The organism is Enterococcus sp. XAF26B05_ASV22 (genome assembly GCF_056727285.1).
In genome coordinates this window covers 2,594,441-2,649,256 of the sequence record NZ_CM161538.1, presented here as the reverse complement: position 1 = coordinate 2,649,256, position 54,816 = coordinate 2,594,441, and the positions used below count along the sequence as shown (strand labels likewise).

Sequence of the window (54,816 nt, the reverse complement as noted above, 5' to 3'; positions counted from 1 at the left end):
AGCACAGCATCCATTTTATGATCGGACATCATTAGTTATGTTAGGGGATCATGTAACATTAGATGCAGGTACTGGGTTAGTTCATACGGCTCCAGGACATGGTGAAGATGATTATATCGTAGGGAAAAAATACAATTTAGACGTTCTTTCACCTGTGGATAATCGTGGGGTGTATACAGATGAAGCACCAGGCTTTGAAGGAGTTTTCTACGATAAAGCAAACCCCATGATCACGGCCTTACTGGATGAAAAAGATGCGCTGTTAAAATTAGATTTCTTTACACATAGTTATCCACATGACTGGCGTACAAAGAAACCTGTCATTTATCGTGCAACACCACAATGGTTTGCATCAATCGATAAATTCCGCCAAAATATCTTAGATGAAGTTGAGAAAGTGGATTGGATTCTTCCTTGGGGAAAAACGCGTCTTTACAACATGATTCGTGATCGTGGTGACTGGGTAATTTCTCGTCAACGTGCGTGGGGCGTACCATTACCAATTTTCTACGCTGAAAACGGTGAAGCAATCATTACACCAGAAACAATCGAACATGTGGCAACTTTATTTGCTGAACATGGATCAAATATCTGGTTCAAACGTGAGGCAAAAGAATTATTGCCAGAAGGATATACACATCCAGGTTCTCCAAATGGTGAATTTACAAAAGAAAATGATATCATGGATGTTTGGTTTGACTCAGGTTCTTCTCATGAAGCCGTATTACGTCAACGTCCAGAACTAACTTTCCCAGCTGATATGTATTTAGAAGGCTCTGATCAATACCGTGGTTGGTTTAATTCGAGTATTACAACAAGTGTTGCTATCAATGGTGTAGCGCCTTATAAAGCTGTTTTATCACAAGGGTTTACGCTGGATGGCGAAGGCCGTAAAATGAGTAAATCATTGGGAAATACAATTTTACCAGATAAAGTAATCAAACAAATGGGTGCGGATATTTTGCGCCTGTGGGTAAGTAGTGTAGATTATGAAGCTGATGTACGCGTTTCTATGGATATCTTAAACCAAGTGTCTGAAGTGTACCGTAAAATCCGTAATACAATGCGCTTCTTATTAGCAAACACAAGTGATTTTGAACCCAAAGAACATACTGTTGCGTATGAAGAGTTACGTTCTGTGGATAAATATATGATGGTTCGTTTAAATCAAGTAATCCAAGAAATTCGTGAAAAAGGGTATGAGAAATATAATTTCATGCAAATTTATCGTTCAGTGATGAATTTCTTAACGGTAGACTTATCTTCTTTCTATTTAGACTTTGCTAAAGATGTAGTGTATATTGAAGCAGAAAATAACTACCAAAGACGTTGTATGCAAACAGTCTTTTATCAAATAGCTGTTTCATTAACAAAATTGTTAACACCAATTATTCCGCATACATCCGAGGAAATCTGGAGCTTCTTGAAAGAAGACGAAGAGTACGTTCAATTGGCTGAATTCCCAAGTTATGAAGAGTTTACAAATCAACAAGAATTATTAGATACTTGGGCTGCGTTCATGGACTTTAGAGATAATGTCTTAAAAGCGTTGGAAGAAGCGCGTAATTCTAAATTGATCGGTAAATCGTTAGAAGCGAAAGTAACGGTTTATCCGAATGAACAAATCAAAGAATTGTTAACAGCTGTGGATGCAGATGTCGCACAATTATTGATTGTTTCTGATTTTGAGGTAGAGGCTTTAACAGCTGAAGTTCCTGAAAATGTTGAAAAATTTGAGGATATGTCGATTCTTGTGGAAAAAGGAGCAGGGGAAACGTGTGAACGCTGTCGTGCCGTGCGCACAGACGTTGGTGAAAATGAAAAACTTCCGCATTTATGTGGGCGTTGTGCCACTATCGTTGAAGAAAATTATCCTGAGGCTGTTGCTGAAGGATTTGAAGCGTAAAAATCGTTAAAACAATAAAAAGAGTATTAAACAATTTTTGTTTAATACTCTTTTGTTTTAGAGACTGAAAACTTTTTCGCAATGTATGAGAGTTATTTAGTAGCATTTGAATTTAAGTAACCTATCCAAGTACCATTTTTATCATAAATTGAATAGTAGGCAGCACCGGAAAAGTGATTGTACATTCCTTGCACCTGATAGTTCTTTTTATAAAGATCAGTCGTGTTGCCTTTCTTTTTAGAAAAGGTATTGATATCTGCCCAGACGGTATATTTCTTTCTTTCGATAGTTACCTGCTTATTCGTTTTTATCCAAGCTCCTTGAGCGCCAGTAGCACTTGTTGCTCCAGCAGCATTTAAATACCCTTTCCATTTTCCTTTATTATCATAGAGCGAGTAATAGACGGCGCCAGAAACGTGGTTATATTTCCCTTTGACTTGAAATGTTTGTTGATAAAGAGGAGTGGTATTGCCTTTCTTACTAGAGAATTTATCAATATTTCCCCACAGTGTTTGTCCTTTTTTAGTAAGTGTGACATACTTGTTCTCTTTTAACCAAGCCCCTTGTGGCCCTGTAGCGCTTGTAGCCAATGCAGAATTTAGATACCCTTTCCATTTGCCTTTATTATCGTAGAGAGAGTAATAAACGGCGCCAGAAAAATGTTTATACTTGCCTTTCACTTGGTACGTTTGCTGATAAAGAGCCGTAGTGTTGCCTTTTTTACTAGAGAATTTATCGATATTTCCCCACAACGTTTGTCCTTTTTTAGTGAGCGTGACGTACTTGTTCTCTTTTAACCAAGCTCCTTGAGCCCCAGTAGCGCTCGTAGTAGCCGCAGAATTTAGATAGCCTCTCCATGATCCTTTATTGTCGTAAAGTGAGTAATAGACAGCACCTGAAACATGATTGTATTTCCCTTTAGCTTGGAATGTTTGTTGATAAAGGTTAGTTGAGTTGCCTTTTTTGCTAGAGAATTTATTGATATCTCCCCAAAGGGTTTGTCCTTTTTTTGTAAGGGTAATATATTTATTTTCGCTTAACCAAATTCCTTGAGGACCAGAGGCGTTAGTCGTTGCTTCTGCGTTCAAGTAACCTTTCCAGTTGCCGTTATTATCATAAAGTGAGTAATATGTAGCACCATTCATATGTTTATACTTACCGTTGACTTTAAACGTTTTATTGTAAACTTTTGTTGTAGAGTTCGTCGTTGAGTTAAAATTAAAGTTTGACCAAATTGAATAGTTCTTTTTAGTGATCGTTACATATTGATTACCACTGAGCCATCTTCCTTGAGCTCCGCTTTCAAGGTAGCCAGAATAGTCCATGGATATATCAAAAGGATGAGCAATTCCAGGAATGTAATATTGAGAAGACCACTGCCAGGCAGAGAATTCATTATTCCATTTCATAGCAGCCGTTGGTGTATATGGATATTGAGCAACCCACATATTTTTAGCCCCAAACTTACTCACAGAAAAATAACCGCTTGTTGCGTATGATCTATTCATGTAATACATGGGGTTAGAGTACCCTTTAGATTTTAGTGTATTGACAAAAGTCGTAGTATTAGGCGTTAAAGAAGAGTTCAGCATTTTTCCTTCTTCAATATCAATAACCATAATAGTAGATTTTGGCAATTTGAAGCGGTCAGCAAGTGAAGCAAAGTAATTCGCTTCTTTTGCAGCACTGCTGCTTGTTGTGTAATGTGCATAATGATAGGCTGATACTTTTAATCCAGCAGCTGTAGCATTATTTATTTGTTCTTGCGCAAAAGGATTAGTATAATAATCCGCTTCAGTAAGTTTTACAACCACACCTTTAATGCCGTATGTTTTCATTTTTTTAAAATTAGCAACAGATATTGAACTATTGTGAGAGGATATATCAATAAAATGTGATTTAGGTCTATTTGCTTCACCAGCATAGACAATATCCATAGAGTTGCGAAGTAGATTGCTACTTCGCGCTATAGGAGTTGAATCTGAACGACCTGATGGAAGATAGTAATCTTCAAAATAGAGCGTTTCATCAGGTTCAGTTACAGAACTTTGAGTTGTTTCCTCTTCAGAATCAACTTCAACAGAGTCAGTAGAAGAATTCACTTCAGAACTACTTTCAGTTGATTCAACTACACTAGAACTTGTCTCTGTTGCCCTTTGAGTCGACTCGAGTGTACTTGAAATTGAACTGTCTACATTTGAAGTTTCCTCTGCGTAAGCTGGTAAGTTCATGCTGATGGTCAATGCGGTAAAGGCGCAAAGGATCGTGCTTTTAAATTTTATTATTTTCATTAGTTCCCCCATTATTTTAAAGTTTTCCCCGTTCACGATACCAAATATCAGGCTGCCAATCCCAAGTGAAATCATCTTGTTCTAACAATTTAAATGCAGCATCAGGTCCCATTGAACCTGCTTCATAATTTGGGAAATCTACAGATGTTTTATCCCAAGCATGACGAATGATATCGACAATACGCCAAGATTGAGCCACTTCATCCCAGTGAGAGAAGTTTGTGCCATCCCCGTTCAAACTATCCAATAATAGTTTTTCATAAGCTTCTGGACTATTGCCAGTTGTTTCTGCACTGTGACGGTAATCTAATTTTACTGGTGTTGTTGTAAAGCCTTGACCAATTTCTTTGCCATTTAGTGTCATAGAGAAACCTTCAGTTGGTTGAATATAAATCGTTAGGACATTTGGTGGTAGATCGGTCTTTTCACCGCATTTGTCAACATCATCTTTGAAGACATTCACTGGGACCTGTTTGAAAACGATGTTGATCCGTGTCCCTTTTTCTGTTAAACGCTTGCCAGTACGGATATAAAAAGGAACGCCAGACCAACGGAAATTATCGATCAGAAATTTACCAGCGACAAAGGTTTCAGTTTGAGAGTGTTCGTCAACATTAGGTTCTTCACGATACCCAACAAATACTTGGTCATCTAGTTTGCCTTGACCATATTGACCGCGAACAAAATGTTGTAATGCTTCTTTTTCTGAATAAAGACGAATAGCTTGCAATGCCTTGACTTTTTCTGCACGAATTTCAGCTTCTGAAAAAGCAACGGGTGGCTCCATTGCTAATAAGGCAACAACTTGCAAGATATGATTTTGAACCATATCTTTTAGGGCACCACTGTGTTCATAATAGCCACCACGGTCTTCAACACCAAGACTTTCAGCAAAGGTAATCTGTACATTATCGATATAGCGATTATTCCACTGTGATTCAAAGATGTTATTCGCAAAACGAATCGCTGATATATTTTGGATCATTTCTTTTCCTAAGTAATGATCGATTCTAAAAATATCTTTTTCTGGGAAAACGGCACGAATTTCTTCATTTAATTTATAAGCAGAGTCATAATCTGAGCCAAATGGTTTCTCTATGACTAAACGATCAAAACCGTTGTCCGTTAGAATTTCTTGTGATTTCAAGTGTTGTACGATAGTGCCAAAAAATTGTGGCGCCATTGCTAAGTAATAAATATGGTTGCCACCTAGTTGGTATTTATCGTTTAGAGTATCAGATAATTTTTTTAAGGTATCGTAGTGTTCAGAATCATTGACATTGTGGGACTGATAGTAGAAGTGACTTGAAAATGCCTCTGCTTCTTCAGCTGTTGGAGCCAAGTCTTTGATTGTGTCACGAACGATCTCACGATAGTGCTCGTCAGACCATTCTCTTCTTGCAGTACCGATCACTGCGAAGTGTTCAGCTAAATTTCCTTTACGATATAGACGGAATAAAGATGGATAAAGTTTTCTTTTGGCTAAATCACCAGTACCGCCAAATATAGTAAATAGAGCGATCTTTTCATTCATTTCATTTCCCCGCTTTCTTGATGGAGGCTAGGTCCTATGGAATTTTGTACCTGCCGCGTCGTTGTTATTTTTTTATAATTTATCAACAAAAATTGTACTTGCTGCCTTATAACTGATTGCTAATGTTTTGTTGCCGTTGCTGATACTGATTGGACCTTCATAAGCTGCGATTTCATTGATCATATATTCTTCGTGGATTTTTAGATCGATCGATACTAGATAATCAAGTAATTCTTTTTCATCTAGTACACGCGCAATGCGTATCTTAGTGCCAATTGGATAATCTATTAAAGTTTGTCGTTTTTCTTCATGGACAGGTTGATCATCTCCTGGGATAACACCACCATGAGGACAAAAATTAGGCTGATTCAAGTAGTCAGACAATCGATTTGCTAAGGTTTGAGAGGTAACATGTTCTAAGACTTCAGCTTCATCATGAACTTCATTCCACGAGTAGTTCAAATGTTCCACTAAAAACACTTCCCATAATCGATGTTTGCGAATAAGCGTACTTGCTTTTTTTAGCCCTATCTCTGTTAGTTGAACCCCTTGATAAGGAGAATGTTCCACTAGTTTTTCTTTGACTAACTTTGAAATCATCTCACTGACAGATGCAGCGGAGACATCTAAGCCAGAAACGATTTGTTTGTTGTTGATTTTATTTTCATCGCCACCTAATTCGAAAATAAGCTTTAGGTAGTCTTCACGATTCGGGGTCATATAGTTCATCCTTTCAAAGAAGCCATCAAGATAAGTTTATCAGAAAATTGTTTTTTTGACCATTTAATAATATGTTAATCTAAAAAAAAATGGTCAGTATTTTTTTAATACAAAAAGAGGGTAAAAAACCGTAGAGTTGATAACGTTTTCTAAGATAGAAATAAATCAAAACGATGGATAACGTGGAAATCAGAAATTATCTAAAAATCTATTATTAAAGAAAGATTAGAATATATCGCTAGCTTGGACAAGATAAATTGCGCTTTGGTAGATAAAAGGACTATTGATTATTTCCTTGAGAATCTTTAAAATAAACAAGCAACTGTATAATAAAGGAGAGGTAAAATGAAAGTACCATGTATTTGGAAGGGATTGGGTTGGTTTTTAGTAGTTGTTCCATTGCTTGGTTTAGTTGGTCTGTTCAGAGTAGCTATGGAATTTGGTATTCAATTTATCTTTTCTATGTTTGGAATGCTAATGTGGATAAGTTTGATGAGTGTCATTTTTTCCGTTGTTGTGGGTGTGCTTTTAATCAGAGGAAGTATTTGGGGCTATCATTTAACAAAAGTGTTAATGGTTATTGCAATCATTAATCTTATCTATTTGATAGTTGATTTTGAGTGGAAAACTGTACTGTCTCAATTTGTTAGAATCGTCATATTGGGAAAAGTTATTTATGCTAATACAACGAATTTATACGTATCAGAGTTAAGATATAGGGCAAAAGAAGTGAAAATATAGTTCAGGAATGAAGGAAAAGAACGGAGGTTAGTAGTATGAAATTAGATATGGTTGGGATTATTGTAGAATCAATGGAACAAGCGATTTTATTTTACGAACATTTAGGTTTTGAGGTTGTAGGCGAAAAAGATGCAGATTACGTAGAATTGAACAATGATGGCATGCGAATATCCTTAAATACTAAAAACATGATTGAAGGGATCTATGGATACCTACCAAAAAGTGAAGGGGATAAAATAGAATTGGCTTTTCTTTGTGATTCTCCTAGCGAGATCGATCAGCTATGTGGAAAAATGAAACGTTCTGGTTATGAAATTTTTAAGGAACCATGGCAAGCATTTTGGGGTCAGTATTACGCGATTATCAAAGATCCAGATGGAAACCTGTTGAGCTTATTTTGTAATAATCAATTGGGAGAAACCAATGAAAAATAAAATTCAGTACTTAAAAGAGATCGCTAAAACATGGCCGGGTACTTCAGTTGATTACCGGGAAGATTGGAATTGTGATTACTTTGGGATCGAGAAGAAATGTTTTTGTATACTCGGAACCAATAAAGCAGGTGATTGGGTGATGACGGTCAAAGGTTATCTAAAAGAAAATGAAGTGTTACGAGAGCAATACCCAGATGTAGTTCCAGGATATTATGCGAATAAAACACACTGGAATTCTTATCTATTAGAAAATTCATCTTTTACAGAAGATCAGTTAGTTGTGTTCTCATAAAAATTATGCGCATTAGTATTAAAAAAATACCAAAAAAGTACAAATAAAGTATTTATGAATGGATGTAAAAACGTCGCTTTAAGATGAAAGTCTTAAAACGACGTTTTTGAATCACCCTTGATGTAGATAAAAGTTAACCAATGTGATAATCCACAAATGTACTGGATAAAAGATATAAAATAAATATTTAAAAGCTGGATTGCTGTTCCCTTTCTTCCCATTATATAGATGAATAAAAGGGATCACTAAAATAAATAAAAAGTCAGGGTTACCTCCAATCTGCTCTTTAATCATCTCAAAAGAATAGTTGGGCAATCCAAGAAGAGGCATTACGAATAAAGGAATAGCAAAAATCATATAGGAAATGTCTCTTTTTTTTGCATTATTCCTGAAGAAATAACTAAGCAACATAAAAGGAATGATGACAAATCCGCCTTCTGCTGGAATCAAGCCTAGACAAACAGCTAATGTTAAAATGATTGTTAGGATAGTAGTTATGATTTTAAAGACAGTTTTTTTTTCATGTTTTGCGAAATCAATCAAGGATAAAATAGTGACACCTACAGCTAATGTTAGAAAAATATTATTGTAAGAAAAATACATTGGATCTTTGATAATCAGTGAGTTGATCAACGTATTTCCTGTAAACATGATTGCAGCCCAACCATAAAGACGAAGTAGGTAATTTTTTCGGCTTCTCGTATAATGAAACCCTTCGACTGCCATAAAGGCGAAGAATACAGCAACACAGCGCGTGACCATATGAATTGGTGTAGCAAATTGTGGTGGTAATAGTGGGATAAGATGATCTAATAACATCAAGCTCATCATAAATAGTTTTAATTGATTTCCGTTCATTTCATTCTCCTAAGTAAATGTTATTTTTAACTTTTAAAGTATATAAAAAATAACTCGTCAAGTCCTATGAATCAACGAACAAAAGCCTTACAAAATTGAGAGTATGAGGTAAGATAATTATTTAATTGAGAAATTCACTTTGGCTACGGTAAAAATCAAAAATCGATTTTGTGTAAATGTAAGGGATGAATTCATTTTGAGCAAGCATGGTTAGATAGTCTTCTTCCGTTCCCTATTTCATTTCGCAAACTTCTTCAAATGAGACAGTCAAACGGCTTGGAATAGTACTCAAATCAACACGAATCTCAGTTTCTTCTAGCAATTCACGTTCAGCAGCTTGATAGAAAGATTCATCAGCAGGATAATCACATCAGTTTGCCCATGCATTTTTTGAAGATTGTCGTTTTTTTTCTATATAATAATACTTTTACAAAAGAGAAGAAGGTAAAGGAATTTATTTTTAAGTCATTCCCTCCTTTTCACTATTTTCTTTACTTTAAAGTTATGATAAGCTTGAGTATGGTTGGTTAATATTAAATAAAGGAGAGTAAAATGAAAAAGACACTATTACTTTGTGGGGTATTTATCGTATTAATGGGCGGATGTGCTACGAAAAAAGAGGCTAATTCCAAAGCAACTAATACATCAAAAGAGACAAGCACTTCTAGTGCTCTCACTGAAAGTACAACAAAAGAAACAAAGACTTCTACAAGTTCAACTGAAGGCAGTAAGACAAAAGCAACAGAGAAAAAAGCAGTAAAGAAAACAGAGGTAAATGAGCAGTTTTTTACACCAAATCCAGAAGATGATGATGAAGAAGTAAGTTATCAGTCATCAGGTGATGGTAATATCTCTGCTTTTGTTCCAGACTATTCACAATATAATAAAGAGCAAGTAATCAGTAAGTTAGGCGAACCGAGTCAGATCATTACGGATTCTGCCGCAATTCGTGACAGACTTGAAGAGGGCGAGTGGCAATTGATCAAAGAACAATTTGATCTTGGTAAATTAAGTGAAGAACAAGCAAAGGCGTTTATGTTTGCGACAAAAGATTTATCGCTAGCAGTTTCTATGAATATGGAACTAGAAGTATTAGTCTACGAAGACCAAGGCAAACCTAATGTTTACTTATCAGAAAATAGCGTTCAGTTTATTACACCGATGACCGACTATATTGATTTTAACGGTAAAATAGACACTCTTTAAATTGATTCGTTGAGTAGTTGAAATAAGAGCTATTTTTGTTTTCGCTATTTATTCGGATTCCATAAGGCTGGGATGTAACTCGTAGAGTTATGTCTCAGTCTTTTTTGAATTGCTTACACCGAAAATAGAGGCTATTAGTAGAGGAAAAGAAAGAGAGGATTATAAAGTGCGTCTGTCGTGATAACTTTAGTCAGAGAACCAAAATAAAATAGAGAGCAATCAATTTTTTCAAAAACTATTGACTAAATTTCATTTTCGTGATAAATTGTTTAGAAATAAATGATAATTAAATGAAAAAACGATGATCAGAATAGTAGGTGAAGTGATTTGTTTTAGAGAGTTTCCGTTCGCTGTAAGGAAATAACAAATCATCATCGAACACGCCTGTAAGTTGTTTTTCTGAAATAATAGATTTATGGATGACAGTATTTATTACCTAAATCAGTAGGAAAAATCGGAGAGTCCGTTATCACTCCTTAGTTTATCGAACTAACAGAGGCTTTTATTGTGAAGTAAAAGTAAATCTGAGGTGGGACCACGTGAAAATTTTCTCGTCCTCTTGGCTTATTTGCCAAGGGGGCGTTTTTGTATTTACTTTTATAGGCTTGTTCGATGAAAAAATATGAAATTGGATTGTATGTAAAATGTTAGGCTAATAGTGATTATCTAAAAACAAGGAGGGAACTAAATGAAATGGAATCGTAGTTTACCATCAGGTACAAGAGATAAATTATTTCGGGAAGCTAATGGCGCGTATCAACTAGAAAAACAAGTCAACGATATCGTAAAAAAAAGAGGCTATCAACGAATCGATACACCCGTAATCGAGTTTGAAGATGTATTTTACAGTGAAGAAAAAAATGAAAAAGAGTTTTACCGTTTTTTTGACAAGCAGGGCCGGCTACTAGTATTAAGACCTGATATGACGATGCCAATCGGTCGAGTGATTGCCACAACAGGCATTCAACCACCGCTAAAATTATCATATAGTGGAAAAATTTTTCGCTCAAATGATGCTATGCTGGGAGAACAAAATGAAGTAACACAAGTTGGAATTGAATTGATTGGCTACACCTCTTTAAAAGCCGACATTGAATGTATTACTTGTGCGGTTGAAATTTTGGAAGAGTTGAAAATTCCTAATTTTCATTTTGAATTGGGACATGCTCAAATTTTTCGTTTAATTGTACGATTCCTCAAGTTGGATGACCAAGCAAAAACAAATCTTCAACTTTATTTTAATAATAAAAGTTTAACTGATCTCAACCAATTTGTTGCGCTCTATCCAAGTGAATTGGATGCGTTTATTTGTGCGATTCCTAAACTCTTTGGTGAACCTCACGAGGTATTATCAATCGCAAGAGAACTATTGCCAAAATCATCAAAAATCATACAAGTCATCGATGAACTAGATAGAGTTGTGCAAATTATCAAATCACTACACTCGAAAATCTCATTAACGGTAGATTTAGGCTTAGTAGCACTAATGGATTATTACACAGGTGTTTTATTTAGTGGATATGCTGATTTGGTGCCAGATATTTTTCTTAGAGGTGGACGGTATGATCATTTGGCAGAACAATTCGGTCATTCGATCATTCCAGCTGTTGGGTTGGGAATTAATTTAGATACGTTGGTTACTTTACAATATCAACTCAATAATCTTGCTTCTTTGGAACAGCCAACAACATTAGTCCACAGCTCTTTGGCTCTCTTTTCAAAAGCCGAAGCGTTAGTGAAGGAGAATCCAGATTATCAATTATCTTTATTTGAAACAGTCGAAGAAGCGATAAGCTATGGAAAAAAATGGCGATACCACCAGGTGATAGAAGTAACCCAAGACACTATACGTAAGATAAAGGTTGGTGATTGAAATTGACACAATTGACTATTGCATTGACAAAAGGGCGGTTGGAAAAAAAGACACTCTCTCTATTTGAACAGGCAGGAATCGATGTCTCCTTTATGCAAGACAAGCAACGTAAATTGATTTTCACCAGCCCAGATCAACGGTTTAAGTTTCTATTAGTGAAAGCAGCTGACGTAACGACTTACGTACGGCATGGTGTGGCTGATATTGGAATTGTGGGCAAAGATGTCCTTATGGAACATCCCTTTGGTTATTATGAGATGCTGGATTTAAAAATCGGTGTCTGTAAATTTTCAGTTGCTTCCACAAAAAACTACCAACCAGATGATTATAAAAGAAAACGGATTGCAACGAAATATCCCACAGTTGCCTCGGAACATTTTCGTAAAAAAGGGGAAGATGTTGAAATAATCAAGATCGAAGGATCTGTTGAAATTGCGCCCGTTTTAGGATTGGCCGATGCAATTGTTGATATCGTTGAAACAGGTACGACATTAAAAGAAAATGGGTTAGAAATTTTTGAAGATATCTGTTCAGTCTCTGCTCGCTTGATTGTCAATAAAGCAATGTTGAAAAGAAAACGCCAAGCAATATTTCAATTGTTTGATGAATTAGAAACAGTGATTGGAGGAGATAGAAATGAAATGGCTGAAGGGAGAAACAACAGAAATTTTAAGGGCACTAAATGAAGATGTCCAGATGATACAAAAAGACAATCAGCAAATAGAAGAACAAGTTCGTCAAATCGTTCAACAAGTGATTCAAAACGGAGACCAGGCTTTAAAAGCGTATTCTAAGAAGTTTGATCAAGTGGAACTGCAGGAGTTATCTCTATCAAAAGAAACTATAGAGTTAGGCTATCAGAATGTAGAAAAAGAGGTGATTGCCGCTTTAGAAGCAGCCAAAGAGAATATTATCAGTTACCATCAAAAACAAAAACAATATGATTTTATGGATACAGAAAAATCAGGAGTGTTACGTGGACAATTAGTATTGCCACTAGCTCGTGTAGGCGTCTATGTTCCAGGTGGAACGGCGGCATACCCATCCTCAGTCTTAATGAATGTACTGCCAGCAAAAATTGCTGGGGTTAAAGAAATCATTATGGTCACACCGCCGTCGAAAGAAGGAATTCCAGATGTTATTTTAGCAGCGGCAAAAATTGCAGGAGTAGACAAAATTTTTCAAATCGGCGGAGCACAAAGTATAGCCGCCCTTGCTTATGGAACAGAAACAATTCCCAAAGTGGACAAAATAGTTGGACCAGGAAACATCTATGTAGCAACTGCAAAAAAACAAGTTTTTGGTACTGTAGGAATCGATATGATCGCAGGACCTTCAGAGATTGGGATAGTAGCAGATGAAACAGCAAATCCCATTTATATTGCGGCCGATTTGTTGTCTCAGGCAGAACATGATACGCTTGCCCGAGCGATACTAGTGACAGATTCAGTCAAACTTGCAGAACAAGTCGAAATAGAAATTGATCGACAGTTAGAAACACTACCGCGAAAAGAAATCGCCGAACAATCCATTAAAAATAATGGTCTGATTATTGTAGTATCAACTGTATCGGCGATGTTTACGATTATGAATGAAATAGCACCAGAGCATTTAGAAGTCCAGCTGGCGGACCCAATCAGTTATTTACATGAAATTAAAAATGCTGGATCGGTTTTTTTAGGAGCGTATGCATCAGAACCAGTAGGAGATTATTTTTCAGGAACCAATCATGTATTGCCAACAAGTGGTACAGCAAAATTTTATTCCCCTTTAGGTGTGTACGATTTTGTGAAATATAGTCAAGTCACTTATTATACAAAAGATGCTTTAGCAAAGGCTAAGGATGCCATTGCACTTTTAGCGAGAAAAGAAGGTCTAGAAGCACATGCTAGAGCAGTCGAATGTCGCTTTGAATGATATTATAGAATAGATTTTATAACTGGGGGAGAAAAGGAATGAGAACAGCCGCCTTAACAAGAGAAACTGCAGAAACAAAAATTGAATTGAGACTTGATTTAGACAGTCAAGAACCAGTTATGATCGAAACAGGCGTTGGATTTTTTGATCATATGCTGATTTTATTTGCTCGTCACAGTCGAATATCTTTGGAAGTGAAAGTAGAAGGAGATTTAGATGTAGATAGTCACCATACGGTAGAAGATGTTGGGATCGTTTTAGGCCAATGTATTCGAGAGGCGCTAGGAGATAAAGCTGGAATCAATCGCTATGGGACTAGCTTTGTACCGATGGATGAATCTTTAGGTATGGCTTCTTTAGATTTAAGTGGGCGTTCATATTTAGTATTTGATGCATCGTTTGCTAATCCTAAACTTGGTGATTTTGATACAGAATTAGCAGAAGAATTCTTCCAAGCATTGGCTTTTAACACTAAAATGACACTTCATTTAAAAATTTTACATGGTAAAAATACCCATCATAAAATAGAAGCATTATTTAAAGCAACTGGTCGAGCTTTGAGGGAAGCAATCACGGAAAATCCGTCGATTCAAGGAATCAACTCCACGAAAGGAATTCTGTAGATGATTATTATCATTGATTACGACACTGGAAATACACGGAATGTTCAAAAAGCGTTAGAGTACGTTGGCTTGGAAAGTAAAATCTCTGCAGAACCTTATGAAATCATAAAAGCAGATGGGCTGATTTTACCTGGGGTAGGCGCTTTTTCATTGGCAATGGAGGAATTAAAACAGCGCGAGTTAATCAGCGTGATTCAAGATGTTGCTCAAAAAGGTATGCCTATTTTAGGTGTTTGCTTGGGTATGCAGTTGCTTTTAGAAGGAAGTATGGAAAATGGTTTTACTGAAGGATTAGGCTTGATTGAAGGACTTTGCGAAAAACTTCCAGATGATCCCAATTCACCTGTTCCTCACATGGGGTGGAATCAATTGATTACTACAAAGGAAAACTTGCTAACAAAAGAGGTGAATGAACAGTATGTCTATTTTGTTCATTCTTATTATGCAGATTGTGAACCAGATAAAATTGATGCTCTTGTACAGTATTCCATTAAAATACCTGCAATGATCTCAAGTGGCAATATTTATGGAACTCAGTTTCATCCAGAAAAAAGTAGTGATGTTGGTTTGAGGATTTTAAGAGGATTTAAGGAGGTGGTAGATCATGTTCGTTTTACCAGCGATTGATATTAGAGAAGGAAAAGCTGTTCGATTGATACAAGGTGACTTTTTACAAAAAACAGTTGTTCATCCCAATCCAGTAGCGCAGGCAAAAGAATTTAAAGCAGCAGGGATTGAGATGATGCATATTGTTGATTTAGATGGCGCTTTAATGGGGAAAGCAACGAATGCCCCGTTAATTGAGGAAATGAAAAAAGAAACGGGGCTAAAGATAGAAGTTGGCGGGGGAATCCGTACACTGGAACAAGTTGATGCCTATGTTTCACTTGGAATTGATCGAATTATTATTGGTTCAGCAGCCTTACAAAATCCAGAGTTAGTTAAAAAAGCTGTTATAAAATATGGGGATAAAATCGCTGTCGGTATTGATGCTAAGAATGGGAAAGTTGCGATTAGTGGTTGGCTTGATGTTAGTGAAACGGATTATCTACAACTGGCTGAAGAAATGGCAAGAATCGGAGTGCAGACGATTATCTACACAGATATTGCGAAAGACGGAACGCTTGCTGGACCAACGTTTGAAGATTACGCCAAGTTGACTCAAGCTGTACCTGATGTACAAATCATTGCTTCAGGTGGTGTTAGTAAAAAAGCAGACCTGTTAAAATTGGCCGAATTGGGCGTTTATGGAACCATTGTCGGCAAGGCCTTTTACAATGGCACTATCTCGCTAGCGGATATGTTGGAGGTAGAAAAAAATGCTGACTAAACGTATTATTCCATGCTTAGACGTAACTAATGGTCGAGTAGTCAAAGGAGTCAATTTTATTGATCTTCAAGATGTGGGAGATCCAGTAGCTATTGCCAAGGCGTATAATGAACAGGGAGCAGATGAGTTGGTTTTTCTAGATATTACTGCCACTAGCGACGATCGTGATACGATGATTGACGTAGTAGAACGAACGGCAGCAGAAGTGTTTATCCCTTTAACAGTTGGCGGGGGAATCCGAACCGTTTCAGATATGAAAAAAATGCTACAAGCAGGAGCTGACAAAATTTCTCTTAATTCAGCAGCGATTCAACAGCCGGAATTGATTCAGGCTGGAGCTGAAAAATTTGGTTCTCAGTGTATCGTTGTCGCAATTGATGCCAAACGAGAAGGTGATTCCTGGCATGTTTTTGCTAAAGGTGGTCGAGAAGATACGGGATTAGATGCGATACAATGGGCTAAGCGAGCGGTGACTTTAGGTGCAGGTGAAATTTTATTAACAAGCATGGATGCAGATGGGACAAAAAACGGGTATGATCTTGCCTTGAATCAAGCGATTTGCCAAGCTGTCACTGTTCCAGTGATTGCATCAGGTGGTTGTGGCAGTGCAGAAGATATTATAGACGTATTTGAGCAAACCAAAGCAAGTGGAGCGTTAGCTGCGAGTATTTTTCACTATGGGGAAGTAAAGATTCCGGAATTGAAAGAAGTCTTGGAACAAGTTGGGATGGTGGTGCGAAGATGAAACCTGATTTTCACAAAGGTCTATTACCTGCAATTATTATAGAAGAAAAAACGAATGAGGTCTTGATGTTGGCTTATATGAACGAAGAGAGCTATAAAAAAACACTTGAAACTAGAACCACATGGTTTTATTCACGCTCACGTCAACAATTATGGAATAAAGGTGCAACGAGTGGCCATACACAACACGTAAAAAGTCTGGTTATGGATTGCGACAAAGATACACTGCTTATCACTGTGGAACAAAAGGGTCCCGCTTGTCACACTGGTGAACATAGCTGTTTTTTCAATGTCATTATCTAACTATAAAAGTTAGTCTTTCATATAAAAGTAAGGAGGTAAATAGTATGATCAAGACACTCTATGAAGAAATACAAGCGCGTAAAAAAGAACCAAAAGAAGGCTCCTATACAAATTACTTGTTCGATCAAGGATTGGATAAAATTCTAAAGAAAGTCGGAGAAGAAACGACAGAAGTGATCATTGCAGCTAAAAATAATCAAGAAGAACTGATTACTGAAACATCGGATTTGATTTATCATATGTTAGTCTTGCTTGCTGAAAAAGATGTCTCTTTAGGAGCAATTAAAAATGAACTACAGAAACGAGAAGGAAAATTGAGCAAGACGAAGGAACGCAAACAAATCGATGAACTTTAAACGATCAGAGTATTAAAAAAGACCAGGCCGGGACATAACTCTATGAGTTACGTCCCAACCTCGTCTTTTTTATGGACGTTCTAAAGAATCAGTAGATTCTAAAACATAAGTAGCATCATCCGCTTCATCATATAATGATGCAGGCTTATCTTTTAAACACTGAACGATCAAATGATAGCCGTATTCATCTTGTGCGACTAAGCGTTTATTAGTCAATTCAACTAACATGTAGCTTAATTTTTTACCATCAATCGTGATCTGTAAATCATCTTCGATCGTCAAGGTATGTTGGGTGGCTTTTTGTTTATTGACAAACCACCAACTGCCTAAATAACTTTTATATAAATTAGGAATATCTGAATCAGATCGCTGTCTTTCTTGTTTCTTTTTTAAGAACAATGAACCTGCAATCCCTGTAATAAGTGATGCGCCTAAAAATAATGACCAATTTTTTTTCATACTATCATTCTCCTCCAAAACAATCATAGCACGAAATTAAAAAACAAACTATTCGAAAATCTTCTCCTAAAAGAAAATTTAATGAAGTCGCAATGATTAAAAAAAAGGTAATTGTTCATGAATATTTCCGTTATACATTCAAAAAAATGGATGAAAAGTTTGACGATGCTTTTTCATTCAAAATATGGTATTGTTTTGAAGAAAGGGTGTTACAATGATTGCATATCCGAACGTGCATTTAGCACATTTTATGAATAGACCAAATCGTTTTATAGCAGAATGTCGATTGCAGGAAAATGGCGAAATGGTAACGGTTCACGTAAAAAATACCGGCCGTTGCAAAGAACTATTTCATCCAGAAGTAGAGGTTGCTCTGTCGTACCAACCTTCGCCTAAGAGAAAAACAGCGTATGATCTGATTGCTGTCAAAAAAGACAAAGCTTGGTTTAATATCGATAGCCAAGTTCCTAACGCGTTAGCAGCGGATGGTATCCAAGACGGTACGATTATTTTGCCTGGATTAAAAGGCGATATTGTTTCCATAAAAAGAGAAAAACGATTTGCTCAGTCAAAATTTGATTTATTAGTTGAGACAGATACTGGAAATCAAGCATTTGTTGAGGTGAAAGGCATGACCTTAGAAAATCATGGAGTTGGTGCGTTTCCTGATGCACCAACACTTCGAGGCTTAAAGCATGTGACCGAGTTGATCGAAGCCATGAAAGAAGGGTATCAAAGCTATGTATTGTTTATAGTCCAATTTGAACAGGTTGAAGCTACGACAATCCATACAAATATGCAACCAGCTTTAACAGAAATGATTTTATCAGGGCAAACACAAGGATTAAGTGTCATTGCTTACAATTGCAGTGTCACACCTGATACAATAGCAATAGAACATCCAGTACCATTCGATGTTAAAACAACGTTTGAAGATCCAAATTCAGAAAGGTGAGGGTAAAGATGATTCACTTAGGTATTATTGGAACAAACTGGATTAGCCATCAATTTGTCAACGCAGCATTGGAAACGAATCGCTATGATTTGACAGCGGTTTATTCACGCAAATTAGAAACCGCTCAAAAATTTGGTAAAGAGTACGGCGATGTTGAATACGCGACAGATTTAAAAACATTTTTTGGTATTGCGCATATGGATACGATTTATATCGCTTCCCCTAATTCTCTTCATTTTGAACAAGCGAAACAAGGGATTCTGGCAGGGAAAAATATCATTGTCGAAAAGCCAGCCTTCTCAACACCTGAAGAGATGGCAGAAATCATTGAGTTAGCAAACCAAGAGAACGTCTTCTTTTTTGAAGCAGCTCGTAATATCCATGAGAAAAGCTTCAAAAAAATTCGCGACTTATTACCATTGAAAAATCAAATTATCGGTGCAAACTTTACTTATATGAAATATTCATCTCGTTATGATCAAGTACTTAACGGGCAAGAGCCAAATATCTTTTCACCCCATTTTTCTGGAGGCGCAATGGCGGATCTTGGAGTCTATTTGGTTTATGCCGCTGTTGGTTGGTTTGGTATGCCGAATGAAAGCCATTATTTTGCAAGAAAAATCCCGACAGATGTAGATGGACTAGGTACAGCAATCTTAAGATATGATTTGTTTGATGTAACGTTACAGACTGGTAAAAATGCAGATTCTTTCCTAGATTCTGAAATTTATTTTGAAGGCGGTACATTGATTTTAGACAGTGTAAATGCCATCTCTAAAGCAGAATTTCATGATCGAAACCATCAAGAACGCGAGATCATTTCTTTAACAACCGAAGAAAATCCAATGATCGAAGAAGCCAATAATTTCGCGGATGTTCTTGAGAATCCCAATGATCCAACTATAGGAGCACGTTATGAAGAATGGGTGGAATTATCACGTAATGTGAACAAAGTAGTAACAACCTTAAGAAAAAGTGCGGGTATCGTTTTTGATGCAGACACAAAATAACTAGCGTTAACGAAGAAAGGACTATTATGACATTTAACAAAAATTTACCAGAAGCTTGGCAAGAACATTGGCGAGCTTCTGGTTTTAGCGAGCCATCAATGATTCAACAAAAAAGTTTTCAGCCTTTGAAGGAAAAAGAGAATGTCTTGGGCATTTCCCCAACAGGGTCGGGTAAAACCTTAGCGTATGTTTTACCATTGCTTTTAAATGTAGAAAAAGAACAAGGCAATCAGTTATTGATTTTGGCACCATCACAAGAGTTAGCGGTTCAAATCAGTCAAGTTGTTCGTGATTGGGCAAGCTTGCTTCAATTAAAGACACAAAGCTTGATTGGTGGAGCCAATGTCGGCCGCCAAATTGAAAAATTAAAAAAGAAGCCTGAGATTTTAGTTGGGACACCAGGACGTGTGCTAGAGTTGATCAAAACGAAAAAAATCAAAAGTCATTTGCTAAAGACTGTTGTAATGGATGAAGTGGATCAGCTATTTCACGAAAAAGAACTAAATTTAACAAAGCAAATTCTAGCAAGTGCACCGACAGAATTTCAATTAGTCTTTTATTCAGCCACTGCCGATCGAGTCATAGAAGAAGCTCAGAAATTAACGGATCAGTTAATGATTATTGATGTAACAGATGAAGATCAATCTGGTGGCACAGTGAAACATTATTTTATGGCATTGTCTCCAAGAAAGAAAAGCGAATATTTAAGAAGTTTAGCTTATACACCTAATTTTCGAGCAATGGTTTTCTTTAATCAAGTGGCTGATTTAGGTTCAGTAGAAGAAAAATTGATTTATGAAGGACTAACAGTAGCAGGTCTTGCTTCTGATCAAAATAAAACCTTGCGTAAATTGGCAATCGATCAATTCGCTAAAGAGCGGGCGATCATGCTTTTAACAACAGATCTTGCGGCTAGAGGATTAGACTTTAATGCGATTCCATTTGTTGTGAACGCTGAAGTTCCACTATCCGAGGAGAGCTATATACACCGAGCAGGGCGCGTAGGAAGAATGGGTGCAGATGGTGCTGTTATTACCTTTGTCAATGATGCAACTAAGAGAGATTATCAACGATTGATGAAAAAAATAGAACGCCCTTTCCAAGAAATCTTTCTTTACGACGGTGCAATCCACCTGACTAGAAAAGAAAAAAGTTCAACAGAAGAAAAAACGAGTTCTGCGAATGTGACCGTAAAAAAAGAACAAACGTCAAAATCACTTCCAACGAAAAAAATAGCAAAACCTAAAAACCGTCCCAAAAATACCAAAAACAAAGGGGCTAGACGAAAATCGTCTAAACCTGAACAATAAAGGATAAGTGAAGACGTCATGATTTAAGGAGGCTATCCATGAAATCTAGAAAAGACGAGATTTTAGCAGTCTTAGAATTAAAAAAACAAGGCATGACAGCAGCAGATGTCGCTAGTGAGCTAGCAATTGATCGTAGCAATGCTAGCCGCTATTTAAGTGAATTGTTCAAAGAGCACAAAATCATTAAAAGTGATGGTCGACCCGTCATCTATTCAGTTGTTACGGAAGAAGCCAAAGTGCACGTGGATAGTTCCAGTGAGGTAACATTCGATAACTTAGTGGGAGCGCAAGATTCTTTAAAGGTCAGCATCCAACAAGCAAAAGCCGCGATTTTATATCCTCCACGTGGCTTACACACAATTATTTTTGGTGAAACAGGAACGGGTAAATCCCTATTTGCCGAATGTATGTATCGTTTTGCAGTTGATTCAAAAACCTTGGCAGCTGATGCGCCTTTTGTTTCATTTAACTGTGCGGATTACGCTCAGAATCCACAATTACTTTTTGGTCATATTTTTGGGGTCAAAAAAGGAGCATATACCGGTGCAAATGAAGATAGTCCTGGGTTGATGTCGAAAGCCGATGGAGGAATACTTTTCCTTGATGAAATTCATCGCTTACCGCCAGAAGGTCAGGAAATGCTGTTCACCTTTATTGACAAAGGTATTTACCGTCCGCTTGGTGAAAGTGGTAAAACCTATGAAGCCTCGGTTCAAATTATTGGTGCAACAACTGAATCGTCTGAAAGCTTTTTAACAACGTTTAATCGCAGAATTCCAATGGCAATCACATTACCGTCTCTAGACGCGCGCTCACTTGATGAACGGTATGATATTATTTCATTATTTATTAAACAAGAAGCGAATCGTTTGAACCAACGAATCGACATTAAAAGAGAAGCAATCCTAGCCTTTATGCTCTATGATGCTGAAGGGAATATCGGTCAAGTGAAACGGGATTTAAAACTCGTCTGTGCCAAGTCGTTTCTTCATTATCGAACGCATGATGAATCCAGTTTGGTGATTCAAAAACGAGATTTACCACTGCAAGTTCAAAAAGGACTATTAAAAATCAAAGAAGTTTCTGATCGCTTAGACCGTTTTGTCGATAGTAAAAGCAATTATTTGAGTTTTGAGCCAGGAACAAATGAAGTGGTTTGGCCTCAAGATCCGGCTCGTGATATGCAAGTCTATAATGAAATTGAAGAGAAAGTAGCAACACTGTCAGCGAATGAATTAGAAAATGTGGATTTAGAACAGCTGATATCACGCGACATGGATGCTTATTTTCAAACATATGTAGATGAATTGACACAAAATCCTGTGCATAAGGAATTATTACCAGAACCGATTTGGAGATTGACGGATCAGTTATATGATATCGCTGAAAAGAGATTAGAACGTACCTATAACGAAAAAGCCCGTTTTGCTTTTGCTTTACATTTACAAAGTACGATCGATCGAGTGAGAGAAGGACACGTAATCGTTCATCCTAATTTAAACAATGTTCGCAAGAAAATGAAGAAAGAATTTCAGGTAGCGATGGATCTATCTGCTATTATAGAAGAAGAAAACAATATCGAAATTCCTTTTGATGAAATTGGCTTTATCAGTATGTTTTTGTCGATCAATGTTGGAAGTAAAGAAAAAGTTCATGCCAATAACGTTGGTGTGGTAGTTTTGATGCATGGGGATTCAACAGCTTCCAGTATGTTGAAAACGGCTCAGGAATTACTAGGAACAGAAACCGGTGTTGCGATGAACATGCCGCTTACGATGGAAGTTCAAACAATGTACGAACAACTAAAAAGCTTTGTCTTAAATTATCGTGATAAATTAGTAAATGGGATGCTTCTTTTAACAGATATGGGCTCATTGAATTCATTTGGAAATCTGATTTTTGAAGAAACTGGTATTCGGACAAAAGCAATCACAATGACGAGTACAATGATTGTTTTAGAAGCGATTCGTATGGCGAGTGTGGGACGCAGTTTAGAAGATATTTATCAAAACATCCAAATGTCATTTGAAAGTATCATCAGAGAGCAGTTTCGTACCAGTCCACAAAATCGTGAGGACGTAAAAAAAGCTGTAGTTGTGACTTGTTTCACTGGTGAAGGCGTTGCAGCAAAACTATATCAACGGATTTTACCTGTGATCGATGAAAATAAAGTAGAAATTATACAGATGCAGTTTTTAGAACGAGAAGCCTTTAAAAAACATATCGACAGTTTAATGGAAGAATATGAAATCAAAGCAATCGCAGGAACAGTCGATGTAGAATATCAAAATATTCCTTTCTTTTCAGCCTATGACATTTTCGATGACGAGAAATTAAATGTTCTTAAACGAATTGCTGGTGATGATGTTCCAACAGAGAAAATCGTGAAATCATTAGGTGGAACAATTACTGCAGTCGATTCATTACAGAAATTGATTGTTATGTTGCAAAAAACGGTTCATCAAATTCAAACGGATATGCATATTATAGTAGAACCTGGTGTGGATGCTGGTATTGTGATTCACTTAGCATTTTTAGTAGATGCTATCTTGAAAGGTGAAAAATCAAAAGAATTCGAGAATCTAGCAGACTTCATGAAAAGGAATCGATTAGAAACAGATGTCACTAGGACTAATTTAATGACTATTGAAAAAGCCTATCGTGTAGCATTTACCGAGTCGGATATCGCACATCTGACACAACTGTTTTTAGAAAATAGAATTGAAATGATCACAGAAAATAAGCAACATTGATTAGTGTGTAGATTGAAAATAAATAGTGTGTACACAAATTGTATAGACCAAAAACCTATTATGACTAGGTTTGGTCTATATTTTTTTTGGCACGCTTCTTGCTTTATATAAAAGTGTAAATACAACAATTTTAGAAGGAGTGACTAATAATGGCTAAAAAAACAATTATGTTAGTATGTTCAGCAGGGATGAGTACAAGTTTATTAGTAACAAAAATGCAAAAAGCAGCAGAAGATCGTGGAATGGAAGCAGACATTTTTGCAGTATCCGCATCAGATGCAGATAATAACTTAGAAGCCAAAGATGTAAACGTATTACTTTTAGGTCCACAAGTTCGTTTCATGAAAGCTCAATTTGAACAAAAATTAGCACCTAAAGGAATTCCTTTTGACGTAATCAATATGTCAGATTATGGCATGATGAACGGCGAAAAAGTGTTAGATCAAGCAATTGCTTTAATGGGTGAATAATCAACAAAATAAAAAATGAATGGAGTTTTCGAATATGGAAGAGCAACAAAATTTAGAAGCAGTAATGGGATTGATTATGTATGGAGGAAATGCTAAAAGCGATGCAATGGAAGCGATTGCTGCAAGCGAAAGCAGGAGACTTCGAATTAGCAGATCAAAAAATTATAGATGCAGAGGAATCTTTAGTTCAAGCACATCATTCTCAAACAGGAATGTTAACACAAGAAGCACAGGGAAATCATATCCAAGTCACATTACTGACAGTTCATAGTCAAGATCATTTGATGACTGCAATTGCGTTTACAGATTTAGCAAAAGAGATCATCGAGTTGTATCGTCGTATGGATAACGAGTAATAGAAAACGGAACAGTAGTTACAATAGATTTGAAGAGTGTACAGGCTTTTTAGATAAATATTATTTAGGGGGATTTACAAGAAATGGACGGATTTGTTCAATGGATGGAAAAACATTTTATGCCGAAAGCTTCAGTAATTGCGGCTCAACGCCACTTAGTGGCAATTCGTGATGCATTTGTCGTTACGATGCCATTAATGATTTTAGGAGCATTAGCGGTACTTATCAACAATTTACCAATACCTGGATTTCCAGAATTAATGGATAAATTATTCCCAATGATTGTCAACGATGCACCGATTTGGAAAAGTTTCGGTGGCAATATTTGGAATGGAACATTTGCTATTTTTTCAATTTTAGTTGCCTTTTTAGTAGCATATAACTTAGTAAAATCTTACGGTAAAGACGGAATTGCGGCAGGGACAGTTTCAGTTGCTTCGTTCTTTGCAGTTGGTGGATTAAGTGGAACAGATGCTACAGGATTATTCATTGCTCTAGTTATTGCACTTATTTCAGGAGAAATTTTCCAAAGATTAGTTGGAAATGATAAATTAGTAATCAAAATGCCCGATGGTGTTCCGCCAGCGGTAGCCAAATCATTTGCGGCTTTATTACCTGCAATGATCACAATCAGCTTTTTTAGTTTGATTACATCCATTTTATTAGGCTTTGGTGTTGAAAATATCGTAGTGTCATTCTATGAAGCAGTTCAAAAACCATTTATGGGATTAGCAAACAGCTATCCATCAGCATTACTATTAGCATTTATTACACCTTTCTTATGGTTCTTTGGGTTACATGGCGCCAATATGGTTGATCCATTGATGCAAACAATCAATGTACCAGCGATCGATGCCAATATCAAAGCGTTAGAAGCAGGGGAAAAAATTCCTTATATCGTAAATAAACCTTTCTTTGATTCATTTGTAAACTTAGGTGGAACAGGTGCTACATTAGGATTGCTGATTGCAATCTTCTTAGTAGGACGTAAAAATAAACCATTTAAAGTAATCACAAACTTAAGTTTAGCACCAGGCATTTTTAATATTAATGAGCCAGTAATGTTTGGACTTCCGATCGTATTGAATCCAATCATGTTTATTCCATTTATCATTACGCCAATGGTTCTTGTAACAACGGCGTATATTGCAACTTCAACAGGACTTGTACCAGCTGCGACATTTATGCCACCATGGGTAACTCCGCCGATCATTGGTGGATTCTTAGCAACTAAGAGTATTGCGGGTGGTGTATTAGCTGCCGTGAACTTAGTGATTTCTATATTGATTTATATTCCGTTTGTCAAAGTCGCAACGGATCAATTTGTAAAACAGGAAGCAGCAACCTTAGCTCAAGAAGAGCAAACACAAGCTTAATGATATAACCAACAGATAAAATCTCTTCAAGAGCAGCGAGATAAAACAAAGTCATTGTTTTATCTTGCATTTTGAGGGATTTTATCTCTTTTTAAATAAATTTAATGTAGGAGATGACGAGCATGAATTATCAGTTCCCAGAAGGTTTTTGGTGGGGTTCAGCAGCTAGTGGCCCTCAAACAGAAGGTGTTTTTAAAGGGGATGGAAAAGCACAAAATATATGGGATTTTTGGTATGAAGAGAAACCTGAAAAGTTTTTCAATGAAGTAGGTCCAGATAAGACTTCTCAGTTTTATAAGAACTATCATGAAGATGTCCAACTAATGAAAGCAACTGGGCATAACTCTTTTCGGACGTCGATTCAGTGGAGCAGATTGATTCCTGATCCAGAGACAGGCGAAGTAAATCCAAAAGCTGTTGAATTTTATAATGATGTAATCAATTGTTTGTTGGATCAAGGTATTGAACCGTTCATGAATTTATACCATTTTGACATGCCGATGGTGTTACAAGAAAAAGGCGGCTGGTTGAATCGAAAAGTAGTGGATTACTATGTATTTTATGCTAAGACTTGTTTTGAATTATTTGGCGACCGTGTGAAAAAATGGTTTACGCACAATGAACCAATCGTGCCTGTCGAAGGTGGATACTTATATGGCTGGCATTATCCAGAAGAAGTAAACTTAAAGCATGGTGTTCAAGTTGCCTATCACGAAGCTTTAGCAAGTGCAAAAGCGATAGAAGTCTATCATAGTCTGGATTTAACAGGTGAAATCGGAATCGTTCTTAATTTGACACCAAGTTATCCCAGAGATCCTGGAAATGAGGCAGATGTTAAAGCTGCCCGTTTGGTAGATGGATTGTTCAATCGTTCGTTTTTAGATCCAGCTGTAAAAGGTCATTTTCCAGAAGATATAGTAGCATGGCTCAAAGAACAGGACTTGATGCCTGAAACAACACTAGAGGATTTAGCGACGATTGCTGAAAATACGATTGATCTTTTAGGCGTGAATTACTACCAACCACGTAGAGTAAAAGCCAAAGAATCACCAATAGAAATATCAAGTAATGGTATCTTACCAGAAGATTTTTATGATGTGTATGATATGCCAGGGAAAAAAATGAACCCTTATCGCGGTTGGGAAATTTACGAAAAAGGGATTTATGACACCTTAATGAATTTGAAAGAAAACTATCACAATATTCGTTGCTACATTTCTGAAAACGGTATGGGGGTAGAAGGTGAAGAACGTTTTGTGAATGCAGAGGGAATGATCGAAGATGATTATCGGATCGAATTTGTAAAAGATCATCTAAAATGGGTCTATCAAGCAATTCAAGAAGGAAGTCAAGTTCAGGGATATCATATGTGGACATGTATGGACAATTGGTCGTGGTTAAATGCCTATAAAAACCGGTACGGATTCATTGCAGTAGATTTAGATCAAGAGGCCAAAAGAACGATTAAGAAAAGTGGCTATTGGTTTAAGGAGCTCACAAAAAATAATGGTTTTAACTAAAAATATAGGATCTCTAATGAAACGCTGAATCATTTTGAATGTTAATATATCAACAAAGAAAGCGCACACAAAAATTAGCGTGCAGTAGTTAAGTAAATAGTGTGTACACAATCTGTATAGACCAAAACCCTGTCGTTGTGAGGTTTGGTCTATATGTTTCTTTGGCACACTTCTTGCTTTATATAAAAGTGTAAGTACAACAAATTTTGAAGGAGTGTAAAAAATGGCTAAAAAAACAATTATGTTAGTATGTTCAGCAGGGATGAGCACAAGTTTATTGGTAACAAAAATGCAAAAAGCAGCAGAAGATCGTGGAATGGAAGCAGATATTTTTGCTGTATCCGCATCAGATGCAGATAATAATTTAGAAGCCAAAGATGTAAGCGTATTACTTTTAGGCCCACAAGTACGTTTCATGAAATCACAGTTCGAACAAAAGTTAGCACCTAAAGGTATTCCATTTGATGTAATCAATATGTCAGATTATGGTATGATGAACGGCGAAAAAGTGTTAGATCAAGCAATTGCTTTAATAGGTGAGTAAAAAATAATACGAATGAACGGAGCTACAAACGTGGAAGAGCAACAACATTTAGAAGCAATAATGGGGTTGATCATGTACGGAGGAAATGCAAAAAACGATGAAATGGAAACGGTTGCATATGCTGAAACAGGAAACTTCGAATTAGCGGATCAAAAAATTGCCGATGCAGAAGAATCTTTAGTCCAAGCACATCATTCTCAAACGGGAATGTTAACGCAAGAAGCTCAAGGAAATCACAGTCAAGTCACATTATTGACAGTTCATAGTCAAGACCACTTGATGACGTCGATCGCTTTTACAGACTTAGCAAAAGAGATCGTCGTTTTGTATCGTCGTATGGATAATGAGTAAGAGAAGATATTTTCTTTTTTGAACGGAAGAAGATGGATGTTAAAGTTTTTTGAACGGGACTTTAACGATGACATTGTTTTAAGGAGTTTCATCGCTCTTTAAATAAATATTATTTATAGGAGGAATTAAAAAATGGATGGATTAACAGCCTGGATGGAGAAATATATTCTACCTGTGGCCGGCAAAATTGGTGCGCAAAAGCACTTAGTTGCATTACGTGATGCTTTTATTGGGACAATGCCAGCAACAATGGCAGGTTCGATTGCAGTAATGATCAACGCGATAATTCGTGACTTGCCACAACAATTTTTCTCAGACTATGCAACAAACCTTGCAGCAGACAAGGGAATCTTTGCAGTTATTAATGTTATTATTGGAATCAACGGATTTGTTTGGAATGGAACTTTGGCGATTGCCGGTTTGATTTTTGCCTTTTCTTGGGGGTACAATCTAGCAAGAGCATACAAAGTAAATGATTTAGCTGGGGGTATCGTTGGGTTAGCGACATTGATCCAAGGAATTGCATTTGCTTATTCTAATACATTAGAAACAGCAGTACCTAAAGAATTGATGAACACAATCAATGCTGGCTCTGCAGATTCTGGTTGGTCAGCAACAGCTGAAGGTTTAACAGCAGGCGGTTGGGGTTGGTTAAAACTAGATCACTTAAATGGTAACGCATACTTTACTGTAATGATCATGGGCGCGATTTCAGTTATCATTTTTTGTAAATTAATGTTGGCGAATATCACAATCAAAATGCCTGATTCAGTTCCGCCAGCAGTTTCAAAAGCGTTCGCAGCTATTTTACCAGCGACGATTGCGTTATATGTTATTGCAATTATTAACTATGTTGTAGGAAAAGTAACGAATGGACAATTGATCATCGATCTTGTTCAAAAATATATTGCAGAACCATTCTTGGGTTTATCTCAAGGGCTAGGTGCCGTATTGATCGTAACGATCTTCGTTCAAATTTTCTGGTTCTTTGGTATCCATGGTCCAAACGTATTGGCACCAGTTTTAGAAGGGATCTGGGGACAAGCACAATTAATCAATATCGATATTTTCCAAAAAGGCTACAAAGGCTTGACTGGTACCCCAGCTGTCTTGAAAGCCATTGATGAAGGGAAAGCTTACATGTGGGTTCGTGGTTCATTTGATGCATTCGCATGGTTTGGTGGTTCAGGTGGTACGCTGGTCTTGATCATCGCTATCTTGTTATTCTCTAAACGTGCAGATTACCTAACGGTTGGTAAATTATCATTAGGACCTGGTATCTTCAATATCAACGAACCAATCATGTTTGGTTTACCAATTGTATTAAATGCTATCATGTTTGTGCCATTCTTAGTCGCTCCAGTTGTTGCAACAACAATCGGCTGGTTAGCAACGTACTTTGGATTAGTAGCACCAGTATCACAACAAGTAACATGGGTAGTACCTCCGATCTTGTTATCATTCTTAGCAACAGGAGCTGACTGGAGAGCACCAATTGTAACAATTGTATGTATGGTTGTAACATTCCTAATCTGGACACCGTTCGTTATTGCGGCTAACAGAATGGAACCAACTGATTTTGAATAAAAAAACTAAATAGTCTGTTGCTTTCACTTTTAACCAAGTGAGAGCAACTGCTTTATGATTAAGGAGAGGTTAAAATGATCACAATTGCGAGTGCAATGCAACAAGAAGAAATCAAGAACTTATTAGAAAGCTATGATGGTGGCGACTTTACATACACTTTCAAAGAAAAAAAAGGCATCAAACTAGCATTCGACGTAACAGGAGATAAAGAAGAAGCAGCTAAAAAAGCAAAAGAATTAATCAAAGCACAACCTTGGGGCGGTGTCTTGTTCTTCCAAGCAGTTGCAGTTTAAAAAGATTGGATGGATGTAAAATGGTAAGAAATGGTTTATTCGTATGCAGTATCGGTTTAATTATAATCTTATATGCGCTTAATCCTGCATCAATGACGTATGATTTGTTAAGTATGACTACAGGTATATTCTTAGTAGTCGTTGGAGGATATTTTTTCTTCAAAGGCAGAAAGAAAGAAGAACAAAATAAGAAAAATAGTAACGAGGTGAAAAGATAATGGAAATTATAAAAAAAATGAATATTCCTGCATCTGTTTTTTATGACCAAGTCATGGATTCTGTTTTGTTTGATATACGGAAGCATACAGGCAAAAGTTTAACAAGAAAACAATTAAACAACTTTGAATATGTGAAGGAATTTTCCAAAAATAGCCGGGCTCGTATCAAAGTGGAAAAACTTGTTGAGAATACATCTTACCATTTTCGCACCTCTACAACAAAAAACGACTTTTTAGTGCAGTATGATATCAAGCCGTTGGATGAAAAGTCTTGTGAGATTCGTTATAATGAGAAGATGGAATCATATGGATTTTTACAGAAAATGAATGATGCAGTACTTGGGACTATTCTTATGTTTTTCAAAAAGCGTCAATTTACTAAAATGTTAAAAATGATGGAAGAGTCATTTTGAGGAGAGTGTCATAGAGGCACTCTTTTTTTATGCATTTTTACACACAAAACGCACAGTGCAATCACTGTGTATTTATCTGTGTAAAGAAAGCGCTTCATCCTGATTGATTTTGGTCTAGATCAATTTGGCATAGCTTTTGCTTATTATAAGAATGTAAGATTATATTGATGCTATGTTTAGAAAGGCTATTTATTGTATTTAGATATATAAATCTGTTTTAGAAAGTAAAAACTTTTTAAATAAATAAATTATTAGGAGGATAAAAAATGAATGGATTAACAGCTTGGATGGAAAGGTACATCTTGCCTGTAGCTGCGAAGATCGGAGCACAAAAACATTTAGTTGCACTTAGAGATGCGTTTATCGGCATGATGCCGGTTACGATGGCAGGTGCTATTGCGGTTTTGTTAAATGCGTTTATGCGTGACTTTCCTAACACATATTTAGGCGAAGGTAATGGAATCACCAGTTTCTTTGAACCTGTTATTGCAATCAATGGATTGGTTTGGACAGGTACCTTAGCGATCATGGCTGTTGTTTTTGCAGCATCGCTAGGATACAATGTTGCAAGAGCATATGATGTCGATGCTTTATCTGGTATGTTGGTGTCATTAGCGGCTTTTTTCATTGGGTTACCGCAAAGTGCAACAGCAACAGTGACATTGGCTGAAAAGTTACCAAAGAATATCGCTCAACTTTTTACGGATGCCGGTGCGACTGTCAACACAGTTGATGGTGTTTCTGCTGTTGACGCAGGTGCTTGGGGTTTTTTCCCGTTTAGTAAGTACATGGGTGGAACAGGTTTGTTTACAGCAATGATTTTTGGGTTTATTTCTGTTATTATATTTGCTAAATTAATTAAGAAAAATATTGTAATTAAAATGCCTGATTCAGTACCACCAGCAGTTTCAAAAGCATTTGCTGCTATTATTCCCGGTGTAACAGCTTTATATGTTTCAGGATTGATTTATCATGTATTTGAAAAATTAACTGGGAAATTATTGATCGATTGGATTTCTGAATCGATTCAAACGCCATTGCTTGGATTATCTCAGGGCTATGGTGCTGTGCTGTTGATTGTGTTATTAGTGCATGTCTTATGGTTCTTTGGACTTCACGGAACGAATATTATGTCACCAGTTTTACAGTCAATTTATGGAGTAGCAATGGTTGATAATACAAATGCATATCAACAAGGACAAGAAATCCCTTATAAATGGGTTGCTGGTTCCTTTGAAGCATTTGTTTGGCCTGGTGGGGCTGGTGTGACATTAGTCTTGATTATTTCAATCCTACTCTTATCTAAACGTGCAGATTATAAAACAGTCGGAAAATTGGGCATAGGACCAGGTTTATTCAATATCAATGAACCAGTCATGTTTGGGATGCCAGTTGTATTGAATCCTATTATGTTGATTCCATTTATTGTGGCGCCATTAGTAACAGCTACGATCGCTTATTTTGCTACAATGGCTGGATTAGTCAATCCTGTTGTTGTAAATGTCATTTGGGTAATGCCGACGATCATCAGCGGTTTCTTAGCCACAGCAGGTGATTGGCGAGCAATTGTTTTAACAATCGTTAATTTGGCTGTCGCATTTGTAATTTGGGCTCCGTTTGTTATTGCTGCGAATAAAATGGATCCAAATCTTGGTGAGCCAGAAGAATAGAGTGGAATTAATCTTTTGTGAATTAAATAGAAAGGCTGGGATATGATCTTTAAGGTCATGTTTTGGCCTTTTTTTGTGTAGAAAGGTTAGCTATTTTTCTGGACATCATTTTATATTAGCGTAAAATGAACAATAAATAATTTGTTGTAGATGAGGTGGACCACCATGGAAAAAGAAGTGTGTCTTATGGGCGAAGAAAGATTGGATGAAATGTTTGATTTAGCTGTCTATGCTTTTAATGCTGAGACAACAGATAAACGCAAAGAGCATTTTAAGAAAATTGTTGCACACTCATTGAATTGTGGGTGCTTTTTAGAAGATACATTAACGAGTCAAATTATTTATACTCCATGTATATGATGGGTAGAATTATTGATTTAGAAGGTTTTTTACTTAAGTATCCTATCCAAGTAGGAAATAGAGAAGTTTATTATCTTAAAGTTGCGGACGAGTACGCTTCTTGGACTGAAGGAATCTGGGAATTAGCAATAGATGAAAAAGGACAGGGAATTGTGTAAAAATTGATTCCAGTTCACCTACAGTGAGTGAAGAAGAACTTATTGTAAGTACGATTCAAACCACAACGCAACTTTTCATGGGGGATCGAACAGCTAGTGAGTTGAATTTCTATGGAAAAATCGGTGGAAAAGAGAAGTGGATTCAGTTATTAGATCGACGCTTAGCGAAAGGCAAACCAATTTTAGTAGATTACTTTTAAAAATAGGCTAAGTGAGTTCATTGGTTTAATACTCACTTAGCCTATCTGTCGTTATACGTTTTGTTTGTCATTATCGTTTTTTTCCTCATGTTCTTCTAAAGCTTCTTTGATAATGTCTTCTTTTTTCTGTTGATAATCATCTTGACGCTCTGCAATAACTTTTTCTTTTGAATCGTCTGTCATACATATTACCTCCATACGTTCATTTACCCTTAAAGGTTTAAGGTAAGCATAACATCCATACACTGACTTTACGAGCGTTTTGATTTCAAGCAGATGATTAGCAAAACGATCTTTAACTCCTTATAATACAAGTATAGGGAAACAGACAAAAGTTAAAACTGAAAGGTCGTGAGAAACATGAGCAAAACAAAAGAAGAAAAAGTAGCAAGAAATGGTAAAATCGGTAAAACATTAGCTGTTGTGGTAGGTGGACTTTATTTAGTCAAAATGCTGAAAGGTAAAAAGGCAATCAAAAAATAAAAAAGAAAAACAAAGAATGAGGCAGAAGTGTTTATTTCTAAAGGAGTAGCTTTTGCTCACATTGTTTATTCGAATTTTTAAGGCAGGCATATGACTCGCAGAGTGATATGCCTGTCTCTTTTTTTATTTTTATTGACACTGAATGAAAAGACTTCTAAAATAAATAAGGAATGTTCTCGTAGCTCAGTAGGATAGAGCGATTGCCTCCTAAGCGATAGGTCGCTGGTTCGATTCCAGTCGAGAACGTAAAAAACACCTGTCAAACGTTGATTTGATAGGTGTTCCAATTTATTTGTGCCAACTTTGTGCCAAATTGCTTATAAGTATTTCATAATATCGCCAATTTTTTCTAGGTCTTGGTCTTCCAGTTCTTTTACTATATGAGCGTATGTTTCTTGAGTTGTAGTTGTATCCCTATGTCCTAACAATTTGGATACTGTGAGGATATTTATTTGTTTGTACAATAAAACTGATGCATATGTATGCCTTAATCCATGTAAAGTTAAGTTAGTATCAATGTTCAAACGATTAAGCATCTTTTTTAAAAATTTGTTAGCTGCATTATTTGAGACGATTCCGTTTTTTAAATTATAAAAGACTAAGTTATCGGGATTTGTAATACCAAATTTCTTAAATATCTCAGACTGATTATTCTTTAATTCAGCCAGTATCTCTGTCGTTCTGTCATCTAGCACTACTTTGCGGATAGATGACTCGTTTTTTGTTGGACCGAATTCTTTGATCTTATAATTCCAGGTCTTGTTGACGTCAACGAGTCGCTTATCAAAATCGATATCATCCCAAGTTAAACCTAACAACTCGGAAAATCTCAAACCCGTTTTAGCTGCAGTAATAACTAAATATGGAGAAGCGTATTCAGGATTTAAGTGTTTTTCAGTTTCTTTAAGTAACATTTTAAACTCGGAATAGTCGAGGTACTTGTCTTCTTTAGGTTTAGATGGCTTATTGCCTTTAATTACAGCTTTTCTTGTAGGATCTCTATTGATAACACCATCATCGATAGAATCCTTTAAACAGGCCCTCACATGATTGTTAAACTTGATTACAGTTTCTTTGGCATGATTCTTTGCATACTTATTTAAAAGCTTCTGGTAGATGTCTCTGTCCATTTCAGAGAGTTTTAAAAATGGAGCCAGTTTCTGCAAGCTCTTTAGTGTGTCTTCATATTTTTTGTAAGTCACTGGGGAGATACTGTCTTTTTTGTAAAGTATCATCCAGTCTTCAAAATAATCAGCCAGAAACATGTTTTTCTTTTCAGCAGAAAGACCTTTTGAAATTTCGTATTCCAACTCAACAGCTCGCAGCTTTCGCTTCACTTTTTGTTTTAAAGCCTGATTTTCTAAGCTTAGTAAATTTACCGTCTTCTTTTCTGTATGAGATTTCATACTGCCATGAATTACCTCGTTTAACGAGTCTTGCCATGTTGTATCACTCCTGTGAGCTTGATAAAAATACTTTTAGTATTTAATCCTATTAAATGTTAGTTCTTTGTTTATCTTTCTTGGACAGAAGAATTTATTTAATATCCATTTGCTTTGTCTTGCTCAGCTAAGCGTCTATTTTCGGCTTCCCAATCAGCTTGCAGTTTGGCATTAAATTCGTCAGCTTTTCTTTGATCTTCCTCAAATTGAGCTTGCATGTCAGCTTTACTAGCTTCTTCTTCAGCTTTGAACCTAGCGTTATCAGCATCTGCTTGAGCTTGCAATTGAGCATTAAGTTCATCAGCTTTTCGTTGTTCTTCTTCAAATTGAGCTTGAATCGCCGCCTCGCTAGCTTCTTCTTCAGCTTTTAATCTGGCATTTTCAGCTTCAACGTTCTGTTGACTTCCAGATTTTGTAGAACCACCAGTTTTAGTATTAGAGCTAGATTTTTTGTCTTTAAATTCGGTGATAATTGGATAGCTTATATTTCCGTCTTGTACCACAAACATATATTTGTGGTCATTTCCTGGACTTGCCAATTTTATCTTATAATCCTTACCAATGTTTTTTGAAATAGAAATAGATAATTCGATAAAATTAGAAGCGATACCTTTTAGAGTTTCCTCATATTTAGGCTCTGTAGGGTTATCAGCTATTTTAATTAGTGTTTTTGTTTCGGATAATCCTTCTTTCGGGCTTAAGATAAAGCTTTTAGTTTTTTTATCAAAAGAAACATCGTGGTATGCTGAGAATCCTTTTTTCAGCGAACTAATAGCATTGTCTATATTCTTTTGTTGCGAGTTCTTTTCAGTTGTTAAAGAGCTTTCAGAGTCTATCTTTTTCTCATTTTTAGATACGCATCCAACTAAAATTATCCCACATAACAAGCTTAGAACAAAAATCTTTTTCATTTTAAATCCTCACTTTACAATTTATATTAGTTATATGATTATATCATGAACAGGTTTGTTAAAGCGACGGAAACATTAATCTTGTTTGAACAAACCAACTTCGTAACTTTCGAGCATCTTTTTACTATCTTTATCATGGGTGAGTATTTTAACTTCTTTTTTAACTTGATCAGCGTGTAAATCATCACCTATATCCTCCAGAATATGGATAAAATCATGAACTCTCTCTATATAGACCATTTCACCTGTTATCAAGTATTGAAGTAAGTTATTCAAATACTGCAAGTTTAGTTTGAAATTGTAGTCCGTCTCTAGCTTATTTTGTTTTTTAGCTAATTTTATATATTTTTCTGCGCCTGAGTGATCCATCGCATAAAGTTTGAGCGATATTATATTAATCAAAGTATTATGCGCAAACTTTTTTGTCTCAATATTTCTATTTTTATCAAACGGGATCGGGATAATTCTAGGAACGATTAAGTCAGTTTGCTTTGCGGAAAATAATCTGACTATATTCGAAATTAGTACATAGTCGTGATGTAAATAGAATTTTTTATTTATTAGAATGCTGAAGATATGATCTACTTCTTGTTGAGTTATTTCTTCAACTTCATCCCAATGAGGACCGAAAAAATTCTTTATCGCTATATAATTTGAAAGTTCTGTTGAGTTTTTATGATTATTTGATTTTAGTTTATAATAATAATCTATTAATTTATTCTTCTTACTCTTATTTTCTAAATGGGTAGCGCAATAAATATATAGCTCTTTAAATTTTGTTTGTCTGTAATCTAAATCATAAAAACGAAAAAACTCACTTGAGTGTATGCCAGTTTTTTCAAAAATATTTTGAAGTTCATCTAGTTTTATGCTCCTAACATTACCTTCTATTCTAGAATAAGCTGATGCATCCATATATTCTGGAGTCATGTCCTTTTGAGATATTTTTAACTTAGTTCTAAAAAAACGTAAAGTATCCCCAATATTCATAAGCTTCACCCTCTCTTAATGTGATTTTAGCATGAGAAAAACATAAAAAAACTAAAATAAGACAAAATTAATAAAAAACTGTTGTTTTTGATGTTAATTTCACAATTCGTCAAATTGTTCTTTATTTAACGGGTGTTGTTTGCTAAACTTTACCTACAGAGACATATTAGTTTGCAAGCGTACGTTTCTTAATAAATGTAAAGGGGTGGATACAATGATTACTTTGATAGCTGCGGTTAGTGGATTTATTTCAGTCTACGTTATTACATCAGGAGTTTAAAATAAAAAACAGTCATAATTGTTATTAAATAAAAAGCGCGTAATAAAAAAAGAGCTGATCCTAACATCCACGGGCTACCAACCTGTGTCAATTGTCAGGACCAGACACTAAAGGTACGAACTTTAGTGTGCTACTCTCATCTTGTAGCTATCGCTACAACATATTAAGTATAACAAACTATTGTCCTAATATCATCATTTTTTTCAATTAGTGGTGATTTATAGTCTATTTGTTGTATAGTGTTGTTGATTGCTGCGAGTAAAGAGCTAATGCATACTACAAATGCATTAGCTTTTTTGTAGTTTCTATAAAGTAGTAATTTTAAAATTTATCGAGGTGGAAAATGGATAATTATAAAGTTTTAATTAATAGTTTTATAGAAGAAATCAACGATATTACACTTTTGGAAATAATATTAGAAATAATTGTAGCAAATAGTAAAGAGCGGGAAGATTAAGTCCTGTTCTTTATTTACTTTTTTGTTCTAACAACTGATACTTTGCAAAATCATAAACCTTTTCTTGGTGATCGGCGTCTAACTCTTTAACAACTTTTACTATATTCCCTATTATAAGACTGTTATTACCAAACATTAACGTATCTATATCTGTATTAAATATGAATGACATTTTAGCTATTTCTTTGGCTTGAGGTGTGCTTGCTCCAGATATCCATTTCGAAATATTACTTTCAGATTTCCCCAACTCATTCCCTAATTGCTTCATTGTCATTTTGTTTTCTTTTAAAAAATAACGAATCATATTACCAATTACAACTTTCTTGCTCATTATATCACCCTCTCTTATATATAATCTAACAAAAACTTGATTTAATTTCAAGTTTTTTCTTGACTTGAATTTAAATCAAGTTTATACTGTGTTTATAAGATGACAGGAGGTGATGAGACTTTATGGCAAAAAATATAAAATTACTTATAGAAGAAAAAGGTATTAAAAAGGTTCATATTGCTAAGTTAATGGGTATTAGACCGGAAACGTTATCCAGAAAATTAAAAAATCCAGAAACATTCAATGCTCCAGAAATGGCGGAACTATCTGAGATTCTTCAGACAGATGTTAGAGAAATGGATTTTAACGTAATTTTTTTTACAGATAAACTTGAATCAAATTCAAGTTTCGGTGCCAAGAAAACAAAACAAACAGCATAGAAAGGAGATAGCCATATGGACGAAGCAGAAAAAAAACTATACGAAATATACGATAACTTGTTTTCTGTAAAGCCGACATCATATTGTTTAGAAGCTTCAACTATATACACTGTATTACTAAGGAAATATAAAAAAGAGGAAATCCACACAATTGCGGATATCCTCACAGCTTTAGCTAAAGCCCCATCTTTTTTAGATCTCGAACAGTCTTTATAGGGTCGTTTTTAGTTTGCGCAGGTTTTTCTTTGGCACTTTTCGTTTGAATAAATTCAAAAGCTTCAATATATAGTTCGAACTTTTCTTGGACGGATAGATCAGGACTAGACGATGCAACAACAGCTAAAGCAAAATCTTTAGGTAAGACCAATAATATCACCTCGCTTTCAAATATTAGTATACCGAAAGCGATATAAACATACAAACAGCATTGAAAGGAGATAAACAATGAATAATTCGGTTACTCAAAAAATTAAGGTCGAAACCGTAATCGAAGTACCTCAAGAATATGTAATGATCCTTCGGACTGATTACGAAGAGTTACAGAAAGCGGATGATCGAGGTAGGTGGATGTCATTAAAAGAAGTGGTCTCTAGAATCAATCGATCAAGCAAGTGGTTTTGCGAACAAGTTCTAGAGAAACCTCAATATCGTAAAAAGTTGGATGTGTTAAATGATGGTGGATTTGTCCACTATCCAAGAGGTGGTGGTGATGCGTATTCATTTTTGAGGTCAGAGATGATTAATTTTTTGGAAACAAATTTTAAAGAGATTATGAAATGATCACCACAGCCAACCTAATCCTACTAACAGTATCAGTCATCTGCTTTGCCACAGGCGAGACGATGCAAGGCTATATATTTTTAGCGGTGATGTGGTTAGCGAGCATAGCAGTCAGAATAAGAAAGGAGTAAACAAATGAAACGCAAATTCTTCAACGCACTAGATGAAACACCGTTTGTCCTATTTTTGGCCATCATGTCTAACTTGTGGGTAGTTGCAGGCTTAATGATTCTTATATTGTGCATTTGGAATAGCACGCTGAAGCTGAAAGATATCCCAATGGCTCTATTCGTAGTCGCTACTGCGCATGTGTCCTTTTGGATTGGTTTGGCTGTCATTGTTGCTTATGTCGTTGTTCGGACATTGGATTTTCATTCATATGTTGGGAAACGAAAAAGATTAAATTAGGGGGAATTTAAAATGCCGAAAGAAACAAGATTTGAAACGAGTATTCATGTAGAAAGAGCTAGAAAACGTATGACGCAACAGGAATTGGCAGATTTAGTTGGATGTAGTAGGCAAACAATCATTCAATTGGAACGTAATCGATTTAATCCGTCACTAATGTTAGCTCAAGATATTGCGGATGTTTTTGGAATAACCATTTATGACATATTCACTTTCACGGATAAGGAGGATAACTCAGATGTTGAATCCAGAACAAACTAAGCTAGTTATCCAAGCAATCAAAGACAAAAGAGATAACTATGCAGTGTTGATCAGAAATGAAAATGCTAAACCATTAAAGGATCAGGATATCAAGAAAACGGATCAATTAACCGAAATGTATCACGAGTACAATTTGATACTAGATGTTCTTCAGAGAGCGGGGATGTGATATGGAAAATAACGAACCATCCAGAGAAATTTACATTCACTCAATTAATGAAATGATGAAAGAAATTGATTTAGATACTATAAAAAGAATCTACCATTTCATACAACGTAAATGGCGAAAAAAAATAAAACAAGAGCCTGCATCGTCTGCAAACGATACAAGCCATTAAATAAATATTGGTTAGTTAAATTATAACACAACTAGGAGGAATCAGAAAATGAGTCATTTTACAGTAGCCGTTATTACGGAAAAAGGAACTGAACAGGAAGTTGATAAACTACTAGCTCCGTATCAAGAAAATAATATGTGGGACTGTCCACAAGAGTATCTTGAATTCAATGAAGACGATGATTGTGATATTGATGAACAAACAGGAAAAAAAGGGTACTGGGAAAATCCTAATCGTAAATGGGATTGGTATTCAGTTGGTGGTCGCTGGGTCGGTCTTTTGAAACTAAAGTCTGGTGAAAAAGTTGATTCTGCACAAATTAGTAATTTAGATTTATCAATGGATCAGAAGGCATATGACAAAGCAATTCGTTTTTGGGAAGTTGAAGTAGATGGTGAACCTGCAAAAGATGGAGAAGACTTTTTCAATATGTGGAAACCCGAATATTATATCGAACGATATGGAACGAAAGAAAAATATGCTACCGAACAAGCAGAACTAGGCACTTTTGCCATGATTCTTCCAGATGGTAAATGGATGGAAAAAGGAGAAATGGGCTGGTGGGGTATAGATGGGTCAACTAGTGAAAGTCGTCAAGAATATAAGCAATCGTTTAAGGAAATGCTTGAGACTAAACCAGATCACTACATTACTATTGTAGATTGTCATATTTAAGGAGGTAAATCATGTCGGTAAAAATAAATAAATTAGAAATTGAGAATGTAAAACGTGTAAAAGCCGTAAAAGTTGAACCAACTCAAAATGGTTTGACAGTAATTGGCGGTCCAAATAGCCAAGGGAAAACAAGTATCTTAGATTCTATTGCATGGGCATTAGGTGGTGATCGTTACAAACCTAGTAAGGCTTATCGTGAAGGCTCAGCGACACCGCCAAATATTCACATTGTAATGAGTAACGGATTAATTGTTGAGCGTAAAGGAAAAAACAGCACATTGAAAGTAATTGATCCGAACGGCGAAAAAGCTGGTCAACAACTCCTTAATGGATTTGTAGAAGAGTTGGCCATCGATTTACCAAAGTTCATTGATTCATCTAACAAAGAAAAAGCAAATACCTTACTTCAAATTATTGGTGTTGGACCACAACTCATGCAATTGGAACGAGAAGAAAATGACATCTATAATCAACGTCGCACAATCGGACAGATTGCCGATCAGAAAGAGAAGTTCGCTAAAGAGCAGCCGTTTTATCCAGATGCACCGAAAGAGCTTGTATCAGCATCTGAGTTGATTCAGCAGCAACAGGAAATTCTAGCTCGTAATGGTGAGAATCAGCGGAAACGTGAGCAAGTAAGTCAGATCGAGTATCAACTGCAGCAAGGTGAAAATAATATCGCTCGTGTCAACCAACAAATCCAAGAATTACAAGGTCAATTACAAACATTAATGGGATTACAAGAAGCTACACAAAAAGACCTTGAAACAGCTAGAAAATCTGCTGAGAACCTTAATGACGAATCAACAGCAGAACTGGAGCGTAATTTATTAGATATCGAAACTATCAACGCTAAAGTTCGTACTAATTTGGATAAAGACAAAGCCGAAGAAGATGCCAATGTTCAGCGCCAAGAGTATCAGAAATTGACATCAAAATTAGAAGATGTTCGCAAGAAGAAAACGGATCTATTGAATAACGCTGATTTACCATTACCTGAATTATCGGTTGAAGATGGTGAGCTTATCTATAAAGGTCAGAAGTGGGACAACATGAGTGGAGCGGAACAACTTAGAGTTTCAACTGCGATTGTTCGTAAACTTAAACCAGATTGTGGATTCATTTTAATCGATAAATTAGAACAAATGGATTTAGTAACATTAGAAGAGTTTGGGAAATGGCTAGAACAGGAAGGACTACAAGCCATCGCTACCAGAGTTTCAACTGGTGATGAATGTTCAATCATCATTGAAGATGGTTATGTATCTGGTGATGATATTGCACCAGATAAAGATATTATTCCGCCAGCACCTAAATCATGGGAAGGAGCAGCATTTTAATGAATATTACAAGTGGTAAAGTACCAAAAGCACAGAAATTAGTTTTGTACGGAGTTGAAGGAATCGGTAAATCAACATTTGCAAGTCAGTTTCCTGATCCGTTGTTTATTGATACGGAGGACTCAACACTCCATATGAACGTAAAACGATTCGACAAGCCGACAAGTTGGACAATGTTATTACAACAAGTGTCGTTTGTAAAAGCGAATAAGCCTTGCCAAACATTAGTGATCGACACGATGGATTGGGCAGAAGAAATCTGTAAACGCCATTTAATGGATTCAAACGGTTGGTCAGCTATCGATTCAGAAGGATACGGAAAAAAGTTTGTTGCACTAGCAAAAGAAATGGGGAGCTTGCTTAATTTATTAAGTGATGTTGTAGATGCTGGGGTCAATGTAGTTGTTACTGCACACGCACAGCTACGTAAAAAAGAAGAGCCTGACGAAATGGGTGCTTATGATCGTTATGAGTTGAAGCTTGAGAAGAAGACAGCTCCCTTAGTCAAAGAATGGGCGGATGCCGTGTTGTTTGCTAACTATAAGACTACTATCATCACAGACAGCAAGACAGACAGTAAAAAGGCTACAGGCGGTCAACGAATGATGTATACAACTCACCGTCCAGCTTGGGATGCTAAAAATAGAATGGGGTTATCTGATGAATTGCCTTTTGACTATTCTCAGATTGCTCAGGCGTTCATGCAAGTAACTCTTCCACAAAGTAATCCAGTTCAACCAGAACCAGGTTCTCAGTTTGCTCAGGCGTTCATGCAAGTAACTCTTCCACAAAGTAATCCAGTTCAACCAGAACCAGGTTCTCAGTTTGACGTTGCTTCTGCAGCGCAAAGCATACCTGATGAAAATGTTCCTATTTCAAATGTTGCGCCAGAACGAGATCAGATTATTCCTGAAAGCATTCCAAAATCGGTAGGTGATTTAATGGCTGCCAATCAGGTAACGGTCGAAGAGATCATGCAAATTATTTATCAAGGCGGTTTTATGCCAGCCGATACACCATTGGATAATATTCCAGCCGATCTTTGGGGTTACTTATCAAGTAACTGGAGTAAGGCAATGGATTTATTAAATACAAAAATTAGAAATTTCTAGGAGGAATATTGAATGAACAACAACGAAAATGAGTTTTTAGACTGGAATGGTGGTTTCGTGGCCGAAGAAAATTCGTTCACACTTTTACCAGCAGGAGAGTATCAATTTACAGTAACAAACATGGAACGCAAAATTTATGACGGAGCTAGTGACAAAATTCCAAATGGCGCACCATATGCAGAAGTATCTTTAGAAGTAACGGGAGCGGAAGGTAAAACTGTAGTGAAAGAACGATTGTATATGATGAAAAAATTCCAATGGAAACTAACAGAATTCTTCTCAGCTATCGGACAAGCACCAGTCATTGGGCAACCCTTCAATCCGAATTGGTCAACCATTATCGGCAGTATTGGGCGAGCAAAAGTTGAAATCAACAGCTATAAGAGTCAAGGTGAAGAACGCCAAAATAACCGAATCAAAGAATTTTTAAAGCCTGTAGCACAAACGGGAGCGCCACAACAAACGTTTAACCAACCAGTACCGCAACAAACATTTAATCAGCCGACACAATCGCAACAGCCGAATAAAGGCTTTCAACCAGGAGCATTTTAGAAAGGGGGATTACTATGAGTAAAGAAATTGAATTGAATTTATCAGCAATGGCAAATGGAGCCATTCAAGAAAAGTTGGATGGTGAGCTAGAAAAGTTATTTAAGAATATTCATGATCCGAATACTAAAGCGAAAGATAAACGAGCGATCACTATCAAGCTTGAATTTGCACCAGATGATAATCGTCAAGTAATTAATCTAAACAGTAGTTTTTCAACAAAATTAGCTCCAGTTCGTGATTTCGATACTACGATTTTAACGGGTAAGGATTTAAGCAGCGGAAAGGTTGCTGCTCGTGAATTGCAATCTGAGGCACCAGGTCAGACCTTCATTGATCCAGTTGATGGCCAACAAAAAACGGACGTCGGTGAACCTATTGATGTTATCGAAAAAGAAGAAGCAGCCAAAGAATCTCAACAGCAACAGATCATAAACTTACAAGAGAAAAGAGGATAAATAAATGACAATGACAAAAGAATCAATTCAATATTTGATGGAACAAGGAATTAAACCTGATGATCGTTTGGTTAACTTCGATAATGATACACGCTGGATGGTTATTAATAATAATGGGGACGCTACAGAAATTCGTCCTAAAGTTTATCTAGCTGATCCACTTGAAATCAACACTCTTTCAGGATTCGTAAATTATATTAAAGCAAATATCGAACGTATCAATAATAAATTGATCGTACAAATTAAAAATGAACAAACGGTTCACTTGAAAGGGATCATTGAAGAAGATGGAAGTAGAGAATGTTTAGCTACAGCTAGTGCGATTGTTCCTAGATTCCACTTTGACAATTTCTATGATATGGAAGAATTCAACATCGCATTACAATCAAAATTTGTTAGTTTGATCGAAAATTCAGAAATTCCAGATGACCGTGCATTGTTGTTACAAGTCGTTGGAAATGTAGCAGAAAAAAATGTTAAACAGGCAAGCGATGACGGGGTTAGCCAAGCTATTACCATTAACCAAGGAGTTGCCACTCAAGCAGCCGTTCAAGTTCCTAATCCTGTTTTATTAGCACCATACAGAACATTTTTAGAAGTAGAACAGCCAGCTAGCCAGTTTGTATTCCGCATGAAAGATGGTCCACGTGCTGCAATCTTTGAAGCTGATGGTGGTGCTTGGAGAAATCAAGCAATCGTCAATATTCGAGAGTTCTTAGTTGAGGCGTTAGAAGAAGAAATTCAATCAGAACGAATCACTATAATTGCGTAATTTTAGGGCGGGGAAACCCGCCTTTTCTTGAATTGAAAGGACTGAACCGAATGAATAAACCGAAGTTTCGGGCGTGGGAGAAGGATTTTTGTGAAAAATGTGATCTATATACCATGCGGAAAGAAAAAACTGAAAAAGACGATGTTGAGGAAGTATGGTCTTGTCCGATTTGTGAATCTTGGAAAAGTTATGAAATTGAAAAAACTGAATTACTAAACGAGGTGGAGTAGATGCACACTGAATCGATGTTGGAAAAAATTTATCAAGATTATTGTGAATTCGTAGAAAATAATAGCATTAAAGAATCTTTTGCGGAGTTCAAAGTAGGATTGTATATTCAAAATTTACGAACGTTGCCTAGTGATTATATCTTATTGCTACTCATAGCAAAAGTGCAAGGAGAGACCAAAGGGGAAACAACACATGAAAACAGTTGAGAAATTGATAGACGAGAAAATCAAATACTGGGAAAAACAAGATAGTATAAGTAGTTGCTACCACAAAGAAGCAGGGCGATTTATTGACATTGCTTTATCAGATATGCAACAACTCAAATCATCACTACCAACCCAAGCGACCGAAGAAGAGTGCGAAAAATTGTCAAAATCTCTTAAAGATTACAGTGAATTATCAGACAAAGTCGGCACATTGGTAAATTTAACTGGTAAAACAATTGATGCGTTAATCGATCACGTCAAAGTTAACGGACTACCAACACAACAAGACAAGGTTGTGGTGCCAGAGTTTGTGGCAAGATACATCGCTTTTTGTAAATCTAAAAATTGGGAACTAACTGCAACAGCTACGACCTCAAATGCTCTATATTACGAATCTCGCTTAGGACCAAGCGGTTTGAATGATTGGATAGTTAGCAATTACGCTACGTTTCTTATCGCAATTGCTACTGATGACTACACCGTGGAAAAAGAGCAGATATATGAAGTTGTATTCTACGAAGACGAAAGCGATCGTTGGTTGTTAACGCAACTTGGAGAAAATTCTTATGAAATTATACCTGAGAGCAAAAATGATGGATATAGAACGCAGTGGTTCACCGAAGAAAAAATAAAAGCAATTAATGAAAAATATTGGGGGTTTAGGCATCCAATGGATAAACAATGTCAAATGTTCACTGTACCAGTAGAGGAGGACGAAATATGAAAACTCACTACCTAAAAATCGCACCAATATTTTATAGAGATGTGGTATCAGGAAAAAAGAAATTTGAAATCCGTGTCAATGATCGTAATTTTTTAGAAGGTGATCACTTAATACTACATGAGTATGAAAACGGAGAATATACAGGCAATGAGGTAGAGGTTTTAGTCACATACATTCCTGATTTTCCGTTGCCTGATGATTATGTAGTGATGGGGATTGAGTTGTATAAGGAGGAATCACAATGACAGAGAAAACAACAATAGACGATTTGATTTTTGAAATTGAATGCATGGCGCCTGCTGGTGAAACTAATGGAATCCCTTATTTGAGATTAGGCAAAGCTGATTTACTGCATAAGCTTAATGCTATAAAAGGTCAGTCAGACCACCAACCAGATTTAAATATTAAAAATAACAACAACAACCCTACGCCTTGGTCGCAAATTATGACAGACCACCAACAAACGTTTGCGGTCGGGGAGTATTACAGCACTACTTACTATTCTAAAGGATACAAAACAAATGCTACCTTTATCTTTAAAGTGCTTGAAATTAATGGTGGGATTATCAAAGTTTTAGAATTAGACACATACCTAAATACTTTAAAAGAAGGTGCATTTAATTTAGATTCAACTTTTGCGAAAGAATGCACACCAGCCACCGCCGAACAAATAAAAATGTTTAAAGTGGTAGAAGCAATCGAAAAAAGCGGACTTACTCTAGAGCAACACAAAAAAATGATTTCTGACGGCAAAATAAATATTGGTGTATGGAGTGCGCTTCAAACAACAGCTGAAGAATTACAGGAGGTAGAAAGCAATGAATAAACGACAACAAAAGAAACGGTTCAAAAAAGCTTTAGACGGTTTAAACAATATTGAACTCTATGAATCTGATTATGAATCAGAAGGTGTTTTATATATTCTGATTGAAGATGATGAGTATAACCGATCGTTGCTAAAAGATTTTTGCGGTCTATTAGGAATCGACAAAAATAAATTTATAGCTACATGTGGCGAAGATGTGGATGAGGGTTATTTAGATTTAGTTAACATTTGGCTGTTTATCAAAGAACCCAAGGGTTATACGACATATCATAGCCCATCAGACGGATTTTCGCTTAACCGATATGACGAAAGGAATGAGTAGGGATGGAAAACTATGATCAAAATATTAGCCGTGGAGTACACACTATAAAAGTGAATTTCCAGTCATTTGAATTTAAAGGTTTTGTGACCTATGAAGTTGGGGGTAATTGCAAAGGAGCAGCACTATTACAAGTTGATCCTGACGACTTTTATGATAAAACATTTAAAGAGAACCCAATTAAACTAAAAGACTTAGGTGATGATTGGTATTCAATGGAATTAACTAATGAAGACGGAGATACCTGTTTAATCGAGGATGAATGGGACTCAATTGGTGAAAATGTAATTGGAATTGAATTAATTGACTTTGTAGAAGAATAAACCAAGAAAGGAGTGGAGGTTTGTCGGCCGACACTAAAAAGCTTTTTACTCCTTTGTGATTATTATGGAATTTAAAAGAATATGGGCTATGCCTAATAAAAATACTTTTACAATCAAGCCGATTAACGAATTGCTAAAAAAATACGTTAGCGAAGGATTGGTCATAGTTGATCCATTTGCTAATGAGTCGAAATGGGGAACCATTACAAATGATTTAAATCCTGAATTTGATACTACTTATCACATGGACGCATTGGACTTTTTAAAGCAAATAGACTCTGATTCAGCAGATGTCGTACTATATGATCCTCCGTATTCGTTAAGACAGGTTTCGGAATCATACAAAGGATTTGGAATAGCCGTTACTCAAGAGACAACACAAGCTTCTTGGAGGGCGAGACATTTAGATGAGATAGCAAGGATTTTAAAGACAAACGGAAAAGCGATTTGTTTTGGATGGAATTCTAACGGTGTTGGTAAAAAAAGAAATATGGAATTGGTCGAGTTACTTGTAGTACCTCATGGCGGCAGTAAGTACGATACTTTAGTAACTGTCGAGGTCAAGAAAGCAGGTGACCACTAATGTATGCAATATACAAAGGTGATAACTTAATCACCACAGGCACAAAACAAGAATGCGCTGAGGCACTAAACGTTAAACAATCAACGATTGAGTTTTGGGCAACGCCTAGCAATGTAAAGCGTGACAAAGGCAAGAGGACGGTTGCCGTTAGATTGGATGGTGATAGCTGATGCTTGAACTAAACAAAATATACAACATGGACTGCCTTGTAGGTATGCAGCAGATACCAGATAAAAGTATTGATATGATTTTGTGTGATTTGCCGTACGGGACTACTCAATGCAGATGGGATATTGTAATTCCGTTTGATGAGTTGTGGAAACAATATAATCGTATCATCAAAGATAATGGGGCGATTGTGTTATTTGGGTCAGAGCCGTTTAGTAGTCACTTAAGACTAAGTAACATAAAAAATTACAAATATGATTGGGTATGGGACAAAGTAAAAGGTACTGGATTTTTAAACGCCAAACGCCAACCGATGCGGAATCATGAGTTTGTACATGTCTTTTATAAAAAACAATGTACTTATAACCCACAAAAGACAACTGGTCACAAGTTAAAACAATCGTACAGGTCGAAAAATTTGCAAACGGACGTGTATGGCGAGATGCAAAAGGATTACACGTACAGCTCTACCGAGAGATACCCAAGAAGCATACAAGTATTTTCTACGGATACACAGAACTCATCGTTACATCCAACCCAAAAGCCAGTCGCTTGGTGTGAGTATCTTATTAAGACATACACTAATGAGGGCGAGGTAGTATTTGACGGATGTAGCGGATCAGGTACTACTGCAGTAGCTGCTATCAATACCAATCGTAAATTTATATGCATGGAAAAAGAAAAAGAATACTTTGACAAGTCAGTCGAGAGGATTATGAAAGCAGGTGATAGCTGATGTGTGAGTACAAGGAAATCGATAGAGTAGACTGTACGAGTGATTCGCTAATAAAGGTTATAGGATTATATCAAGCTTTAGGATACCAAGTAGAGGTTAAGATTATAAACAAGCCTTTGTCTACGTTTATAAAAGGTGTTAAAAATTATACGGTGCATGTGTTTAAATGTGTGGCAGAAAGCTAGAGGAGGTAGACTGATGTGTGGACCATATCCAGATAGATACCCAACAGTAATGAGTAATCTACTATATACAGGTATGACAGCAGCACAAGCGAGCGATAGAGTAGCGCAGATGTTAAGTAGCGGAACAGTTGACCTATCAGCTTGGCAAGAGTTATCTAAACAACCTGATCAGGACTTAAAAACAACAGGAGACAAACGCAACGGCACCATGAGCAGGCAGCAGGCGTTTGGCGGGATATTTAAATAATACAGGAGGAGGTCAATTAAAAAGTGAAACTTAGGCCCTATCAAGATGAATCAAAAGCAGCCGTTCAAAATGAATGGAGCGAAGGAAAGAAAAAAACGTTATTAGTATTACCTACTGGATGCGGTAAAACAATTGTATTCAGTAAGATAATTGAGGATCGTGTGCGCTTAGGTGAACGTGGGCTTGTCTTAGCACATCGTGGCGAACTTCTTGATCAAGCATCCGATAAGCTGGAAAAGGCAACAGGACTAAAGACGGCAACTGAAAAAGCAGATCAAACGAGCTTAGGTAGTTTCTTCCGTGTGGTTGTCGGATCTGTTCAAACCATGTATCAGGAAAAGCGCTTGAACAGATTCCCACCTGATTACTTTGATTTTATCGTAGTTGATGAAGCACACCATTGCATATCTGATGGTTACCAGCGTGTATTGAAACATTTTGAATCAGCCAATGTTCTAGGAGTAACTGCCACGCCAGATCGTGGAGATATGCGAAATTTGGGTAGTTACTTTGAAAGTTTGGCTTATGAATATACATTACCTAAAGCAATTAAAGAGGGATACTTAGCACCAATCAAGGCAGTAACTGTTCCGCTTAAATTAGATTTATCAGGAGTTGGCCAACAAGCAGGGGATTTCAAAACGAAGGATTTAGGCACTGCGCTTGATCCGTACCTGGAAAGTATCGCAGATGAAATGCTGGAATATTGCAAAGATCGTAAAACAGTTATTTTCCTACCATTAGTAAAAACTAGTCAAAAATTTACAGAAATTTTGAATCGAAAAGGATTTAAAGCGGCAGAAGTAAACGGAGAAAGTAAAGATCGTGCCGAGGTGTTAGAAGACTTTGAAAACGATAAGTACAATGTCTTATGCAATTCTATGTTGCTTACCGAAGGTTGGGACTGTCCAAGTGTGGACTGTGTGATTGTTCTAAGACCTACAAAAGTGCGCAGCCTATATAGTCAAATGGTTGGACGTGGTACTAGATTATTCCCTGGCAAGGAAGAACTATTATTATTAGATTTCCTTTGGCACACTGAGCGCCATGAGTTGTGTCATCCAGCTCATTTGATTGCTGAAAATGAGGAAGTAGCCAAAAAGATGACCGAAAACATTGAAGAAGCGGGTTGCCCTATCGATTTAGAAGAAGCGGAAGCAAAAGCCGCAGATGATGTTATAGCTCAACGCGAGGAAGCTCTAGCCAAACAACTTGCCGAAATGAAAAAACGGAAACGCAAGCTAGTTGATCCATTACAGTTTGAAATGAGTATTCAAGCTGAAGATCTTTCTAGTTATGTACCTTCATTCGGTTGGGAAATGGGACCACCAACAGACAAACAAGTTTCAGCATTAGAAAAAATGGGAATCATGCCTGATGAAATTGATAACGCTGGTAAAGCAACTAAGCTATTAGAGCGACTTGATAAACGTCGTCAAGAAGGATTAGCCACACCAAAACAGATTCGTTTCTTAGAGCAACGGGGCTTTCAACATGTCGGTAAATGGCAGTTTGATGGTGCTAGAAAATTAATAGATCGTATCGCTGGTAACGGGTGGAGAATTCCAGCGGGAATAAATCCTAGTGAGTATAAAGGGGAATAGATTTTTATGAGTTTTAATTTATTAGAAGTTTTAGATCACATTGATCCGTCTATTCTATCATATGAAGAATGGTATCAATGTGGAATGGCTTTAAAACATGAAGGTTTTACTCCAGAAGATTGGGATGCATGGAGCCAACGAGACAGCGGTCGCTATCATTCGGGGGAGTGTTTCAAAAAGTGGGATACTTTCAAAGGAAATGGCGCACCAGTTACAGGAGCCACGATCACACAATTAGCAAAAGAGAATGGCTGGCAAAGCTCATACTCTGATGATGATTCATTTCTTGACTGGAACGATAGCTTCATCGCTACTGATGTGGACAAAGGCTATAAACTAGTAAAAACTGATTGGGTTATGGGAAAAGAAATTCAAGAACCCAAGCATTGGAATCCATCACAAGAGATTATCGACTACTTAGAGGCTGTCTTTTCTCCTGGAGACATTATCAGCTATGTAAATGATGGCTATCTTCACAAAAACGGTGATATAGAAAAATGGCTTCCTAAGTCTGGAGTATATACAAAAACGGCTGGTGACCTCATTGAAGGATTAAGAAAGTACAACGGGGATATCGGTGCAGTAATGGGCGATCCTAATCCAGCTTGTGGTGCTTGGGTTCGATTCAACCCACTTGATGGTGAAGGAATCAAGAATACTAATGTAGTTGATTTTAGATATGCTTTGGTAGAATCAGATAGCATGAAAATAGAACAGCAGCATGAAATTCTTAGGGAATTGGAGCTGCCAATTGTGGCATTAACTTACTCAGGCGGAAAAAGTCTTCATGCAATTGTCAAAGTTGATGCCGTTAATTACCCACAGTATCAAGAACGTGTCGATTACTTATATAAGATAGTAGAAAAAAACGGTTTAAGAGTGGATAAACAAAATAAGAATCCTTCTAGACTAACGAGATTACCAGGATTTATCAGAGGTGACAAAAAGCAATTCCTCATTGCAAAAAATATCGGTAAAGGATCATGGGAAGAATGGCAAGAGTATATTGAAGACATGAACGACAATCTGCCAGATCCTGAAAGTCTAGCTGATATCTTTGATACTGAAATTGAGCTAGCGCCCGAATTAATCAAAGGTGTTCTGCGCCAAGGGCATAAAATGTTAATTGCTGGTCCCAGTAAGGCAGGTAAGTCGTTTCTGTTGATGCAGTTGGTTATCGCTATTGCGGAAGGTACAAACTGGATGGGATTTCCATGTACACAAGGAAAAGTCTTATATGTGAATCTGGAGCTTGACGCTAATTCAGCCAAGAATCGTATTGTTGAAATTTATAAACGATTAGGCAATAGACATGAAAATGTAGCTAATATTGATATTTGGAATTTACGCGGTAAAACAAGCCCGATGGACAAGTTAGCGCCTAAGTTGATCAGACGTGCTCAGAAAGCTGGTTACATTGCAGTTGTGATTGATCCCATCTATAAAGTGTTGACTGGTGACGAAAACAGCGCTCATGAAATGGCCAACTTTACGAATCAGTTTGACAAGATTGCAACAGAGCTTGGTTGTGCGGTTATTTATTGCCATCACCACAGCAAAGGATCACAAGGCGGTAAAAATTCAATGGATCGTTCCAGTGGTTCTGGAGTATTCGCCAGAGATCCAGATGCAATCCTCGATTTAATTGAGTTGCCAGTCACTGAAGATAGATACATGGTCTTAGAAAATCAGGCAATCTGTGACACCTATTCTAAGGGAATCAAATTCTATAATCCTTTATATAATGAAATAGGTCTTGATGATCTACTCAGCAAGAAACAAATGAGCCATCACTTAATGACTGCCATTCAAGCACAGCCAACACTGGCGATCATAGAACAGGAACGTCAAAAAGCGGTTGAAGCAGCTAGACAATGCAGTGCTTGGCGATTAGATGGTACGTTACGTGAGTTCCCTAGATTCAAGACGGTAAATGCTTGGTTCAAGTTCCCTATTCATATTCTGGATGATTCGTTACAGGATGTACAAATTGAGGAAAACGCAAATGATAAGTGGAAAAAAGGCGTACAAAAATCAAACGAAAGTCGTTCAGAAAAAAGTAACAGAGAACTTGAGGAAGCATTTAATATTCTCAGTCCTGATGGTGAAGCGATTGGAGTTAATGAAGTAGCTGATTATTTAGACATAAAAAGAAATAGTGTTTATACCAGAGTAAAAAAACACGGAAAATTTGAAATCAACGGTGGTGAAATGACAAAGATCGAAAATGATAAGTAAAAACTGTCGGTGTCTAGGCTAGTCTCATCTAAATAGCTTATTAACGTTGTCGGCTAAAGAGAAGCGACAAAGACAGACAACCTCACAAACCTTGTCACATCAGTGTCCGCCATCCTTGTCTACTCTCTTGTAAGAGAGAAGAGTAGACAAAAGGATAAGACGAGACAATTTTTTGAGACGACAGAAAAAATAAAAAGGGCTTACACCAGAATTAAATAACAAGAAACGAGGTAAAAGAAATGAAAGCTTACGAAGTGAAAAAGATGATGAGTGATTATTCAGCTAATGCGACTCTAAAAGAAATTTTCGAAGACTTTGGGAGACCGTTCAAATGTCCTCAATGTCAAGGTACTGGATTCTATCAGAAAAAAGTAATAGTTCCATATCCGAGCGGGTTACCTGATTCGGGTTGGGTACCAGACACGATCAGGTACGAAAGAACAGAATGTGAATTGTGTGACGGTCATGGTTGGTCTGACAAGGAATATAAACCAAAAATGGTTCAGAATGGATGGGAGGAACAAAAATGAAAACGATAATTAGAACATCCACAACAATTGTATTGGGTTTCTGTGTTTCAGCAATATTTAACGGAGCCTTTACAAGAGCGCGCTTGTATCAGGAATGACAGCGTTGCTCTCGGTAAATCTTTTGTTGTTTTTCAGTGAAGAGAAAAGTGGTGATAAATAATGATTGAATTTTTTCTACACATGATACCGCCAGAAACAACTCATCAACAAAAAAAAGTGCATGTGGTAAAAAATAAGCCAGTGTTTTATGAGCCGGATGATCTAAAGGTTGCACGAATAAAATTAATGGCTCATCTATCTAAACATGTTCCAGAAAAACGAATTGATGGGCCAGTAAGAATGATGATCAAATGGTGCTTTCCATTAGTAGGTGATCATACGAATGGTGAATACAAATATACTAAGCCTGATCTGGATAACAGTAATAAGTTGATTCAAGATTGCCTAACGAAATTGAATTTCTGGAAAGATGATTCCTATGTAGTCAGTTTAATTGCTGAAAAATTCTGGTCAGAAGTACCAGGAATCTATATCAGAATTGAGGAGATAGAATGAATTGGGCTGACGTTTTTACAGATATTCAAAAATGGATGGATGCATCAAATATTATTAGATTACAACATCCGATTACTACCGATGAATACTGGGATTGGTTAGTTCAAACACTTGGTTACTTAGGTAATAAATATGATAACCATCCAGTAGTGTTGGGATTTCTAACAGTATTGATTGGTGTGCAAGAAGAAAGTTACAAACAATTAGCCGGGAGGTAAAATGATGGAAGAACAGATTCAAATA

Annotated in this window: 71 protein-coding genes, 1 tRNA gene, 2 pseudogenes and 1 other annotated feature (2 of these 75 only partly in view); of the genes and pseudogenes, 63 read left to right on the top strand and 11 right to left on the bottom strand. The window is 36.5% G+C overall.

The genetic code is table 11. The annotated features are described in order from the left end of the window. Positions 1-1,906 (top strand): annotated as a pseudogene (gene ileS, locus AC1PU0_RS13120) (isoleucine--tRNA ligase) (it extends 883 nt beyond the left edge of the window). Positions 1,907-1,998: 92 nt separating this feature from the next. On the opposite strand, the gene AC1PU0_RS13115 reads toward ileS, so the two are convergent. From AC1PU0_RS13115 to efaR, 3 genes are all read right to left on the bottom strand, one after another. After that, positions 1,999-4,197 (bottom strand): GH25 family lysozyme, encoded by a 2,199-nt coding sequence (locus tag AC1PU0_RS13115; RefSeq protein ID WP_206849656.1) that lies wholly within the window; start codon positions 4,195-4,197, stop codon positions 1,999-2,001. 16 nt (positions 4,198-4,213) lie between these two features. Next, positions 4,214-5,731 carry a glucose-6-phosphate dehydrogenase gene (zwf, locus tag AC1PU0_RS13110; RefSeq protein WP_206849658.1) on the bottom strand — a complete coding sequence of 506 codons (1,518 nt, stop codon included), beginning with the start codon at positions 5,729-5,731 and terminating at the stop codon, positions 4,214-4,216. 72 nt (positions 5,732-5,803) lie between these two features. Then, positions 5,804-6,451 (bottom strand): transcriptional regulator EfaR, encoded by a 648-nt coding sequence (gene efaR, locus AC1PU0_RS13105; RefSeq protein WP_069655301.1) that lies wholly within the window; start codon positions 6,449-6,451, stop codon positions 5,804-5,806. Positions 6,452-6,796: 345 nt separating this feature from the next. On the opposite strand from efaR, the gene AC1PU0_RS13100 reads away from it, so the two are divergent. From AC1PU0_RS13100 to AC1PU0_RS13090, 3 genes are read left to right on the top strand one after another with little or no spacing between them, the layout of a single operon-like run. Further along, positions 6,797-7,192 carry a hypothetical protein gene (locus AC1PU0_RS13100; protein WP_206849660.1) on the top strand — a complete coding sequence of 132 codons (396 nt, stop codon included), beginning with the start codon at positions 6,797-6,799 and terminating at the stop codon, positions 7,190-7,192. A gap of 35 nt (positions 7,193-7,227) precedes the next feature. Then, complete coding sequence (locus tag AC1PU0_RS13095; protein WP_069655303.1) at positions 7,228-7,626, top strand: VOC family protein; 399 nt, start codon at positions 7,228-7,230, stop codon at positions 7,624-7,626. Further along, on the top strand, positions 7,616-7,918 hold the full coding sequence (locus AC1PU0_RS13090; protein ID WP_206849662.1) for an MmcQ/YjbR family DNA-binding protein: 303 nt from the start codon (positions 7,616-7,618) through the stop codon (positions 7,916-7,918). The genes AC1PU0_RS13095 and AC1PU0_RS13090 overlap by 11 nt, the downstream gene beginning before the upstream one ends. A 111-nt stretch (positions 7,919-8,029) precedes the next feature. Here AC1PU0_RS13090 and AC1PU0_RS13085 read toward each other — a convergent pair whose 3' ends face one another. Further along, a complete protein-coding gene (locus AC1PU0_RS13085; protein ID WP_206849664.1) occupies positions 8,030-8,776 on the bottom strand; it encodes a TraX family protein in 747 nt (248 codons plus the stop codon). Positions 8,777-9,328: 552 nt separating this feature from the next. Between AC1PU0_RS13085 and AC1PU0_RS13080 the strand changes: the two genes are divergently transcribed. The 10 genes from AC1PU0_RS13080 to hisE all read left to right on the top strand — a co-directional run bounded on the left by AC1PU0_RS13080 (position 9,329) and on the right by hisE (position 17,128). Beyond that, positions 9,329-9,982 (top strand): DUF4947 domain-containing protein, encoded by a 654-nt coding sequence (locus tag AC1PU0_RS13080; RefSeq protein ID WP_111248631.1) that lies wholly within the window; start codon positions 9,329-9,331, stop codon positions 9,980-9,982. Positions 9,983-10,274: 292 nt separating this feature from the next. Next, positions 10,275-10,544, top strand: a binding site (T-box leader). A 126-nt stretch (positions 10,545-10,670) separates the two neighbouring features. Then, positions 10,671-11,855 carry an ATP phosphoribosyltransferase regulatory subunit gene (hisZ, locus tag AC1PU0_RS13075; RefSeq protein ID WP_206849665.1) on the top strand — a complete coding sequence of 395 codons (1,185 nt, stop codon included), beginning with the start codon at positions 10,671-10,673 and terminating at the stop codon, positions 11,853-11,855. Positions 11,856-11,857: 2 nt separating this feature from the next. Next, the gene (hisG, locus tag AC1PU0_RS13070) at positions 11,858-12,541 is read left to right on the top strand and encodes an ATP phosphoribosyltransferase (protein ID WP_069655429.1); all 684 of its coding nucleotides are present in this window, start codon (positions 11,858-11,860) and stop codon (positions 12,539-12,541) included. After that, a complete protein-coding gene (gene hisD / locus AC1PU0_RS13065; protein ID WP_206849666.1) occupies positions 12,492-13,772 on the top strand; it encodes a histidinol dehydrogenase in 1,281 nt (426 codons plus the stop codon). Before hisG ends, hisD begins: the two co-directional genes overlap by 50 nt. 38 nt (positions 13,773-13,810) lie before the next feature. Beyond that, the gene (hisB, locus tag AC1PU0_RS13060) at positions 13,811-14,395 is read left to right on the top strand and encodes an imidazoleglycerol-phosphate dehydratase HisB (protein ID WP_206849667.1); all 585 of its coding nucleotides are present in this window, start codon (positions 13,811-13,813) and stop codon (positions 14,393-14,395) included. After that, positions 14,396-15,022 carry an imidazole glycerol phosphate synthase subunit HisH gene (gene hisH, locus AC1PU0_RS13055; protein ID WP_206849668.1) on the top strand — a complete coding sequence of 209 codons (627 nt, stop codon included), beginning with the start codon at positions 14,396-14,398 and terminating at the stop codon, positions 15,020-15,022. Next, on the top strand, positions 15,000-15,725 hold the full coding sequence (gene hisA, locus AC1PU0_RS13050) for a 1-(5-phosphoribosyl)-5-[(5-phosphoribosylamino)methylideneamino]imidazole-4-carboxamide isomerase (RefSeq protein WP_069655311.1): 726 nt from the start codon (positions 15,000-15,002) through the stop codon (positions 15,723-15,725). The genes hisH and hisA overlap by 23 nt, the downstream gene beginning before the upstream one ends. Further along, complete coding sequence (gene hisF / locus AC1PU0_RS13045; RefSeq protein ID WP_206837943.1) at positions 15,715-16,470, top strand: imidazole glycerol phosphate synthase subunit HisF; 756 nt, start codon at positions 15,715-15,717, stop codon at positions 16,468-16,470. Before hisA ends, hisF begins: the two co-directional genes overlap by 11 nt. Continuing rightward, positions 16,467-16,772, top strand: coding sequence for a phosphoribosyl-AMP cyclohydrolase (gene hisI / locus AC1PU0_RS13040; protein ID WP_069655313.1), 306 nt, complete (start codon positions 16,467-16,469; stop codon positions 16,770-16,772). The genes hisF and hisI overlap by 4 nt, the downstream gene beginning before the upstream one ends. A gap of 44 nt (positions 16,773-16,816) precedes the next feature. Then, positions 16,817-17,128 carry a phosphoribosyl-ATP diphosphatase gene (gene hisE / locus AC1PU0_RS13035; RefSeq protein WP_206849669.1) on the top strand — a complete coding sequence of 104 codons (312 nt, stop codon included), beginning with the start codon at positions 16,817-16,819 and terminating at the stop codon, positions 17,126-17,128. Positions 17,129-17,197: 69 nt separating this feature from the next. On the opposite strand, the gene AC1PU0_RS13030 is transcribed toward hisE, so the two are convergent. Further along, a complete protein-coding gene (locus AC1PU0_RS13030; RefSeq protein ID WP_069655315.1) occupies positions 17,198-17,587 on the bottom strand; it encodes a DUF4828 domain-containing protein in 390 nt (129 codons plus the stop codon). Positions 17,588-17,804: 217 nt separating this feature from the next. Between AC1PU0_RS13030 and sfsA the strand changes: the two genes are divergently transcribed. The 18 genes and pseudogenes from sfsA to AC1PU0_RS12940 all read left to right on the top strand — a co-directional run bounded on the left by sfsA (position 17,805) and on the right by AC1PU0_RS12940 (position 33,131). Further along, positions 17,805-18,542 (top strand): DNA/RNA nuclease SfsA, encoded by a 738-nt coding sequence (sfsA, locus tag AC1PU0_RS13025; RefSeq protein WP_206849693.1) that lies wholly within the window; start codon positions 17,805-17,807, stop codon positions 18,540-18,542. A gap of 8 nt (positions 18,543-18,550) precedes the next feature. Continuing rightward, entirely contained in the window at positions 18,551-19,552 is a 1,002-nt protein-coding gene (locus AC1PU0_RS13020) for a Gfo/Idh/MocA family protein (protein ID WP_206849670.1), read from the top strand. A 26-nt stretch (positions 19,553-19,578) separates the two neighbouring features. After that, a complete protein-coding gene (locus AC1PU0_RS13015; protein WP_206849671.1) occupies positions 19,579-20,862 on the top strand; it encodes a DEAD/DEAH box helicase in 1,284 nt (427 codons plus the stop codon). A gap of 38 nt (positions 20,863-20,900) precedes the next feature. Beyond that, on the top strand, positions 20,901-23,615 hold the full coding sequence (locus AC1PU0_RS13010) for a sigma-54-dependent transcriptional regulator (RefSeq protein ID WP_206837946.1): 2,715 nt from the start codon (positions 20,901-20,903) through the stop codon (positions 23,613-23,615). Positions 23,616-23,764: 149 nt separating this feature from the next. After that, on the top strand, positions 23,765-24,085 hold the full coding sequence (locus tag AC1PU0_RS13005; protein ID WP_069655320.1) for a PTS sugar transporter subunit IIB: 321 nt from the start codon (positions 23,765-23,767) through the stop codon (positions 24,083-24,085). A gap of 34 nt (positions 24,086-24,119) precedes the next feature. Beyond that, positions 24,120-24,441 (top strand): annotated as a pseudogene (locus AC1PU0_RS13000) (PTS lactose/cellobiose transporter subunit IIA). A gap of 83 nt (positions 24,442-24,524) precedes the next feature. Further along, positions 24,525-25,817, top strand: a complete 1,293-nt coding sequence (locus tag AC1PU0_RS12995; RefSeq protein WP_069655322.1) for a PTS sugar transporter subunit IIC — start codon at positions 24,525-24,527, stop codon at positions 25,815-25,817. Positions 25,818-25,939: 122 nt separating this feature from the next. After that, a complete protein-coding gene (locus AC1PU0_RS12990) occupies positions 25,940-27,337 on the top strand; it encodes a glycoside hydrolase family 1 protein (RefSeq protein ID WP_206849673.1) in 1,398 nt (465 codons plus the stop codon). 223 nt (positions 27,338-27,560) lie between these two features. After that, entirely contained in the window at positions 27,561-27,881 is a 321-nt protein-coding gene (locus AC1PU0_RS12985) for a PTS sugar transporter subunit IIB (protein ID WP_111248643.1), read from the top strand. A 30-nt stretch (positions 27,882-27,911) separates the two neighbouring features. Next, on the top strand, positions 27,912-28,232 hold the full coding sequence (locus AC1PU0_RS12980; RefSeq protein ID WP_206849674.1) for a PTS lactose/cellobiose transporter subunit IIA: 321 nt from the start codon (positions 27,912-27,914) through the stop codon (positions 28,230-28,232). Between the two features lie 132 nt (positions 28,233-28,364). After that, complete coding sequence (locus tag AC1PU0_RS12975) at positions 28,365-29,819, top strand: PTS sugar transporter subunit IIC (RefSeq protein WP_069655325.1); 1,455 nt, start codon at positions 28,365-28,367, stop codon at positions 29,817-29,819. Between the two features lie 74 nt (positions 29,820-29,893). Then, on the top strand, positions 29,894-30,112 hold the full coding sequence (locus AC1PU0_RS12970; RefSeq protein ID WP_069655326.1) for a hypothetical protein: 219 nt from the start codon (positions 29,894-29,896) through the stop codon (positions 30,110-30,112). A 20-nt stretch (positions 30,113-30,132) separates the two neighbouring features. Then, the gene (locus AC1PU0_RS12965) at positions 30,133-30,330 is read left to right on the top strand and encodes a DUF3188 domain-containing protein (RefSeq protein ID WP_069655327.1); all 198 of its coding nucleotides are present in this window, start codon (positions 30,133-30,135) and stop codon (positions 30,328-30,330) included. After that, positions 30,330-30,743 carry a DUF3284 domain-containing protein gene (locus AC1PU0_RS12960; protein ID WP_069655328.1) on the top strand — a complete coding sequence of 138 codons (414 nt, stop codon included), beginning with the start codon at positions 30,330-30,332 and terminating at the stop codon, positions 30,741-30,743. The genes AC1PU0_RS12965 and AC1PU0_RS12960 overlap by 1 nt, the downstream gene beginning before the upstream one ends. Positions 30,744-31,009: 266 nt before the next feature. Then, positions 31,010-32,413, top strand: a complete 1,404-nt coding sequence (locus AC1PU0_RS12955; RefSeq protein WP_069655329.1) for a PTS sugar transporter subunit IIC — start codon at positions 31,010-31,012, stop codon at positions 32,411-32,413. Between the two features lie 165 nt (positions 32,414-32,578). Further along, positions 32,579-32,773, top strand: a complete 195-nt coding sequence (locus AC1PU0_RS12950) for a GNAT family N-acetyltransferase (RefSeq protein WP_242596581.1) — start codon at positions 32,579-32,581, stop codon at positions 32,771-32,773. Beyond that, the gene (locus tag AC1PU0_RS12945; protein ID WP_242596582.1) at positions 32,773-32,931 is read left to right on the top strand and encodes a sterol carrier protein domain-containing protein; all 159 of its coding nucleotides are present in this window, start codon (positions 32,773-32,775) and stop codon (positions 32,929-32,931) included. The genes AC1PU0_RS12950 and AC1PU0_RS12945 overlap by 1 nt, the downstream gene beginning before the upstream one ends. A gap of 23 nt (positions 32,932-32,954) precedes the next feature. Then, a complete protein-coding gene (locus AC1PU0_RS12940; RefSeq protein ID WP_340689581.1) occupies positions 32,955-33,131 on the top strand; it encodes a sterol carrier protein domain-containing protein in 177 nt (58 codons plus the stop codon). Positions 33,132-33,182: 51 nt separating this feature from the next. Here the strand turns inward: AC1PU0_RS12940 and AC1PU0_RS12935 are convergent, their stop codons facing one another. Beyond that, entirely contained in the window at positions 33,183-33,314 is a 132-nt protein-coding gene (locus tag AC1PU0_RS12935) for a hypothetical protein (RefSeq protein WP_258379364.1), read from the bottom strand. Between the two features lie 177 nt (positions 33,315-33,491). On the opposite strand from AC1PU0_RS12935, the gene AC1PU0_RS12930 reads away from it, so the two are divergent. Further along, complete coding sequence (locus tag AC1PU0_RS12930) at positions 33,492-33,614, top strand: hypothetical protein (RefSeq protein ID WP_276205066.1); 123 nt, start codon at positions 33,492-33,494, stop codon at positions 33,612-33,614. A 172-nt stretch (positions 33,615-33,786) separates the two neighbouring features. Beyond that, positions 33,787-33,860 (top strand) — tRNA-Arg (locus AC1PU0_RS12925). A 71-nt stretch (positions 33,861-33,931) separates the two neighbouring features. On the opposite strand, the gene AC1PU0_RS12920 is transcribed toward AC1PU0_RS12925, so the two are convergent. The 5 genes from AC1PU0_RS12920 to AC1PU0_RS12900 form a co-directional block, all read right to left on the bottom strand. Beyond that, positions 33,932-34,924: a tyrosine-type recombinase/integrase gene (locus AC1PU0_RS12920; protein ID WP_479998480.1), complete on the bottom strand. Its 993-nt coding sequence runs from the start codon at positions 34,922-34,924 to the stop codon at positions 33,932-33,934. Position 34,925: 1 nt separating this feature from the next. Then, entirely contained in the window at positions 34,926-35,057 is a 132-nt protein-coding gene (locus AC1PU0_RS12915; RefSeq protein ID WP_479998479.1) for an Arm DNA-binding domain-containing protein, read from the bottom strand. Between the two features lie 97 nt (positions 35,058-35,154). Then, complete coding sequence (locus AC1PU0_RS12910; RefSeq protein WP_479998478.1) at positions 35,155-35,967, bottom strand: hypothetical protein; 813 nt, start codon at positions 35,965-35,967, stop codon at positions 35,155-35,157. 75 nt (positions 35,968-36,042) lie between these two features. Then, on the bottom strand, positions 36,043-36,957 hold the full coding sequence (locus tag AC1PU0_RS12905; RefSeq protein ID WP_479998477.1) for a helix-turn-helix domain-containing protein: 915 nt from the start codon (positions 36,955-36,957) through the stop codon (positions 36,043-36,045). 747 nt (positions 36,958-37,704) lie between these two features. Further along, complete coding sequence (locus AC1PU0_RS12900; RefSeq protein WP_479998476.1) at positions 37,705-38,025, bottom strand: helix-turn-helix domain-containing protein; 321 nt, start codon at positions 38,023-38,025, stop codon at positions 37,705-37,707. Between the two features lie 122 nt (positions 38,026-38,147). On the opposite strand from AC1PU0_RS12900, the gene AC1PU0_RS12895 reads away from it, so the two are divergent. The 29 genes from AC1PU0_RS12895 to AC1PU0_RS12755 all read left to right on the top strand — a co-directional run. After that, on the top strand, positions 38,148-38,405 hold the full coding sequence (locus AC1PU0_RS12895; protein ID WP_206837968.1) for a helix-turn-helix domain-containing protein: 258 nt from the start codon (positions 38,148-38,150) through the stop codon (positions 38,403-38,405). A gap of 15 nt (positions 38,406-38,420) precedes the next feature. Continuing rightward, positions 38,421-38,621 carry a hypothetical protein gene (locus tag AC1PU0_RS12890; protein ID WP_146237832.1) on the top strand — a complete coding sequence of 67 codons (201 nt, stop codon included), beginning with the start codon at positions 38,421-38,423 and terminating at the stop codon, positions 38,619-38,621. A gap of 228 nt (positions 38,622-38,849) precedes the next feature. After that, the gene (locus AC1PU0_RS12885; RefSeq protein WP_206837977.1) at positions 38,850-39,185 is read left to right on the top strand and encodes a DUF771 domain-containing protein; all 336 of its coding nucleotides are present in this window, start codon (positions 38,850-38,852) and stop codon (positions 39,183-39,185) included. A gap of 135 nt (positions 39,186-39,320) precedes the next feature. Next, positions 39,321-39,593, top strand: a complete 273-nt coding sequence (locus AC1PU0_RS12880) for a hypothetical protein (RefSeq protein WP_479998475.1) — start codon at positions 39,321-39,323, stop codon at positions 39,591-39,593. 12 nt (positions 39,594-39,605) lie between these two features. Continuing rightward, positions 39,606-39,854, top strand: coding sequence for a helix-turn-helix transcriptional regulator (locus tag AC1PU0_RS12875; RefSeq protein ID WP_479998474.1), 249 nt, complete (start codon positions 39,606-39,608; stop codon positions 39,852-39,854). Then, on the top strand, positions 39,832-40,023 hold the full coding sequence (locus tag AC1PU0_RS12870; protein WP_479998473.1) for a hypothetical protein: 192 nt from the start codon (positions 39,832-39,834) through the stop codon (positions 40,021-40,023). The genes AC1PU0_RS12875 and AC1PU0_RS12870 overlap by 23 nt, the downstream gene beginning before the upstream one ends. A gap of 1 nt (position 40,024) precedes the next feature. Next, complete coding sequence (locus AC1PU0_RS12865; RefSeq protein WP_479998472.1) at positions 40,025-40,192, top strand: hypothetical protein; 168 nt, start codon at positions 40,025-40,027, stop codon at positions 40,190-40,192. A 48-nt stretch (positions 40,193-40,240) separates the two neighbouring features. Further along, the gene (locus AC1PU0_RS12860; RefSeq protein WP_479998471.1) at positions 40,241-40,867 is read left to right on the top strand and encodes a hypothetical protein; all 627 of its coding nucleotides are present in this window, start codon (positions 40,241-40,243) and stop codon (positions 40,865-40,867) included. 11 nt (positions 40,868-40,878) lie between these two features. Beyond that, positions 40,879-42,207, top strand: coding sequence for an AAA family ATPase (locus tag AC1PU0_RS12855; protein ID WP_479998470.1), 1,329 nt, complete (start codon positions 40,879-40,881; stop codon positions 42,205-42,207). Then, complete coding sequence (locus AC1PU0_RS12850) at positions 42,207-43,319, top strand: ATP-binding protein (RefSeq protein ID WP_479998469.1); 1,113 nt, start codon at positions 42,207-42,209, stop codon at positions 43,317-43,319. Before AC1PU0_RS12855 ends, AC1PU0_RS12850 begins: the two co-directional genes overlap by 1 nt. Positions 43,320-43,331: 12 nt before the next feature. Further along, a complete protein-coding gene (locus AC1PU0_RS12845) occupies positions 43,332-43,871 on the top strand; it encodes a hypothetical protein (protein ID WP_479998468.1) in 540 nt (179 codons plus the stop codon). Positions 43,872-43,885: 14 nt separating this feature from the next. Beyond that, positions 43,886-44,326: a replication terminator protein gene (locus AC1PU0_RS12840; RefSeq protein WP_479998467.1), complete on the top strand. Its 441-nt coding sequence runs from the start codon at positions 43,886-43,888 to the stop codon at positions 44,324-44,326. Positions 44,327-44,330: 4 nt separating this feature from the next. Then, a complete protein-coding gene (locus AC1PU0_RS12835; protein ID WP_479998466.1) occupies positions 44,331-45,098 on the top strand; it encodes a hypothetical protein in 768 nt (255 codons plus the stop codon). A gap of 50 nt (positions 45,099-45,148) precedes the next feature. Beyond that, positions 45,149-45,328, top strand: coding sequence for a hypothetical protein (locus AC1PU0_RS12830; protein WP_479998465.1), 180 nt, complete (start codon positions 45,149-45,151; stop codon positions 45,326-45,328). Continuing rightward, the gene (locus AC1PU0_RS12825) at positions 45,329-45,535 is read left to right on the top strand and encodes a hypothetical protein (protein WP_479998464.1); all 207 of its coding nucleotides are present in this window, start codon (positions 45,329-45,331) and stop codon (positions 45,533-45,535) included. Then, a complete protein-coding gene (locus AC1PU0_RS12820) occupies positions 45,522-46,259 on the top strand; it encodes a DUF1642 domain-containing protein (RefSeq protein ID WP_479998463.1) in 738 nt (245 codons plus the stop codon). The genes AC1PU0_RS12825 and AC1PU0_RS12820 overlap by 14 nt, the downstream gene beginning before the upstream one ends. Next, positions 46,256-46,504: a DUF3850 domain-containing protein gene (locus tag AC1PU0_RS12815; RefSeq protein WP_111248856.1), complete on the top strand. Its 249-nt coding sequence runs from the start codon at positions 46,256-46,258 to the stop codon at positions 46,502-46,504. Before AC1PU0_RS12820 ends, AC1PU0_RS12815 begins: the two co-directional genes overlap by 4 nt. Next, positions 46,501-47,085 (top strand): hypothetical protein, encoded by a 585-nt coding sequence (locus AC1PU0_RS12810; RefSeq protein WP_479998462.1) that lies wholly within the window; start codon positions 46,501-46,503, stop codon positions 47,083-47,085. Before AC1PU0_RS12815 ends, AC1PU0_RS12810 begins: the two co-directional genes overlap by 4 nt. After that, entirely contained in the window at positions 47,078-47,407 is a 330-nt protein-coding gene (locus tag AC1PU0_RS12805; protein ID WP_479998461.1) for a hypothetical protein, read from the top strand. The genes AC1PU0_RS12810 and AC1PU0_RS12805 overlap by 8 nt, the downstream gene beginning before the upstream one ends. 2 nt (positions 47,408-47,409) lie before the next feature. Next, positions 47,410-47,727: a DUF5406 family protein gene (locus tag AC1PU0_RS12800; RefSeq protein WP_479998460.1), complete on the top strand. Its 318-nt coding sequence runs from the start codon at positions 47,410-47,412 to the stop codon at positions 47,725-47,727. A gap of 130 nt (positions 47,728-47,857) precedes the next feature. Beyond that, positions 47,858-48,310 carry an adenine-specific DNA methylase gene (locus tag AC1PU0_RS12795; RefSeq protein WP_479998459.1) on the top strand — a complete coding sequence of 151 codons (453 nt, stop codon included), beginning with the start codon at positions 47,858-47,860 and terminating at the stop codon, positions 48,308-48,310. 214 nt (positions 48,311-48,524) lie between these two features. Beyond that, on the top strand, positions 48,525-49,214 hold the full coding sequence (locus AC1PU0_RS12790; RefSeq protein ID WP_479998458.1) for a DNA-methyltransferase: 690 nt from the start codon (positions 48,525-48,527) through the stop codon (positions 49,212-49,214). Positions 49,215-49,412: 198 nt separating this feature from the next. Next, the gene (locus AC1PU0_RS12785) at positions 49,413-49,646 is read left to right on the top strand and encodes a hypothetical protein (protein WP_479998457.1); all 234 of its coding nucleotides are present in this window, start codon (positions 49,413-49,415) and stop codon (positions 49,644-49,646) included. 23 nt (positions 49,647-49,669) lie between these two features. Then, positions 49,670-51,250: a DEAD/DEAH box helicase gene (locus tag AC1PU0_RS12780; protein WP_479998456.1), complete on the top strand. Its 1,581-nt coding sequence runs from the start codon at positions 49,670-49,672 to the stop codon at positions 51,248-51,250. Positions 51,251-51,256: 6 nt separating this feature from the next. Then, a complete protein-coding gene (locus AC1PU0_RS12775) occupies positions 51,257-53,488 on the top strand; it encodes an AAA family ATPase (RefSeq protein ID WP_479998455.1) in 2,232 nt (743 codons plus the stop codon). Between the two features lie 239 nt (positions 53,489-53,727). Then, positions 53,728-54,018, top strand: coding sequence for a hypothetical protein (locus AC1PU0_RS12770; RefSeq protein ID WP_479998454.1), 291 nt, complete (start codon positions 53,728-53,730; stop codon positions 54,016-54,018). A gap of 159 nt (positions 54,019-54,177) precedes the next feature. Then, positions 54,178-54,573 carry a RusA family crossover junction endodeoxyribonuclease gene (locus AC1PU0_RS12765; RefSeq protein WP_479998453.1) on the top strand — a complete coding sequence of 132 codons (396 nt, stop codon included), beginning with the start codon at positions 54,178-54,180 and terminating at the stop codon, positions 54,571-54,573. Beyond that, positions 54,570-54,791 carry a hypothetical protein gene (locus AC1PU0_RS12760; protein ID WP_479998452.1) on the top strand — a complete coding sequence of 74 codons (222 nt, stop codon included), beginning with the start codon at positions 54,570-54,572 and terminating at the stop codon, positions 54,789-54,791. Before AC1PU0_RS12765 ends, AC1PU0_RS12760 begins: the two co-directional genes overlap by 4 nt. Before the next feature lie 4 nt (positions 54,792-54,795). Continuing rightward, on the top strand, positions 54,796-54,816 hold the 5' end (the start) of the coding sequence (locus AC1PU0_RS12755; protein ID WP_086329251.1) for a hypothetical protein. Its footprint extends 471 nt past the window's final position; only the first 21 of its 492 coding nucleotides appear in the window; it begins with the start codon at positions 54,796-54,798; the stop codon falls past the right edge of the window.

What these genes read in the sequence shown, in the direction of transcription:
- AC1PU0_RS13115 (WP_206849656.1), bottom strand. Translation starts at nt 4,197, where the DNA reads ATGAAAATAATAAAATTTAAAAGCACGATCCTTTGCGCCTTTACCGCA.
- zwf (WP_206849658.1), bottom strand. Translation starts at nt 5,731, where the DNA reads ATGAATGAAAAGATCGCTCTATTTACTATATTTGGCGGTACTGGTGAT.
- efaR (WP_069655301.1), bottom strand. Translation starts at nt 6,451, where the DNA reads ATGACCCCGAATCGTGAAGACTACCTAAAGCTTATTTTCGAATTAGGT.
- AC1PU0_RS13100 (WP_206849660.1), top strand. Translation starts at nt 6,797, where the DNA reads ATGAAAGTACCATGTATTTGGAAGGGATTGGGTTGGTTTTTAGTAGTT.
- AC1PU0_RS13095 (WP_069655303.1), top strand. Translation starts at nt 7,228, where the DNA reads ATGAAATTAGATATGGTTGGGATTATTGTAGAATCAATGGAACAAGCG.
- AC1PU0_RS13090 (WP_206849662.1), top strand. Translation starts at nt 7,616, where the DNA reads ATGAAAAATAAAATTCAGTACTTAAAAGAGATCGCTAAAACATGGCCG.
- AC1PU0_RS13085 (WP_206849664.1), bottom strand. Translation starts at nt 8,776, where the DNA reads ATGAACGGAAATCAATTAAAACTATTTATGATGAGCTTGATGTTATTA.
- AC1PU0_RS13080 (WP_111248631.1), top strand. Translation starts at nt 9,329, where the DNA reads ATGAAAAAGACACTATTACTTTGTGGGGTATTTATCGTATTAATGGGC.
- hisZ (WP_206849665.1), top strand. Translation starts at nt 10,671, where the DNA reads ATGAAATGGAATCGTAGTTTACCATCAGGTACAAGAGATAAATTATTT.
- hisD (WP_206849666.1), top strand. Translation starts at nt 12,492, where the DNA reads ATGAAATGGCTGAAGGGAGAAACAACAGAAATTTTAAGGGCACTAAAT.
- hisB (WP_206849667.1), top strand. Translation starts at nt 13,811, where the DNA reads ATGAGAACAGCCGCCTTAACAAGAGAAACTGCAGAAACAAAAATTGAA.
- hisH (WP_206849668.1), top strand. Translation starts at nt 14,396, where the DNA reads ATGATTATTATCATTGATTACGACACTGGAAATACACGGAATGTTCAA.
- hisA (WP_069655311.1), top strand. Translation starts at nt 15,000, where the DNA reads ATGTTCGTTTTACCAGCGATTGATATTAGAGAAGGAAAAGCTGTTCGA.
- hisF (WP_206837943.1), top strand. Translation starts at nt 15,715, where the DNA reads ATGCTGACTAAACGTATTATTCCATGCTTAGACGTAACTAATGGTCGA.
- hisI (WP_069655313.1), top strand. Translation starts at nt 16,467, where the DNA reads ATGAAACCTGATTTTCACAAAGGTCTATTACCTGCAATTATTATAGAA.
- hisE (WP_206849669.1), top strand. Translation starts at nt 16,817, where the DNA reads ATGATCAAGACACTCTATGAAGAAATACAAGCGCGTAAAAAAGAACCA.
- AC1PU0_RS13030 (WP_069655315.1), bottom strand. Translation starts at nt 17,587, where the DNA reads ATGAAAAAAAATTGGTCATTATTTTTAGGCGCATCACTTATTACAGGG.
- AC1PU0_RS13020 (WP_206849670.1), top strand. Translation starts at nt 18,551, where the DNA reads ATGATTCACTTAGGTATTATTGGAACAAACTGGATTAGCCATCAATTT.
- AC1PU0_RS13015 (WP_206849671.1), top strand. Translation starts at nt 19,579, where the DNA reads ATGACATTTAACAAAAATTTACCAGAAGCTTGGCAAGAACATTGGCGA.
- AC1PU0_RS13010 (WP_206837946.1), top strand. Translation starts at nt 20,901, where the DNA reads ATGAAATCTAGAAAAGACGAGATTTTAGCAGTCTTAGAATTAAAAAAA.
- AC1PU0_RS13005 (WP_069655320.1), top strand. Translation starts at nt 23,765, where the DNA reads ATGGCTAAAAAAACAATTATGTTAGTATGTTCAGCAGGGATGAGTACA.
- AC1PU0_RS12995 (WP_069655322.1), top strand. Translation starts at nt 24,525, where the DNA reads ATGGACGGATTTGTTCAATGGATGGAAAAACATTTTATGCCGAAAGCT.
- AC1PU0_RS12990 (WP_206849673.1), top strand. Translation starts at nt 25,940, where the DNA reads ATGAATTATCAGTTCCCAGAAGGTTTTTGGTGGGGTTCAGCAGCTAGT.
- AC1PU0_RS12985 (WP_111248643.1), top strand. Translation starts at nt 27,561, where the DNA reads ATGGCTAAAAAAACAATTATGTTAGTATGTTCAGCAGGGATGAGCACA.
- AC1PU0_RS12975 (WP_069655325.1), top strand. Translation starts at nt 28,365, where the DNA reads ATGGATGGATTAACAGCCTGGATGGAGAAATATATTCTACCTGTGGCC.
- AC1PU0_RS12970 (WP_069655326.1), top strand. Translation starts at nt 29,894, where the DNA reads ATGATCACAATTGCGAGTGCAATGCAACAAGAAGAAATCAAGAACTTA.
- AC1PU0_RS12965 (WP_069655327.1), top strand. Translation starts at nt 30,133, where the DNA reads ATGGTAAGAAATGGTTTATTCGTATGCAGTATCGGTTTAATTATAATC.
- AC1PU0_RS12960 (WP_069655328.1), top strand. Translation starts at nt 30,330, where the DNA reads ATGGAAATTATAAAAAAAATGAATATTCCTGCATCTGTTTTTTATGAC.
- AC1PU0_RS12955 (WP_069655329.1), top strand. Translation starts at nt 31,010, where the DNA reads ATGAATGGATTAACAGCTTGGATGGAAAGGTACATCTTGCCTGTAGCT.
- AC1PU0_RS12950 (WP_242596581.1), top strand. Translation starts at nt 32,579, where the DNA reads ATGGAAAAAGAAGTGTGTCTTATGGGCGAAGAAAGATTGGATGAAATG.
- AC1PU0_RS12945 (WP_242596582.1), top strand. Translation starts at nt 32,773, where the DNA reads ATGGGTAGAATTATTGATTTAGAAGGTTTTTTACTTAAGTATCCTATC.
- AC1PU0_RS12935 (WP_258379364.1), bottom strand. Translation starts at nt 33,314, where the DNA reads ATGACAGACGATTCAAAAGAAAAAGTTATTGCAGAGCGTCAAGATGAT.
- AC1PU0_RS12930 (WP_276205066.1), top strand. Translation starts at nt 33,492, where the DNA reads ATGAGCAAAACAAAAGAAGAAAAAGTAGCAAGAAATGGTAAAATCGGT.
- AC1PU0_RS12915 (WP_479998479.1), bottom strand. Translation starts at nt 35,057, where the DNA reads ATGGCAAGACTCGTTAAACGAGGTAATTCATGGCAGTATGAAATCTCA.
- AC1PU0_RS12910 (WP_479998478.1), bottom strand. Translation starts at nt 35,967, where the DNA reads ATGAAAAAGATTTTTGTTCTAAGCTTGTTATGTGGGATAATTTTAGTT.
- AC1PU0_RS12905 (WP_479998477.1), bottom strand. Translation starts at nt 36,957, where the DNA reads ATGAATATTGGGGATACTTTACGTTTTTTTAGAACTAAGTTAAAAATA.
- AC1PU0_RS12900 (WP_479998476.1), bottom strand. Translation starts at nt 38,025, where the DNA reads ATGAGCAAGAAAGTTGTAATTGGTAATATGATTCGTTATTTTTTAAAA.
- AC1PU0_RS12895 (WP_206837968.1), top strand. Translation starts at nt 38,148, where the DNA reads ATGGCAAAAAATATAAAATTACTTATAGAAGAAAAAGGTATTAAAAAG.
- AC1PU0_RS12890 (WP_146237832.1), top strand. Translation starts at nt 38,421, where the DNA reads ATGGACGAAGCAGAAAAAAAACTATACGAAATATACGATAACTTGTTT.
- AC1PU0_RS12885 (WP_206837977.1), top strand. Translation starts at nt 38,850, where the DNA reads ATGAATAATTCGGTTACTCAAAAAATTAAGGTCGAAACCGTAATCGAA.
- AC1PU0_RS12880 (WP_479998475.1), top strand. Translation starts at nt 39,321, where the DNA reads ATGAAACGCAAATTCTTCAACGCACTAGATGAAACACCGTTTGTCCTA.
- AC1PU0_RS12875 (WP_479998474.1), top strand. Translation starts at nt 39,606, where the DNA reads ATGCCGAAAGAAACAAGATTTGAAACGAGTATTCATGTAGAAAGAGCT.
- AC1PU0_RS12870 (WP_479998473.1), top strand. Translation starts at nt 39,832, where the DNA reads ATGTTGAATCCAGAACAAACTAAGCTAGTTATCCAAGCAATCAAAGAC.
- AC1PU0_RS12865 (WP_479998472.1), top strand. Translation starts at nt 40,025, where the DNA reads ATGGAAAATAACGAACCATCCAGAGAAATTTACATTCACTCAATTAAT.
- AC1PU0_RS12860 (WP_479998471.1), top strand. Translation starts at nt 40,241, where the DNA reads ATGAGTCATTTTACAGTAGCCGTTATTACGGAAAAAGGAACTGAACAG.
- AC1PU0_RS12855 (WP_479998470.1), top strand. Translation starts at nt 40,879, where the DNA reads ATGTCGGTAAAAATAAATAAATTAGAAATTGAGAATGTAAAACGTGTA.
- AC1PU0_RS12850 (WP_479998469.1), top strand. Translation starts at nt 42,207, where the DNA reads ATGAATATTACAAGTGGTAAAGTACCAAAAGCACAGAAATTAGTTTTG.
- AC1PU0_RS12845 (WP_479998468.1), top strand. Translation starts at nt 43,332, where the DNA reads ATGAACAACAACGAAAATGAGTTTTTAGACTGGAATGGTGGTTTCGTG.
- AC1PU0_RS12840 (WP_479998467.1), top strand. Translation starts at nt 43,886, where the DNA reads ATGAGTAAAGAAATTGAATTGAATTTATCAGCAATGGCAAATGGAGCC.
- AC1PU0_RS12835 (WP_479998466.1), top strand. Translation starts at nt 44,331, where the DNA reads ATGACAATGACAAAAGAATCAATTCAATATTTGATGGAACAAGGAATT.
- AC1PU0_RS12830 (WP_479998465.1), top strand. Translation starts at nt 45,149, where the DNA reads ATGAATAAACCGAAGTTTCGGGCGTGGGAGAAGGATTTTTGTGAAAAA.
- AC1PU0_RS12825 (WP_479998464.1), top strand. Translation starts at nt 45,329, where the DNA reads ATGCACACTGAATCGATGTTGGAAAAAATTTATCAAGATTATTGTGAA.
- AC1PU0_RS12820 (WP_479998463.1), top strand. Translation starts at nt 45,522, where the DNA reads ATGAAAACAGTTGAGAAATTGATAGACGAGAAAATCAAATACTGGGAA.
- AC1PU0_RS12815 (WP_111248856.1), top strand. Translation starts at nt 46,256, where the DNA reads ATGAAAACTCACTACCTAAAAATCGCACCAATATTTTATAGAGATGTG.
- AC1PU0_RS12810 (WP_479998462.1), top strand. Translation starts at nt 46,501, where the DNA reads ATGACAGAGAAAACAACAATAGACGATTTGATTTTTGAAATTGAATGC.
- AC1PU0_RS12805 (WP_479998461.1), top strand. Translation starts at nt 47,078, where the DNA reads ATGAATAAACGACAACAAAAGAAACGGTTCAAAAAAGCTTTAGACGGT.
- AC1PU0_RS12800 (WP_479998460.1), top strand. Translation starts at nt 47,410, where the DNA reads ATGGAAAACTATGATCAAAATATTAGCCGTGGAGTACACACTATAAAA.
- AC1PU0_RS12790 (WP_479998458.1), top strand. Translation starts at nt 48,525, where the DNA reads ATGCAGCAGATACCAGATAAAAGTATTGATATGATTTTGTGTGATTTG.
- AC1PU0_RS12785 (WP_479998457.1), top strand. Translation starts at nt 49,413, where the DNA reads ATGTGTGGACCATATCCAGATAGATACCCAACAGTAATGAGTAATCTA.
- AC1PU0_RS12775 (WP_479998455.1), top strand. Translation starts at nt 51,257, where the DNA reads ATGAGTTTTAATTTATTAGAAGTTTTAGATCACATTGATCCGTCTATT.
- AC1PU0_RS12770 (WP_479998454.1), top strand. Translation starts at nt 53,728, where the DNA reads ATGAAAGCTTACGAAGTGAAAAAGATGATGAGTGATTATTCAGCTAAT.
- AC1PU0_RS12765 (WP_479998453.1), top strand. Translation starts at nt 54,178, where the DNA reads ATGATTGAATTTTTTCTACACATGATACCGCCAGAAACAACTCATCAA.
- AC1PU0_RS12760 (WP_479998452.1), top strand. Translation starts at nt 54,570, where the DNA reads ATGAATTGGGCTGACGTTTTTACAGATATTCAAAAATGGATGGATGCA.